Genomic DNA, 57,671 nt, shown 5'->3' with positions numbered 1-57,671 from the left:
CAGCTGAGGCCTCGGGTGGCGATGCCTGCCCGGCTGGCCACCGTGCTCGGCGGCGTGGACGATCTGGCGGCGGACCTGGCCAACAGCCGCAGGCTCAGGCCGGTGATGGCCTACCCGACCTTCGACGACCCACTCTTCGCGCCGCTGTCGCAACTGGGCCAGGACTACATCATTCCCAATATCGCCAACCTCCCCGCGGAGTCGATCGCGCTCATGGTGCCCAATGTGCGCTTCATCGAGTCGCTGCTGGCGGGGGTGAACACCGAGTTCGCCCGGGAGCTGCTCTGGAACGAATATCCGACGGACCAGCGCGGGACCTACTTCGCGCGGTTCTTCGACGCCGCCGACGCCGGCGTGGATCGGCCGCCGGACATCCCCGAGCTGCACGGCTGGGAGCACGACCTGGGCACCAACGCTCCACAGCTGTCCGGACTGCTGGTGCTGGTGGTGCGCGCCGCGTTGCTGGTCAAGTTTCCTGACACCATCGTCTTCGCTCAGCACGGGCGCTACACCGGCGCGGGCGCGAGCCGTCACCGCACCCTGGACGAGGCGGGTGAGATCCGCTACCCGGTCATCCGTGGCCGGCTCGACCCCGACATCTCGCTGTTCGGCTTCGAGCTGACGCCTGAGGAGGCCGCCGGCACCGCCGCCGACGCCGGCTTCTTCTTCTGCTTCATGGAGCGCCCCGGGCAATTGCGTTTCGGGCTGGACCTGGATGAGGACCCGTCCACCCCGGCCCCGGCCCTGACCAGCTGGGACGACCTTAACTGGAAGCACCTGCAGCCGGTCGCCGGGCAGCCGCCGACCCAGGTGCTGGTCAGCGCCAACACCGGCCTGGCCCCGACGACGGGCGGCCTGCCGGACTGGGGCCAGACCTCGGCACACCTGGCCTCGATTCTCTGCCAGAACCCCGTCTGGCTGGCCCGGCACGCCACCGACATGCTCCCCGTTCAGGCGACTACGTGAGGGACAGAGGTACGCGATGACCACCAACCCCGTCGACTGGTCGACGCTGACCACCGACCCCGCCGCCACCACTGCGGTCACCGCGTTGGGGACGCTCGCGGCCGGCTTCGACCCTCAGGTGCCGGCCGTGCTCATCCCGGTCCGGGTCGAGACCCGCTTCACCACCGTCGAGGTGCCCGATCTCACCGACCACCTCGGCGACCTGCTCGATCTCCTGGCGCAGCTTGACGACCTCCTGCAGCGGCTTCGTGAGCGCAGCTTTCCGACCGAGCTGGTCGGCACGGTCAAGGAGAAGACGGCGTTCAAACGGAGGGTCGAGGAGCCGCTCTACAAGGCCACCGAGACCGACCTCACCCTCTTCGCCGGGACGCTGGAGAGGCTGCGTTTCCAACTGGAGCAGCCGATCACCGCCGGTACGCCGGAACAGCAGCGCCGGTTGGCCAGGGCCCTGCCGGCACTGCGCGAGGGGATCGGTGCGGCGCGTGCCGGGCTCGGCGGCCTTCGGTCGGACTACCAGCGCGAGCGCTTCCTGGCCGCCTTCGACCAACAGGTCGCCATCGCCGAGGCCCTGTTCCGCGCGATAGCGGGCCGGGTCCAGCCCGCGCTGCGGTTGGTCGCGGACCTCGGCCTGCGGACCGGAGCGCAGGCCGCCCGCGAACTCGGCCGCACCCCGGCCGGGCTGCCGCTGCGACCGGGGCTGCCCGGCGGCGCACCCGCAGCCGGCACCGCAGGTCCCGCCGGGCGGCGCCCCCGGCACCGGATCGTCATCGGCGACGGCACCACAGCCGACGCGCTCGGCGCCGCCCGGGTGGTGCGGCTGGACCGGTCGCAGCTGATCGCCTCCGCCGAGGCCGCCGACTTGATCCTCAGCCGGCTGACCGACCCGATGGCCGCCCTCGGCCCCGACCTGCGGGCAGCAGCCGCAGGGATCACGCTGCTGCCCGGAGCGCTCAAGGCCGACCTGCTCGCCCGACTCGCGGTGGCCGCGGGGCGGCCCGGTGCGGCCGAGCTCCGCGCTGAGATCGAGGCCACCCCGAGTGACCGGCCCGACCTCGACCGAAAAGTCCCCGATCGCACCGCGTCGACCGTGTTTGCCCTCGCCCGGCCGACCAGGACGGTCCATCAACTGCTGGTGCGGGTCTACCCCGAACCGCTCGCCGTCGACAGCCACGAAGAAGATCTGACCGAGACCGAACGGAACGACGGGGCCCACTTCTGGACCGAGACGGCTGCGGCCGGCGACGACGAGGACCTCCGCAAGGGCGCCTGGCGGGCGCTCTGCATCGGCCGCAGCACCCAACGCGCAGCGTGGGTCGCCCGGGTCACCGAACCGTTCGAACCCGCCGAGACCGGACCAACCCCCGGCGCCGCCGCCGCCAAGCTGATCAGTGACGCGATCACCGCGCTGGAGAAACGAGCCGCCGTCCTGGGCGGGGACCGCACCGTGCCGGACGAGCGCCCTGGGCGCCCTCCGGTACTGCGGCCGAGGCGAGCCCTGACCGACCGCCAGCTCACCGCAATCGCCCGGGCCCTGCAGGCGGTGCAGTCGTCTCTCGAGGCCGCCGAGGCGTTGCCGGCCACTGCGATCACGACCATCGCCGCCCGGCTGCAGACCCAGCGGGCCACCCTGGTCGGCCTCAGCCAGGTCTTCAGCAACGTCCCCGCGGAGTGGATCAAGCTGCTGGACGAGCTCGTCGGCCGGATGCAGCGGATCCCGGTGGAGCCGATCCCGCAGCCGACGACCCCGACCGTCGGCACCCGCAGCGGCACCTGGACCCGGGCCGCCTCCTCGACGGTGCTGCCGAAGCGCTTCGCGGTCTTCACCATCAGCGGCGGCAAGGCGGGAAAGGTGACGGCCGGCCGGCCCATCCCGGCCGACCTCAAACTCGGCCTGGACCCGAGCGGGGACACCTTCAGCCTCGACGAGGACGGCAATCTGGTGGTGCCGGACGGCCTCCGCTGGATGTCCGACTTCGACGAGGCCGAGGCCAAGGGGATGGCTCTGCGGCTGACTATCACCGCTCAGGAGGCCGAACAGGGCTTCGACGAGCTGCTGGTCCTCGGCCTCTCCGACGGTGATGCCGCCGACGCGGAGGCTCGGCTGACGGCGATGCTGGACGCCCACCACTACACCGCCGATGGCCTTTCGGTGCTGCCGGTCGGCACGGCGACCAACAACACCGAGGACGACCGGGCCGGCTACTCCAGCACGGACGACCCCGACCAGGCGTACCCGATCGAGCGCGGGCCCTCACTCGCCGCGACGACCAACGACTCCGACGGCAGCCGTCTGGCGACGGCTCTCGGGATCGACACCGACGTGCTGGCCCACGTTGCCGGCGCCGACGGTACCGATGCGAACGACGCCCTACTCGCCAACCAGGTGCTCTACCCCGGCACGATCGGGCACGCCTTGGAGGAACTGGCCTCCGGGCTCATCAGCCGGGACGCCCGGGATCGGCTGCGGAGGTACGCGCTCGCCCATGTCTCGGGACGCGGGCTGCTGCCCGCGATCCGAGTCGACGACCAGCCGTACGGGCTGCTGCCGGTGCTGGCGCTGAGCCGCTTCCGGACCGACCTCCGCGATTCGGGCCTCGACGCTGCCGCCCCCGCCGAGCGGGCGCGGCAGAAGAAGTTTGAGGACACCCTGCTCGGGCTGTTCCGGCAGCTGAACCGGGACTGGTCGACGATCCGCCTCGGCGCCGACGGCGGCCCGGCCGTCAAGCACGCGCACAGCCCCGAGGTCGGGCAGCCGGGCTTCGACGCCCAGCAGCATTTCCTCGGGATGCTGGGCCTGGAATTCTCCTCGGTCGGGTCGAGCTACCGCTTCGCGCTCAACGTCGCCGACCGTGGCGGGGTTCGCGGCCAGCCTGACCTCGGACTGAGCTTCGGCGTCCCACCGACCGAGGGGACCTCCGTCGACACTGCAGCCACGTTGGGGCCGTTCGCACTGATGGAGCACCTCGAGGAGGTCTTCCGCACCGCCTTTGGGTTACCACCCGCCTCGATACCGCGGGATCCTTCGACCGGGCAGGCGTCGGCGGACTGGAAGCCTGTGCTGGAGCTGCTCCAGACCTCCCGCGCCTACGGGCTGCGGCTGCTCACCGGGCTCTGGCCGTTGCAGGGCGTGGTCTCGGTTCCGGCCCACGGCACCACCACCGGCACCGGAACCTGGATCCTCAACCTGCTCAGCCTGGCGCTGACCGAGGTCCGGGCCCGGACCGAGGACGACCTGGCGAACGTCGGCCTGGCTGAGCTGCTGGTCCGGCACGCGTTGCTGGCCGAGGCCCGGCGCGCGGCAGCGGACGTCCTTATCACCCGCGGTCTGTTGTCGGAGGAGGCGCTGGCGATCCTGGGCACCTCGAGCCTGTACCAGACCTGGTCCGCCGGCACCCTGTCCCGGACGTCGGCCTGGGGGCTGCTCTTCACCCCCGTCAACCGGCTCGCCGAACTCGGCGGCGCCGGCGTTCCGGTGCCCGCCGACCTCGACAACCGCACGATGGCCGAGGTCGTCGCCGCGCTCCGGCCGGCCGTGATCACCGACCATCGGGCCGCGATCACCACCTTCGCCGGATTGCCGGCCGACCGGATGACCGCGCTCACCCGCGAACACCTGGATCTGTGCAGTTACCGGCTCGACGCCTGGCTCGGTGGGCTCGCGCACCGGCGGCTCCAGATCCTGCGCGCCCGCCGACCGCGAGGGGCCCAGATCGGCGCCTACGGCTGGGTCGAGAACCTGCGCCGCAAGCCGAGCGCACCGCCCGCCACCGCCGTCCCGGAGGCGTTGGCCGGCCTGCCCGGGCGTCCGTTGATCTCCGACCCGACCGGGGAGGGCTTCATCCAGACCCCGTCGCCGACGCATGCGGTGACCGCGGCGATCCTGCGCGCGGCCTACCGTTCGCAGACCGCAGAGGGCTCCTTCGGCAACGAGATGTCGGTCAACCTGTCGTCGGACCGGGTGCGCGTCGCGCTGTCCCTGATCGACGGCGTACGCGCAGGCAATGATCTGGGCGCGCTGCTCGGGTACCGCCTGGAGCGCTTCCTGCACGAGTACTACGCGCGCCCCGACACCCCGCAGGTGGTGGAGCTGGACTCGGCGATCTTCCCGCTTCGACGGGCCTACCCGACGGTGGCTGCGGTTGCCCCGGGCGCCGAAGCGGTCACCGAACCGACTCGGTACGTCGTCGACGGACTCGCTCTCGTCCGTACCCTGCTGGACTGGGTCGAGGCCAACGACCCCGATGCCGAGGGCACCCTGTTCCAGACCCTGTGGGCCCACCAGGCCGCCTATCCCTGGCTGACCAAGCCGGGCGCGCTGCCGCCCCGAGCCGAGACCGACAAGCTGGTCGGGGTCCTGCGCGGGATCGACGCGATCGCCGACGCCCTGGACGCGCTGGCCGATCTGACCATCAGCGAGACCGTGCACCAGTTGGTGCGCGGCAATCACGCACGGGCGGCGGCGGTGCTGGCCGCGCTGTCCGAGGGCACGGCGATCCCGCATCCCGAGGTCACCGACACACCGCGGACCGGGCTTCCGATCAGCCACAAACTCATCCTGCAGCTGCCAGCCATGTCTGCCGATCCGGTGGTCGGCCCAGTCGGCTGGGAGGCGGTGCCGATGACCGCACGGGCGGCCCTCGAACCAGCGGTCAACCATTGGCTCGGCGTCCTTCTCGGGGATCCCGCGAAGATCCGGATCCGGCTCAATTCGGGCGGCCTGGCCCCCGGTGCGGCGCTGCCGGAGGTGTCGGTCGCCGACCTGGGCCTGCAACCGCTGGATCTGGTGGCGCTGCTCGCCGACGGCTTCGACTCGGCGGTCGGTACCCTGACCGCCCGAGTGCTCGACCAACTGCGACCGGCCGAGCTGCCGCCTGACCAGCCGGGCGTCGTGGTGGCCGACGGGCCGCAGACCACCGCGACCGACAGCTGGACGATCGAATCCCTGCGGGCACCCGCCTGGGGTCCGCTGATCCGCAGCATCACCGACGTCGCACCACTGCTTGAGGCGGCGGCGGATCTGCTGGGGAAGTCCAGGCCTGCGAACGCGTCGGACTACGCCGCCCCGGAGTTCACCGCGACGGCCGGAGACGGGATCGACGTCGACGACCTGGCCACTCGGGTGCAGCGTCTGCTGGACGGCGCTCGACAGGACGCGGTGGCGCTGGCCCGCCTGCTCGCCGAGGACGGCGGGCTGGATTCCGCGGTGCTGGACGGCGATCCGGCGGTGTGGCTGGGGACGCTCCGGACACCGGTCCCCGCGGATCCAGCGGCCGAACATCCGAGCGCCTGGCTGCCCATGCTCGACTTCACCTCCGGCACACCTGCCGAGCGGGCCGAGAGGCTCGCACGACTGGACGCTTTCTGGGCGGGCCGCGACGCCTGGCGGACGGCGGCGAAGGCGGCGCAGGCCTATGGGATTCGGGTCGGGTTGCCGCGCCGCTACCTCTCCCGGATCCAGGTCAGTACGGAGTTGCTGCAGTCGGCCGAGGTGGCCTTCCTCGACCTGGCCGGGCGCTGTCGTACGGCAGCCGCCACCCTGGCCGCCGCGCCCGAGCCCAAGCCGGCGAGCACCTGGACACAGGCCGCCAGGGACCTGCTGGGCGACGGCCTCACTTTGGTGCCGCGGGTCGGGCTTGACCCGGTCCGCGCCGATCTGCAGACCGCTCTCGACTCGCACCTGGTCGGCCCGGATGACCTCGATGCCTGGCTGGAGGGGGCGGCCGCGGTTCGTCCAGGGGCTGCGGACCTGGCTGAAGTGCAGCTGCTGGCCGAGGCCCTCGGGCGCCACTCGCTGACCGGGGAGGTCGCCCAGCTCCCGCACGTCGATGGCACCCCGTGGCTGGGCGGCGCCCTGCCGGATCCCGCCCTGCTGACCGGCAAGGTGAGCGTGGTGATCTTCGGCGCCGACCAGCTGCCCGCCGCCGGGTCGACCGGGACTGCGTTGCTGGTCGACGAGTGGAGCGAATCGGTGCCCTACCGGGAGGAGGTCACCGGGGTGGCGCTGCACTACGACCAGCCCGACTCCACCGCGCCGCAGGCGATCCTGGTCGCAGTGCCGCCGGTGCTGGACCAGCCCTGGACGCTGACCGATCTCGCCGCCACCTTGCACGACACGCTCGAGATCGCCCGCAACCGGATGGTCGAGGTCGAGCACCTCGGCGCCAGCCGCTACGGCCAACTGCTGCCGCTGCTGGTCGGCGAGGTCGTCCCCCATGCCGCGGGCTCCGAGGTTGCCGGCGACCGCGTGATCCTCGACTTCCACCAGAACAATCCCTGACGGGACGAACTCCGACTCTCGACTTAGGAACCTGCGATGGCCTTCATCTCATCGACCTGCGAACCTCTGCGGATCTGGTCGCGGCTCGAACCGCGTGCCAGGGAGGTCGACTTCGCCGGCACGCTGGCGGCGAAGATTGCCGACCCGGTGTTCATGCTCGGCCGGCAGTGGCAGTTCGGCGAGTTCGCCGGCGCCGACGCGGGGTCGGCGATCTTCGCGACGCTCGCCCGGCAGGTCGATCCGGTGCTGGTCCCCGGCGCAGGTCCCGACGACGGGCTGGACGCCATCACCGAGCGGCTGCCGATCGACTTCCCGTTGATTGTGCGAGCCCGGCTCGGCCGGACCCTGCTGAGCCGGCTGGACGCCGCGGTGATCGCTTCCGGGGTCGACCCGGATGCCTATGACCCGCAGGTCTACCGGGACCTCTTCTATCGATTCTTCGGGCCGCTGGATGCCGAGCCCACCGACGCGATCGCCGCCGCCCGCGACCGGACGGCACCAAGGGCGGTCCGGGCACGACGGGCGCTCCGCGGCCGCTGCGTGGATGGGGTCCGGGTCTATCAGGTCACCCCGCCGGATCTGACCGTCGCCATGTTCCCGGCCGAGTTCGCCGCCGGGGTCCCGGCCGGTCAGCACCAACTGGTGCGGGACGCGCTGTTGGCCTACCGCGGCTGGTTCGAGAGCACCTACCCCCAGCCCGACCCCGGCAGCGGCCCGGCCGGCAGTCGTTGGGAGGGCGACCAGTTGGAGTACGCCGTCAGCGGAGTGGTCGCGCGTGGCGCGACGAGCACGGTCGTGGATGCGGCCGAGCACCAGGGCGGGCACCTGGATTGGTACTCCTTCGACCAGGGTGCCACCGGGCCCACGACCGCGGACGAGTCTGCGGCGGGGGTTGTCGACGTCCGCTCGGTGATCCCGGTGCCGGCGGAGTATCCGGGCATGCCTCAGCCGCGCTGGTGGCAGTTTGAGGACGCCGCTGTCGATCTCGGTCAGCTGAGCGCCGACGCCACTGACGCGGCGCGGATCGTGGTCAGCGAGTTCGCACTGCTCTACAGCAACGACTGGTTCACGATCCTCTGCCGGCAGCCGGTCGGCAGTGTCGCCGAACTCCAGGGGGTGGTCGTCACCGACACCTTCGGCTGGCGGACCCTGGTGCAGCCGACCGTCGACCCGGCCGGGTCCGACTGGACCGGATGGGACGCCTTCAGCCTGGCGCCCCGGCCCTCCGGGCCGCCCCAGACGGCGCTCCCCCAGCACCTCTACCTGCCGAAGACACTGCCGCAGATCAGCGACGGTGAGCCGCTCGAGCAGGTGGCCTTCGTCCGTGACGAGACCGCCGACATGGTGTGGGCGATCGAACAGCGGATCCCGGACTTCCTGGGCGGGTCCCGGGACGCCGCCGAGGCTTCCCGACGGCTGCGACAGCAACTCGACCCGACCGCTGACGCGGCAGCCGGGACTGCGGTGGGGAGCGGTCAGCTTCGCTACATCCTGCAGACCGAGGTCGCCGAGAACTGGATCCCCTTCATCCCGGTACATCTGCCGGGGCAGTTGCGCGCGATTCAGCTGCAGCGCGGCACGATGCGCCGCACCATCGGCCCCGAAGACACGCTGATCCGTCCGATGACCTCGATCCTGCGCCTGGGAATCGACGACGAGGACACCCGGGTAACGCCCTACTACGTGCATGAAGAGGAGGTTTCGCGAGCCGGCGTCCAGGTCCAGGGCCTTCTCCGCAGGGCCCGCCGCTACGACGGCACTCCGGTCGTCTGGCATGCCCGCAGAGTGACCACCGGCCGCGGGGAGGCACGTTCCGGCCTGGCCTTCGACCGCATCACCTCCGGACCTTGACGGTCGCTCCGGCCCGACAGATGATGGGGAAACCGGAGGCAGTGCTAGTCACACTCGAATTTGACCCGAGGGATACGGAAGAGTTTCCGAGCCGATGGGAGTCCTCCTGGGCGGCAGCTCGTGCGTTCTTGCTCCGTGGATGCGGAGTTCCGTGCAGGCTCTCCGTTCAGGGGGCACTTGAGTCTGATCGCCGTACGGCGGTGGCCCTAGGGGGACTGGTGCGGTTCCACGTGCTCACCGGTCTGGCTGGCACCGGCAAGACTGCGATGCTCGAGCGGCTGCTTGCGGCCGGCGAGCAGGTGGTCGATCTTGAGGGGCTGGCCGCCCACCGCGGCTCCTCCTTCGGCCGTATCGGCATCACCACCCCACAGCCCAGCCAACCCGAATTCGACGGTCTCGTTCGGAGTGCTCTTGCCGGCTGGGATCCGCGCCGGCCGGTGTGGCTGGAGGACGAGGGTCCGCACATCGGCTCGCTGCGGCTCCCCCGCGAGGTCGCCATGGCGATCGCCAACGCGAATACCGTCGAGCTCAGCCGCCCGCTCGAGGAGCGCGTCCAGCGACTGGTCGCAACCTATGGGTCGGCCGATCCCCGGGAGCTGATCAACGCAACCCAGCGCATCCGCCGACATCTCGGCAACCCGCGGACCGACCGGGCGATCAGCCACTTCCATGCCGGTCGGCCCGACGCGGCCATCCGCGTTCTGTTGGAATACTTCGACCACGGCTACGCCCTGCGCGCCTCACGCACCGCCCGCCAGGCACTGCCGGCCGGGGAGCTTCCGGAGGTGATCAGGTCGCCGCCCGAGGCCGGGCAGAATCTATGACATCAGGCTCTGCCGAACGATCTCGTCAACGACGTGCGCGACCGAGGCGGTGGCGTCGATGACGATGCCATTCTGCGGAATGTCTTCCTTGGTTCGATGCAGTCTCACGATGAGCTCCCGTTCCACTCGGTTGCCGCCCCAATCATCGTCCCTTCGCTCGTCCAGCCGGCGATTCAGAGTGCCAAGGTCGACGTCAAGGACGAAAACGCCGTCGAACAGGCCTATGAATTGCGGGAAGTTCCTGGATCCACCGCAGAAGAACAGTGCCGGCTCATCCTGGTTGGCGACCAGGGCCTTCACCTTGTCAACATCCCAAATATGGCGCTCATGCGTTGAGCCGTCCATCGGTTCACCGGTTTCCGGATCACCTTGATAAGCCAACTCGGTGTCGCCATTGATGGCGTGGTAGCCGCGCCGCTGCAATTCTCTGCACACCGAGGTCTTCCCGGTGCCGGAAACGCCTTCGATCAGGTAATTTCTCACAGCCACTGCAAGAGGCTAACAAGCCGGACTAGACGAGATGCGGCCTCTCTGGGCTGTCGTGGGCGGGGTCGACGTCCGCCTACGGACGCAGTGATCGGATACTGCAGAATTGCCATCGTCAGAACAACCCCGGCCACAGCCGCCAGCGGGGGACCCCGGCCCTTCACTGAACGCGGGGCCAATCAGGTGGCCCGGGTCGATCTCATCGGAAGGATTCCCGTGCACTCTCAGCAGCTGGCCGATGAAGACGTCGACCACTTCATCCGCCATGGCTACGTCGTAGTGAAGGACTGCTTCAGTCCCGAGTCGGCGCAGGATTGGATCGACCGCGCCTGGGTCCGTTTCGGCTATGACCGGGAAGACCCGTCCCAATGGCTCGAGAAACGCATCCACCTGTCGACGCTCGCGTCGGTGGACACGCGAGTGTTCGCCCCGAAGGCCTTCGCCGCGGCCGTCCAACTGGTGGGCGGGGAGGACCGCGTCGAGCTGCCCTGGAACTGGGGTGACGGCTTCATCGCCAACCTCGGGGTCGGCGACGACCGGGCATGGCAGGCGCCGACTCCTGAGATGGACGGGTGGCACAAGGACGGCGACTTCTTCCGCCACTTCCTGGACTCGCCCGAGCAGGGCCTGCTCACCATCGTGCTGTGGACCGACATGCTCCACCAGGGCGGCGGCACCTTCATCGCCACCGACTCGGTGCCAGTCGTCGCCCGGTACCTCGCGGAGCACCCCGAGGGTGTCCTGCCGACCGACTTCGACTTCCGCGCGCTGACGCGACAGTGCAACGAGCTCGTCGAGCTGACCGGCGACGTCGGTGACGTCGTGCTGATGCACCCATACATGCTCCACGCGACCTCGCAGAACGTCATCAAACACGGCCGGCTGATCACCAACCCGCCCATCGCACTCCGCGAGCCCATGCAATTCGACCGGGAGGACGTCGACTCCTTCTCCGCCGTCGAACGGGCCGTTCTCCGCGGCCTCGGCGTGGACCGCTTCCCGTTCCAGCGGACGCGTGAGCGCGAAAGGGTGGTGCCCGAGCGGATCCTCGCTCAGCAGCGTCGCGAGGCGGCCGAGACCGCACGGCTGGCGGCAGCCGCGGCCGCGGCCCAAGACTGATCCGTGCTCGGGTTCGAAGCACCCTGGCCTGTGGTCAATCATCTGATGTCTGGGCGTAAGGTCGAGCAGCGCCTGAGGAGGCCATATGTGGATGTCACAGCGTGAGGTCGGGCTCTGGGGACGGCTGGGCCCCGGGCCGGTGCAGGACCGGTGGCGGCTCAACCGGGACTACGTGACGAGCCTGAGGCCGGAGAACCTGCTGCGGCCTTACCTCACCGAAGCCGGCCTGTGGAGCTACTCTGGCTCGTTCGGCACTACGGTGGGCCGTCCAGACGTCCGCGGACCGCAGACCTGGCACTGGGGTTGGGAATCGCCGACAAGCGAGCTTCGTGGGCACATCCTGGGCCATTGGCTCTCTGCTGCGTCCCGGATCGGCGTGGACGACGCCGCGACCGCCGTCCGAGTCGACGGAGTGCTGGCCGAACTGGGCCGCTGTCAGCAGGCCAACGGCGGCGAGTGGCTCGGACCGTTCCCCTCGGCGTTCTTGGAGCGGGCTGCTGCGGGCGCAAAGGTCTGGGCGCCGCAATACACCCTGCACAAGCTCTTCATGGGACTGCTCGACGCGCACCGGACCGGCCACGAGCAGGCCCTGCCGCTCGCTGTCGCTTTCGCCGGCTGGATGGAGCGGTGGACGGCGAGGTTCAGCCGCACTGAGATGGACGACCTGCTCGACGTCGAGACCGGCGGGATGCTGGAGGTCTGGGCTGACCTGTTCGGCCTCACCGGCGACCCGCTGCACCGCCAGCTGCTTGAGCGGTACGACCGGCCCCGTTTTTTCGGGCCGTTGCTGGCCGGCGAGGACGTGCTGACCAACAAGCATGCCAACACCCAGATCCCGGAGGTGCTGGGGGCCGCCCGCGCCTGGGAGGTGACCGGTGATGACCGTTGGCGCGACATCGTGCACGCATTCTGGCGGTCGGCGGTGACTGACCGCGGCACGTACTGCACCGGCGGCAGTACCAGCGGCGAAGTGTGGCAGCCACCGCACACGCAGTCACCGCGGCTGCACGCCGTACAAGAGCACTGTGCGGTCTACAACATGATGCGACTCGCCGAAACGCTCTACCGGTGGACCGGCGAGGCCGCCTACGCCGACTATTGGGAGCGCAACCTCGTCAACGGGATCTTCGCCCAACAACACCCCGAGACCGGGATGATCAGCTACTTCCTGCCGTTGTCCGCTGGCAGCGCCAAGGCGTGGGGCCGGCCCACCGAGGACTTCTGGTGCTGCCATGGCACGTTGATGCAGGCGCACGCCTGGTACCCCGATGCCGTCACCCACCGGCTCGCCGCCAGCGACACGGGTGAAGGTGCGTCCACCGACGCTGCGACGCTCCGGGTCACCCAGTATCTGCCGTCCACCGCACTCTGGGAGGTCGGCGGAACCGAGGTGATGGTGACCGTCGAGAATGATGCCGGGCACGGACCGATCGGCGGTCAGCGGCAGACGGCGAGCGCGCTGGAGCACATTCAGCGGGTCGACCTGCCCCGCCAGCCGGTGCAGCGGCCCACCGCTGAGACCCACGAGGTACAGGTGCGTGCAGCCCGGGTCGAGTTCACGCTCGAGATCCGGGTACCGGACTGGGTGAACGGCGAACCTTCCGTCACGTTGAACGGCGAGCCGGTCGCGGTGGCCGTCTCGGAAGGCTTCATTGCCCTCCGACGCATCTGGGAGCACGACACGGTCCGAATCACGCTGCCGAAGGCATTGACAGCGGTCGAGCTGGGCGACCGCCCCGGAACGGTTGCCTTCCTCGACGGACCGCTCGTGCTCGCCGGACTGGTTGACGAGGAACGCACCCTCATCGGCGACCCGAAGCGTCCCGATTCGATGCTGATTCCCGACCAGGACCGCCACCACAGCTGGTGGACAACCGGAACGTACCGCACCGTCGAACAGGACCGTGGGTTCAGGTTCATCGGGATCGACCAGGTCCGGGAGGAGACCTATACGGTCTACTTCCCGGTGCGACCGGGCGGCCAGATCCGCTGACCCAGTTGGAGCCTGTCGTGGAGGTCCTCAACCAGTGGGGTGCAGCCGCTAGAACCGGATATTCAACTGAGACTCGACAACGGTGGCCGGCGTGCACACGCCGTGCTCGAGGGGATCACCGAGAGAGGCGCTGCCTGAGGCCCAGTAAAGGCCGACGACCCGGTCGAAGCCGCCATCGTCTTGAGCCAGTACCACCGAGCCCGAGTCGCCGCTGTCGCCGAAGATCACCGTCTGCGGAAAGTCGATGTGCACCTGGAGCTGGCCGGTCAGGGTGCGAGAGGTGCTCGCACCGACGGCGGGCATGTCGGAGTAGTCGGCCGTTGCCGACAGGAACGTTCCAGACACCCAGCCGAAGGTGAGCCCGGTCGTAGCCCCGCGCTTGGAGACGTGCACCGCATGCGTGACGTCGACCGTACCGAACACCGGGCCGATCTCCTTGATCTCCGGTACGGAGTCGACCTCGAGCCTGCAGACCGCCGCGTCGACGGTGCCGGTGGCGGTGGTCTCCGGGAACGCCCAGCGCTCGAGCGTGCCGATCCGATCACCGGGCAGTACTCCGAGCACCGACGGCCGCGGTTGTACGATCTCGTCGCCCTGAGCCCGGTTGATGTCATGGCACAGTACGTGATGGTTGGACAGGCCGTAGAAGACGGACGGATCTGCCGCATCTCTGACGATCGACCCGAGCGTGCCGACGAAATCTGAGCCGGTTGCATGGAAGCGCGACGCGGCCACGGAGACGCCCCCGAGGACAGGCCGTTCCCGATCGATGTCCGGCAGCGAACCGGTGATCTGGAAGACCCGCTGGATGATGACCACCGGAAATGGGAATAGCGCTGTCGCCTCGACCACAGCAGCCGGAACATTGTCACGGTCGGGGACGAACACCCGCAACGCGAGGTCCTCGGGGTCGGGTGCGTCTTCGTCCCGTACCCCAACATCACACCCGCTGATGAGCCCTGCCTCGAACAGCGGCGCCTCGAAGAGCTCCTTCGCGGCCAGCACCTCTGGGGGAATGTCCATCTGGGCCTCGATCCCGTCCTGTGCCTCCATACTCGACCTGCACACGCCGCCCTGCAAGAGGATCCCGGCGGGAGCATTGCGATCGCCAAGGTCCAGCTGCGGCTCCCTGACCAGCCGAGCCAGAAAGCCTCGTCTGCATGGGTCCCACACACGCACTTTCCGCTAGCGTGACAATCACGGGCCGCAGTGTGGCGGTTTGGCAGGTGTCGGCGGGGGTCTGGATGTCGAAGAATCGTGCCCGACGTGGATTGCGACCAGCTCTGGTGGGGTTGTTCGTTGGGTCCATGTTCGCAGCGTTGCTGCCTTCTCTCAGCTCGGCGGAGGTCGTGCTGCCGCTGCCTGACGTCAAGCCGGGGCGGGTCGTGACCTGGGGAGGAGGGGCCGATCGTCAGGAGCTTCTCAAACCACCGGCTGACCTGGATGATGCGGTGGCGGTTACCGCCAGCGACAGCGCGGGCAGCTATTCCAGTTTGGCTCTCAGAGCCGACGGCACCCTTGTGGGTTGGGGGCTGAATGCCTTCGGCGAGACGACGCCGCCGGAGGATCTGACCGGTGTGGTGTCCATCGACAGTGGGCCAGGTTTCTCGCTGGCACTGCGAGCTGACGGCTCAGTGGTGGCCTGGGGATCCGACGTGTCTGGCCAGACCGACGTGCCCGACGACCTGGGACCGGTGACGGCCGTCTCGGCGGGAGGCTACTTCAGTTACCAGGGCATCGGGTTGGACGACCAACCCTGTGGGTTTGCGCTGGCTCTGCGCCAAGACGGGACTGTGGTCCGGTGGGGCAAAGACAGTCCCCAACTGGGTTGCGACTTTATCGATGCCCGGCTGAACCCTCCGGACGGGCTCGCGCATGTTGTCGCCATTTCGGCTGGTTCGAGGCAGGCGCTGGCACTTCGCTCCGACGGCACTGTAGTGGCGTGGGGCAGCGGGGTTGCGGCGGGTTTGGATGGGACGCCGCCTGAGCAGTGGTCGAACATCGTGGCCATCTCTGCAGGCAGTGGGAACAGCCTGGGACTCCGCGCCGACGGGACTGTCCTCGCCTACGGGATCTGGGGTGAGTCTGGTCCTCCGCAGGTGACTGATGTCGCGGCAGTATCCGCCTCGAACCGAGATGTGTTCCTACATCGGGACAGGACAGTCACGGTCTACCCAGAACTGAGGGAAAGCGTTCCGCAGGGCGACGGCTATCAATCCGTCTCGGCGGGCTTTGACTATGCCCTTGCCATCCAAGCTGAAGAAGGTCTTCCGACGGAACCTGTGATCGGTTCGGCGGTGGTGCAGCCGTGGGTGGACGCCAATCCGGCCGGGACGGCGGAGGCGTTCCAGTACGTGGCGACCGGCAGCGGTACGGTCACCACCTTTCGTGCCTATCTTGACGACGCGAGCACAGCCGAGCGGCTGGTCGTGGGTGTGTACGACGACGAAGGTGGCGAGCCAGGGGCGCTGCTCGCTACGGGCCGTTCCTCCGAGTTGAAGGCCGGGGACTGGAACTCGATCTCCCTTGGCGCAGGTACGGAGATCACCGCAGGCCAGCCATACTGGCTCGCGCTGCTCGCTCCCCTCTGCTCCGGCACCATAAGGTTCCGTGATCTCCCCGAGGGAGAAGGCGGTCCTACGAGACTCGGCTTTGGCGACGACGTGGCTCTGCCGAGCCATTGGAGAAGCAGCCGCGACTTCACCAACTCCCCGGCCTCCATCTACTTGAACTGACCACCCCGAGCTTGAGCTGGTGGGATGGGTGGGCGTAAGTGGACTTGAACCACTGACCTCTGCCTTATCAGGTCCGGCACGCCACGCTCGCAAGGCCGGTTTCGCGCTCAGCGGGAGTCCACGTGCGTCCACCACGGTTAACCTGGAAGCGCCTGCGTTGTCACACAGTTAGACACTCACCGCCAACGCTTGGATGAGCTCACTACTCTCGAGTCGTCTCCGCCTTCCCACGGCTTGACCCCGTAGTCCTTCCACACCGCCGCGACAGTGGCGTGGTCAACACCCAGCCGTGGCGCGAGCAGCCGCGACGACCAGTGCGTGACACCCAGGCTCTGCGGTGGCGGGGTCAGGGTGGCCGCGATGACTGCGGCCCGGTCGACCGTCCGCGGCCGGCCCGGCCGCTTCTCATCTCCCAGTCCAGACAGGCCCCGCGCGGCGTACCGGGACCGCCACAGGTTCACCGTCGGACGCGTCACCCCCACCCGCTCGGCGATCACGTAGTTCGCCACCCCCTCCGAGGCCAGCAACACGATCCTGGCCCGCTGCGCCGCCGAGGCCGGCGCCGTGGACGACCGAGTCAGACGTTCCAGCTCTGACCGGTCACCAGCCCTAAGCAGCAACGGCTCTGCAGTCTTGTTCGCCACACGTCATTATCCCACCAAACCGTATATATACTTCAACGACAGGTCACTAGGGGGCCCCCGGCCGTCGATGGCTTGGTGCTTGCCGACCGTCCAGGGTTGTCCGGTTCGGGCCAGGTGACGAGCGTGCCGTTGACTGTCAGTTCGAGTGGCAGCCCCACTGTTCCACAGGTTCGACTACCCGTGCGCGCTGTCCAGCCTCGTCCTGCACCGCGGCCCGCCCGAGGCCCCGTCTGACTGGTCGGGCCGTAGGAGCGTCTGTACTTCCGGGTCTTGCGACCGCACATCCGCGGACCGGTCCACCTCAAGCCCCAAGAACTTTCGGTCTGATTCATCGAATCCGGCCATCTGACCTGACCATTCCTGCACACTCGGTGCCAGGGAAGTATCACCAAACTCTTCGGGGGAGAGAATGACACGATTCACAAGAAGTGCACGTTGGCTGTCCTGCGCCGCACTGTTGGCCATCCTTGGCGCAGCGTGCACCCCAGCCGCGTCCGAACCCATTACCAGCCCCACTTCGCAGCCGCACGCCACCAGCGGGCCGCCACCGGGTGAGATGCCACCAAACCCCGGGCCACCGTCGAAGGGCTCCAAGGGATCAGCGTTGACCCATGATTGCAACACGACCAGTTGGACGTGGCCGTGGTGTGACATACCCTGGCCGTCGATCCCTCGCTTCAGGGGGGGTAATGGCCGACCTGACCTAACCCCGAAAGCGAGTGCCTGGTGTAGGAGTGACTACATCAAGGGGAGCAACTCCGGATACACCTACTGGATCCTGACTCAGAACACGAAGTACAACCTCAGGTTCTGGCCTGACTACTACAGCCGCTACTACGAGGCGATCTACTGGGACGGTAGAGCGTGGCAATGGATTCCCGTCGACAGCAGATACCCCAACGTGATCATGGGCCAGAGAGTGAACTGTGACGCCTAGGGGCGTGTCGATGAGACATGTCCACGTTTGCGGTTGATCTTGTCGAGGACCTCGTCGGGGGTCTTGCGACATCCACGCGAAAGGCCTGTATACGTCGTCCTCCGCCTGCGGTAAAACACCTAGTCAGAGCTAGTTTGGTGGGCCTAAGTGGACTTGAACCACTGACCTCTGCCTTATCAGGGCAGCGCTCTAACCGTCTGAGCTATAGGCCCGCGCGAACGCGGCTGGTGCCAGTTGCAGCACCGAACGGCAAGGCTAGCCCATAGGTCGGCGGTGGCTCAAATCGGTCGCCGACCCAGGGCCAGTCCAACCGCTCAGTCTTCGGCGAGGGTGACTTCCAGGCCACCGAGCATGGTCGCCGCCAGGTTGTACAGGAACGACCCCAGGGTGGCGATCGCGGTGAAGATCACCACATCGACGCAGGCCAGCAGCGCCGCCACACCCATCACCTTCTGGGTGTTGACGTACTGCTCGATCTGGAACGGCGTGGTGTCGCCCGGAGTGGAGACGACCGCCTGGATCATCTCGTTCACCGAGTCGAACAGACCGGACGAGCCGATCACGGTCCACACCACATACACCGCGACGACCAGCATGATGCCGCCGGCGATGGAGAACAGGAATGAGGTCTTCATCACCGACCACGGATCCAGCCTGGACAGTCGCAGCCGCGCCTTCCGGGTCCGCCGGGCCGTGCCGGGTCGGGGCTTGCCCGCTTCTGTCACGGCGGCCTGCGCAGCCGCCGCCTTCGCCGGGACCGGACGCGACGGCGCGGAACCAGCCGACGACGGTGTGGACGTCGGCACCACCGGCAGCACGTTGGTGTCGTTGGCCGACCCGGCCGACGTGCCTGGTCGGACCGGCTGCTGGCTGCCGGTCCTCGACGCGCCGGTCGCTGTGCCGCCGACCGTGCCCGGACGCTGCCAGGCGGCGGCCGCCGTCGGCGCGGCGCCGTCGGCCGGCTCCTCGTCCTTCTTGGCCAGACCCAGCCGGTCGCGCAGCGAGGTCTTCGGCCTATCCGCGGCCGGTACGGCCCACGCCGGAGTACCGCTCTGCTGGGGCTGACCGGACGGCGGACCGGCCGGCGCCGCTCGGCTCGCCTCGGGCGGAGGTGCCGGTCGATCCCCGTTTGACCCGCCGGGCCGACCCTCGGTGACCGGCCTGGCGGCGGACCGCTCAGCGGCGGTGCGAATCACCGTCGCGTCGCCGGCCTGGGGAGGCTGGCCCTGGGGCCTCTGACCCCTGTCGCCTTCACTCACTGCTGTCCTCCTCGACCTCTGGACCGGAGTCCGCTTCCGCCTCGTTCGACTCAGCGCCGGTGGGCGCATCGTTCAATTCTGCGCCGTCAGGCTGATCTGGCAAATCGGCACCGACCTGCTCGGCCTCCGATCCTGCCTCATCCTCGTCCACCGCGACCAGTTCCACTGCCTCTGCCGTGGCTTCAGGGTTGAGGGCGATCACAACCACGGAATCGTCATCACGCACTCCTACAAACTTCACACCCATGGTGTCACGACCCTTGACCGCCACCTCTGCAACGGCGCTGCGGGTGATCTGACCGCTCGCCTTGATGGCGATGACCTCGTCGTTCTCCGTCACCACCAGCCCTCCGACCAGGGATCCACGGTCCTCGTTCAGCTTCATGGCCTTGATCCCGAGGCCGCCGCGACCCTGCACCCGATACTCCGACACCCGGGTCCGCTTGGCGAAACCGCCGTCCGTGACGGTGAACACGAACCGGTCGTCCTCGGCGGAACCGGCCGAGATGATGGACATCGACAACAGCTCGTCGCTGTCGCGGAACTTCATCCCGGTGACGCCGGAGGTGGCCCGGCCCATCGGCCGCAGCTGGCTGTCGTCGGCGGCGAACCGGATCGCCTGACCCTTGCGCGAGACCAGCAGCACGTCGTCCTCGGAGGAGCACAGCTCGGCGCCGATCAGCTCGTCGTCGTCGTCGCGGAAGTTGATCGCGATCACGCCGGCCTGGCGCGGCGAGTCATACAGCGGCAGCGCCGTCTTCTTCACCAGGCCCTGTTTGGTCGCCAACAGCAGGTAGGGGAACGCCTCGTAGTCCCGGATCGCCAGCACCTGGGCGATCCGCTCGTCCGGCAGGAACGACAGCAGCCCGGCCACGTGACCGCCTCTGGCGTCGCGTCCCGCCTCCGGGAGCTGCCACACCTTGGCCCGGTAGACCCGACCCTTGTTGGTGAAGAACAGGATCCAGTGATGGTTGGTGGTGGCGAACAACTGATCCACCTCATCGTCGGTACGCAGAGTGGCGCCGCGCACTCCCCTGCCGCCACGGCGCTGCACCCGGTACTGATCGGTCCGAGTCCGCTTCGCGTAGCCGCCCCGGGTAATCGTCACCACGACCTCCTCGTCCGGGATGAGATCCTCGTTGGACAGGTCGCCGTCAGCGGAGATGATCTCGGTCCGGCGCTCGTCGCCGTACTTGTCAACGATCTCGGTCAGCTCGTCGGAGACGATCTGCCGCTGCCGCGACGGCGAAGCCAGGATGTTCTTCAGGTCGGCGATGATCCGCTCAAACTCGGCCAGCCGGTCGACGATCTTCTGCCGCTCCAGAGCGGCGAGCCGCCGCAGCTGCATGTCCAGGATCGCGGTCGCCTGCTCGTCGTCGATCTCGAGCAGCTCCTTCAGCCCCTCCCGCGCCTCGTCGGTGCTGGAGCTGCGGCGGATCAGCGCGATGACCTCATCCAGCGCGTCCAGCGCCTTGACCAGACCGCGATAGATGTGCGCCTCGCGTTCGGCCCGGTCCAGCCGGAACTGGGTCCGGCGCTGGATGACCTCGATCTGATGAGCGATCCAGTAGGAGATGAACTGGTCCAGCCGGAGCGTGCGCGGCACGTCGTCGACCAGCGCCAGCATGTTGCAGCCGAACGTGTCCTGCAGCTGGGTGTGCTTGTAGAGGTTGTTCAGCACCACCCGCGGCTGGGCGTCACGCTTCAGCACGATCACGAGCCGCTGACCGGTCCGGGCCGAGGTGTCGTCGCGGATGTCGGCGATTCCGGTCAGCTTGCCACCGTTCACCAGCTCGGCGATCTTCTGCGCCAGGTTGTCGGGATTGACCATATGCGGCAGCTCGTTGACCACCAGCAGGGTCCGCCCGCCCTTGTCCTCCTCGAGGTTGACCACGGCCCGCATGATCACCGACCCGCGACCGGTCCGGTAGGCGTCCTCGATCCCCTTCCGGCCGACGATCAAGGCGCCGTTCGGGAAGTCCGGGCCCTTCACCCGCTCCATCGCGGCCTCGAGCAGCTCAGGGGCGCTGGCCTCCGGGTTGCTCAGCGACCACTGCACCGCCTCGGCGACCTCACGGAGGTTATGCGTGGGGATGTTGGTGGCCATGCCCACCGCGATACCGGTCGAGCCGTTGACCAGCAGGTTGGGGAACCGGCTCGGCAGGACGACCGGCTCCTGTTCCTTGCCGTCGTAGTTGGCCTTGAAGTCGACCGTGTTCTCGGTGATGTCCCGGACCATCTCCATCGCCAACGGCGCCATCTTGCACTCGGTGTAGCGCATCGCCGCTGCCGGGTCGTTGCCGGGGGAGCCGAAGTTGCCCTGGCCGTTGACCAGCGTCGCGCGCATCACCCACGGCTGGGCCAGCCGGACCAGGGTGTCGTAGATGGCAGAGTCGCCGTGCGGGTGATACTGACCCATCACCTCGCCGACCACCCGGGCGCATTTGTTCCAGCCGCGATCGGGGCGGTAGCCGCCGTCGTACATCGCGTACAGGATGCGCCGGTGCACCGGCTTCAGCCCGTCGCGCACGTCCGGCAGGGCACGGCCGACGATCACGCTCATCGCATAGTCGAGATAGCTGCGCTGGATCTCGACCTGCAGGTCGACCGGCTCCAGCCGGTCCGCGGGACCCTGGGGCGGCGTTTCAGTCATTCAACACTCCTTGGTTCGGCCAGTCGTCGATCAGATGTCGAGGAAGCGGACGTCTTTGGCGTTGCGCTGGATGAACAGCCGCCGTTGCTCCACGTCCTCCCCCATCAAGATCGAGAACATCTCGTCGGCACGGGCCGCGTCCTCCAGGGTCACCTGCAGCAGCACCCGACGCTCCGGGTCCATGGTGGTCTCCCACAGCTGGTCGGGGTTCATCTCACCCAGACCCTTGTACCGCTGGATCGCGTTCTCCCTCGGCAGCCTCTTGCCCATTTCCGCTCCCAGCCGCAACAGCGCGTCACGCTCAGCGTCGGTGTAGGCCAGCTCGTGCGCAGCGTTGGTCCAGCCGATCCGGAACAGCGGCGGCTGAGCCAGGAACACATGCCCCGCCTCGATCAGCTGGCGCATGAACCGGAACATCAGGGTCAGCAGCAGCGTACGGATGTGGGCGCCGTCGACATCGGCGTCGGCCATCATGACGATCTTGTGATAGCGCAGCTTCGCGATGTCGAAGTCGTCGTGCACGCCGGTACCGAGAGCGGAGATGATCGCCTGGACCTCGTTGTTCTGCAGGATCTTGTCGATCCTGGCCTTCTCCACATTCAAGATCTTCCCGCGAATCGGCAGGATCGCCTGGATCCTCGGGTCGCGACCACCCTTGGCCGAGCCGCCGGCCGAGTCGCCCTCGACGATGAACACCTCGCACTCGGACGGGTTGGTCGACTGGCAGTCGCTCAGCTTGCCCGGCAGGCCACCGCCGCCGAGCAGTCCCTTCCGGTTGCGGGCCAGGTCGCGGGCCTTGCGGGCCGCGATCCGTGCAGTCGCCGCGGCCATCGACTTGCGGACGATGTCGCGACCCTCCTGCGGGTTCTTCTCGAACCAGTCGCCGAGCTTCTCGTTGGTCACCTGCTGGACGAAGGACCTGGCCTCGGTGTTGCCCAGCTTGGTCTTGGTCTGTCCCTCGAACTGCGGGTCGGTCAGCTTGACCGAGATGATCGCGGTCAGCCCCTCGCGGATGTCGTCACCGGTGACGCGGTCACCCTTCTTGATCAGGTTCCAGGTCTCGCCCCACTTGTTGACGGTGTACGTCAGCGCCGCCCGGAAACCCTCCTCGTGGGTTCCGCCCTCGTGGGTGTTGATCGCATTGGCGAAGGTGTGCACCGACTCGTTGAACGAGGTGTTCCACTGCATCGCCAGCTCGAGGCTCATCCCCTCCTCGGGCCGTTCGGCCTCCACCGCGACCACAGTCGGATGGATCGTCTCCTTGGTGGAGATCAGATACTTGACATAGTCGATCAGCCCGTCGTCGTAACGGAACGTGTCGGTGAGCTTCTTGCCCTCAGCGTCGACCCGCTCGGGACGCTCGTCGATGATCGTGATCGACAGGCCCTTGTTCAGGAACGCCATCTCCCGGAACCGGGCGGCCAGCGTCTCGTACGAGTAGACCGTCGTCTCGAAGATGTCCTCGCTGGCATAGAACGTAACCGTGGTGCCGGTCTCGTCGCACTCCTCCAGCCGCTCCAGCGGGCCGTCCGGCACCCCCAGCGAGAAGTCCTGGGTCCAGCGATAGCCGTCCCGGCGCACCTGGACGTTGAGCCTGCTCGACAGCGCATTCACCACCGAGACACCCACCCCGTGCAGGCCGCCGGACACCTTGTAGCCACCGTCGCCGAACTTGCCGCCGGCGTGCAGCACGGTCAGCGCCACGGTCACCGCCGGGATCTTCTCCTTCGGGTGCTCCTTCACCGGGATGCCACGGCCGTTGTCGGTCACCTCGATCCCGCCTCCGGGCAGGATGCGGACCGTGATGGTGTCGCAGTACCCGGCCATCGCCTCGTCCACAGCGTTGTCCACAACTTCCTGCACCAGGTGGTGCAGACCCCGCTCGCCGGTGGACCCGATGTACATGCCGGGGCGTTTGCGGACGGCCTCCAGCCCCTCCAGGACGGTGATGGACTCCGAGTCGTAGACACCCGGGGTGTTGGAGGAGACGATCGGTCCAGAGGGGATGAACGGTCCGGTCATCTCCGGCTCTTCGGGCATCTCAGCTGCATCCGTCACTGGCAAGGGGCTCCTGTCACGCGCGCGCCGCTCGCACCTGGACCCTGGTCAGGGTGTCGAGGATGGAGCGGCACTGTCATTGCGGGCTGGTCGGACCTGCTGGCCCGACCGTCGTAGATGTGTCCATCTTACCGTGTCCAGACTCCAAATCGCGCACGCGGAGGCCCTCTGTGGACACCAGACAGCCATCCACAGCCCTGTGGGCCCGGTTTGGGACGCCTGACAGGGTGGTCCGAGAGGGCGGATACGTACCCGGGGCTGCTGGAAGCTCTAATGCGCCGAAACCGGCGCCGCGCCAACCGCCTCGCCGACCCTGTGCGCACCGGCCAGCCCTAGACTGTCCGGGTGTCCCAGGACCCCCACACCTCAGCAGCTGCCGACCCGTCCTGGGTCGACCCCGCCTGGGCTCCCCCGGACGACCGCGATCGGCCCGGTGACGAGCTGCACCGGTCCGTGTCGGTTGTCGTCGGGGTCTCGGTGCTGGTGCTGTCGCTGGTGGTCGGCCTGCTCTGGGGATTCGGCGCCTTCGGCAGGCGCACCGACCTGCTCAAGGACCGTGCCCCTGGCACCGTGCTGGAGACCGGCCCGTTCGAGCTGACGTTCTCCGAGGCGACCGCCCAGCGGAAGAAGGACTTCGACGACACGTACTACTGGGAGGTCATCATGGTGGGCACCGGCCGGACGACGGCCGACGAGAGCATCGCCCCCGAATACTCCGGGAGCTCCGGCATGTTCGTCGCCCGGGACCCGAACTCCTCCCAGACGCAGGACCCGGAGTCGATCAAGATCGGGACCGGTGAGTCCTTCACCGGTGCCAGCACGTTCACGCCCGGCCTGCCCCCGACCAGGTTCCAGGTGACGTTCAAGTTCAGCGCCGACTACCGCCCGGCCCGGACGATCCGGTTCGGCGTCTTCATCCTGGAGTTCGGCAACCGGACCCTCACCGGACAGGGCGAGAAGGGATGGAAGAACTCCAAGTACGCCTACCACCTGCACCTTCCGGTCACGGTGCTGCCGGAGGAGAGCAGCTGATCATCGACCCGCCGGCGACGGTCCGCCGGCTCAGCGGGCCGGACTGATCACCATCAACGGTGCGCCGGTATAGGGCTCGACGCCCAGTCCGTACAGCGAGCCGGCGAAGCTCTCCGGGACCTGGTAGATCTGCTCGTAGACGTACGGGCTGGCCGACTGCATCTGCGCACTGTCGCAGTAGCCCGGAAGTGTGCGCTGGACGTAGTCGTCGTAGTTCTCCCAGGTGCGCCCCTCCGGTCCGACCAGATCCGTCTTGCAGAACCAGTCCGACTTGATGTCGTCCACCACCACCTGCACCCGGGCGACCACGAAGACCGTGTTCGCGGGTGCCGGCACGTCCTCCCCGTCACTCGAGGCGAGCGTCCTGGTCTGCGCCAGGGACAGCACCCGATAGCTCACGCCCTGGGTGGTCGCCGTCTGCCCGGGAGCCAGCTGCTGGTAGCGCGACTCGGTGTGCATCGCGGCATAGGTGGTCCAGACCGTCAGGTAGATGCCCACCAGCATCGCCGCGCAGGCCGCCAACAGCCAGGCCCGGGCTCGCTCCGGCAGGCTGCTCATGGAATCGCCCTGCTGCTGCCGTACTCCTCGGTGTCCAGGGTCCGGTCGGCTGCTCCGGTGCGCCACTGCTCGGCGTTGCTGCGGGTGATTCCGAGAGTGACCAGCGCCCGCTGGCTGATTCCGTGGACGATCTCGCGCTGCCAGATCCGCAGGGTCAGGTCGTCGATCCGCGCCGGGTCGACCTCGAAGACCAGGTCGGCCTGCTGCTCGAAACCGGCCTCGGCCCGCAGTGAGCCCAACGACGTGTAGCTGGCATAGACCCGCTTGCCGCTGGCCAGTTCCGCTCCGGAGAGCGCGGCACTCTGGTCGGGCGCCCTGAGCACCACCCGGACGACGACGAACATCCCGGCGGTGGTGGCCGCGACCTCCCCGCGGTGAGCGATCCTGGTGCCGGTCTGGACCCTGGTCACCAGGAGGTCCGCACCGTTGATGCGCACTGGGCGGCCGATGGTGCCGTTGATGTCGTCGAAGTCCTCCGCCGGCTCACTCACCTTCAGCCCGATGGCGGCAATCACGACGCAGGCGAAGGCCACCAGCACGGACACGATCTTGGCCCGCCCATTCTGGGACATGCTCATCGCACCCCCGCCAGCTCCGGCAGCGCGACCCGGTCCTGCGGATGCGCGCGCGACAGGAACACCAGCAGGCAGCGGTGGAAGGCCACCGCCAGCAGGCAGATCCGCAGCGGTTCGAAGGGCAGGGTGTACACCAGGTCGAAGATCGGTGAGGTGACCTGCCAGAAGCCCACCAGATGCCCCCCGACCAGGGTGATCACCAGCGTATGCAGGTAGTTCTGCAGGATCTCCTGGATGGCGTACACCAGCACGTACGCACCCAGGAAGACGGCCCCGGCACGCAGCACCAGCCGGATCGAGTGGAACGTCGGCAGATACTTGTCGTCGATGTCGCCCAGGAACGCCGCCCTGATCTCGCTGCCGACGCGGGCCATTCCGATCGGTGGCTGCCCTGCCCGGAGCGGCAGCCGAGCCCCGACCCTGGCCACCCGCCGTGCCCCGGGTGCCCGGCTGGCTATCGGTTGGCCCTTGCGCCACAGTTCCGCGATGGAGATCACGTTCGAGCCGAAGATCAGCGCCGCCACCGCCAACCAGCTGATCGGCTGGCTCAGAACGTCGGCGAACGCCGGCCAGACCTGCTCGGAGAGGAAATCCCCGACGGCGACCAGCACCGCCGGCAGGTCGATCTTGAGGACCGACAGCAAATCGGCGAGCCGATCCCGGAAGCTGGCGAACCATCCCACAATGGCCCGGTCGGTCACCCAGATCATGAAGGACTGGAACAGCCGTTGCGCCCCCAGGATGACGAGCAACATGAAGAAGGACTCGATCAGGGCGACGACGACCCCGAGCGGGCGCCAGTCGGTCCGCTCGTGCAGCAGGTCGACCAGCCTCCTCAGTGCGTAGACGCCAACCACGATCGCCGCCAGCCGGACCGGATGCTTCGTGGCCGCGTCATAGAGCACGCCGAGAACGGTGTCGTTGTCGCCGAAGACCCCGTTGCGGCCCAGCTGCTCGGTGGCCAGCTCGTCGGCGGCCTTGGCCACCTCACCGAAGGCGGCGTAGATGCCGAGGAAGGGCAGCAGGGTGATCGCCAGCAGATGGCTGATGCCATCGTCGCGACGGTCCTCAACCCGTTCCTCCGGCGGGATCAGCTCCTTGATGTGCAGCTCCCGGCCGGCCAGCCGCAACATCAGGATGATGGCGCCCAGCTTGCTCAGGAAGCCGAAGGAGAAGACCACCAGGGCCAGCCAGGCGCTCAGGTCGCCGGCGGCAACGGCCAGTTTGAGGGCCAACTGGTAGCCCAGCCAGCCGAGCAGATAGAGCGCCACCAGCTGCGGCAGGAGTCGCCACCAGAGCCGTCCGGTGTCGACGACCAGCGTCCGGATGTCGGCCCAGACCAGAGCGAGTGGGTTCATCGCCCCGCATCCTAGTTGACCCCCCGGGCCACCTCATCGGACGCGTTGGGGAGGCGGTCGCTGCTCAGCCGTAGGTGTCGCGGGGACCGCGGCCGTCTCGGACCGACAGCCGGCCCTTCTTCCAGGACGGCGCCTCCGGGCCGAGGACCTTGACCGAGGTGACCGTGCCGTCGCCGAGCTCGGCATTGAGCTTGGCCACCAGCTGCGGCGCCATCGACCGCAGCGACGTCGCCCAGACGGTCGAGTCGGCGCGGACGGTCAGCACGGTGTCGGTGTAGCCGACCGGGGCTGAATGGGCAGCGTTGGTGGGGCCGACCAGCACCGGCCAGCGACCGAGCAGGACGTGCACGTTGATCTCCCGCGACCAACCCTTCGAGTCGACCAGCCGGCCCATCGCCGCCGACAGCGGCTGTGGGTCGCGGTCGTCGGGATGGGCGCCCGAATGCGACGGATCGGGCGACCGGGCCGGGCGGCGGCGCCGGCGGCGGCCCTTGGATCCGGCGGCAACCGAGTTGGCGATCTCGCGGGCAAGCCCGAGACCGGTCGGTTCATGCGTGACGCCTCGCGCAGGCTCGACCGGCTCCTTCTCGCTGCCCGCGCCATCGTTACTCGGGCCGCCGTTGGTGGTGTCAGGCAGCATCAGCGCTGACCTCCCCGCCACCGACGACGTAGCGTCGCCCTTGCAACAGCTCGGGCACGTCGGCACCGACGGCCGCCGTCACCAGCACCTGCTCCGCGTCGGACACCCCGGCCGCCAGCCGCTCGCGGCGGGTGCTGTCGAGTTCGGCGAAGACGTCGTCCAGCACCAGCACCGGCTCCACCCCGTCGGCCCTGAGCAGGTGGAAGCTGCCCAGCTTCAACGCCAGCGCGAACGACCAGGACTCGCCGTGGCTGGCGTAGCCCTTGGCCGGCAGCGCACCAAGGACCAGCTCGACGTCGTCGCGGTGCGGGCCGACCAAAGACACACCGCGCTGGATCTCGTCGACCCGCCGCTCCTGCATGGCGGCCCGCAACACCTCAGCCAGGTCGTCCCGCCGGGTCAGCTCGCCCAGCTCCAGCGTCGTCTTGTAGGTCGCCGTCGCCTCGTTGTTGGTCGGTGCGATGTCGGCGTACGCCTTGCTGGCGTGCGGCATCAGGGCGGTGAGCGTCGCCAGCCGCGCCTCCAGCAGCTCACCGCCCACCTTGGCCAGGTGGGAGTCCCAGACCTCCAGCGTGGACTCGGCGTGCGGGTCGTCCCGCTCGGCCCGGGAGAACCGGCGACCACTGAGCGACTTCAGCAGGGTGTTGCGCTGTCTCAGGACGCGGTCGTAGTCGCCGCGGACGCCGGCCATCCGTGGCCAGCGGGAGACCACCAGCTCGTCGAGGAACCGGCGGCGCTCGCTGGGGTCGCCCTTGACGATGGCCAGGTCCTCGGGCGAGAACATCACCGTCCGCAGCAGCCCCAGAATCTCCCGCGGCCGCGGCAGCGGGGACCGGTTCAACCTGGCCCGGTTGGCCTTACCCGGGCTGATCTCGATCTCCAGCTGCAGCTGCCGCTCGTCGTCGCGGCCCGCCTGCACCCGGGCTCGGACGACCGCCCGTTCACAGCCGGCGCGGACCAGCGGCAGATCGGACGACACCCGGTGCGAAGACAGGGTGGACAGATACTCGATCGCCTCGACCAGGTTGGTCTTGCCCTGGCCGTTGGCGCCGACGAAGATCGTCACGCCGGCACCCAGCGGCACGTCGACCCCCACGTACGACCGGAAGTCGGCCAGCTGAAGATGATCGACGAACACCTACGCAGCCTAGACGTCGTCCAGGCTGGGCGACTCGGTCTTGACGGCGTGACCGCCGAACTGGTTGCGCATGGCGGCGACCATCTTCATGGCCGGCGACTCGTCCTGCCGGGAGACGAAGCGGGCGAACAGGGCCGCCGTCAGCGCCGGCACCGGCACCGCCAGGTCGATCGCCGCGTCGACCATCCACCGGCCCTCGCCGGAGTCCTCCGCGTAGCCCTTGATCTCCGACAGGTCGTTGTCAGCCTTGAGCGCCCGCACCATCAGGTCCAGCAGCCAGGACCGGATCACGGTGCCCTCCCGCCACGACTCGAACGTCGCCGGCACGTCGGTGACCACGTCCGCGGTCTCCAGCAGCTCCCAGCCCTCGGCGTAGGCCTGCATGATCGCGTACTCCATGCCGTTGTGCACCATCTTGGCGAAGTGGCCGGCGCCGTGCGGGCCGGCGTGCACGAAGCCGAAGTCGCCGACCGGCTTGAGCGCGTCGAAGACGGGCTGCACGGTCGCGACATCGGCCTCGTCGCCGCCCACCATCAGTGCATAGCCGTTCTCGAGGCCCCAGACGCCACCCGAGACGCCACAGTCGAGGAAGTGGATTCCCTTCTCGGCGAGCTTGTCGGCCCGTACCCGGTCATCGGACCACAGGGTGTTGCCGCCGTCGATGATGATGTCACCCTCGTCCAGGAGGTCGGCCAGCTGGTCGACGACCGGGTCGATGGCCTGCACCGGCACCATCACCCAGACCACCTTGGGGCTCTGGGTGAACTGCGACACCAGGTCCGGCAGGTCCTTGGCGTCGGAGATGTCCTGGTTGGTGTCGAAGCCGATCACCGTGTGCCCCCCGGCGCGGATGCGCTGGCGCATGTTGCCGCCCATCTTGCCCAGGCCGACGAGTCCGATCTCCATGTGCCTCTCCTCTCGTACCCCGCACTGTGCACGGCTTCCTGTCACTCTGCCAGGCGAATCTGCCTGGCTGAGTGAGGGTTTCCCAAGTCGACTTGGGAAACCGAACCAACGACCGACCCCCGAAGCGGGCTAGCCGGGCAGCCGCATCAACATGATCACATGCCGGTAGTCGGCGAGCGGCTCGCCGTCCAGCTCGGCCAGACCGGTGAGCTGGCACGGCTTGCTCGGGGCGGTGAAGGCGAAGTTGACGTACGGGGTGTCGAAGGCGCCCAGCGCGTCCAGCAGATAGCTGGGGTTGAAGCCGGCCGCGGTCACCGCCTGCGCTCCGCCGTCCACCTGCTCGATGGTGGCCTCGATCGCCTCCGACGCCTGTGCCTGGTCCCCGGTGGCGGCCTCCAGAGTGACCGCGCCGTCGCCGATCAGCATCCGCAGCGAGGTGTTCCGTTCGGCCACCAGGGCCACCCGGCGGGCCGCCGCGATCATCTCGGCGGTGTTCACCCGGACGTTCATGGCCGCCTGGGTGTTCATGATGTGCCGGACCTTGGGGAACTCCCCGTCCAGCAGCCGGGTGGTGGTCTGCCGCACGCCGCCGACGCCGTCGCCCTCGAAGCCGATGATGCCGTCACCGGCCGAGGAGTTGGCCAGGCTGAGGGTCACCTGCTCACCGGCGGTCATCGACTTCGCCGTCTCCGAGAGCACCCGGGCCGGGACGAGCGCCTGTGCCTCGACCTGGGTCGAGGCCGGGTTCCAGTTCAGCTCCTTCAGCGCCATCCGGTACCGGTCGGTCGCCAGCAGCGAGATGGTGTCCCCGTCGATCTCGATCCGGATGCCGGTGAACACCGGCAGCAGCTCGTCCCTTCCGGCGGCGACCACCACCTGCGAGACCGCCTGGGCGAACCTGTCGCTCGGCACCGCGCCGGTCGCCTCGGGCATGTGCGGCAGGGTCGGGTAGTCGGCCACCGGCAGCGTCTGCAGGGTGAACCTCGCGCTGCCGCAGACCAGCTCCATCTTGCTGTCATCGGCGGTGATGTCGACCGGCTTGGCCGGCAGCGAACGGGAGATGTCGGCCAGCAGCCGGCCGGAGACCAGGACCTCGCCCTCGTCACTCACCGTCGCCTTGACGCTGACCTTCGCCGACGTCTCGTAGTCGAAGCTCGACATCGTGACACCCGACGCGTCGGCCTTCAGCAGCAGTCCGGCCAGGATCGGCACGCTCGGCCGCGTCGGCAGACTGCGGGCCGCCCATTGGACGGCCTCGGCCAGTACGTCGCGCTCGAGTCGAATCTTCACTCTGCCTCCTGCAGTTGAGCGGATCGTACGGTTAACCCGGGCGCCGATGCTCCGCTGATCGTTCTGTGCGCCCGTAGCCAGGCGGCCCGACGATCATACCGACGCGGCGTCTGCTGTCACCTTGCTGGATCCGAACTACTCGGGGGTTGTGCACAGCTCGGGCCCGCACCGACTTAGAACCCCAAAGAGATATGTAACTTCTCGTCGTAGTCATAGGTGCTGGGGATTCTGTGGATAACCGGCGTTCTGGCTGGTCAGCCGGGAGATGAACTGCTGCCGACGCTGTGGAAACGCCAGAACTACACGGGGAGGATCTTGGGACAAGCTGCGCTGCCGACGGCGTCATCCCCGGCACTTCCCCAACGTGCGCGGCCATCATCCACAGTTGTCCACAGGGTTCTCCCCATGCTGTGGGGTCGTCGCCGGTCAGCGCTGGGTGGGCTGCTGCTTGATCCGGTTGGTCAGCTCGGTGACCTGGTTGAACACGCTGCGCCGTTCGGCCATCAGGGTGCGGATCTTGCGGTCGGCGTGCATGACCGTGGTGTGGTCACGGCCGCCGAACTGCTGGCCGATCTTGGGCAGCGACAGGTCGGTCAGCTCGCGGCAGAGGTACATCGCGATCTGCCGGGCCGTGACCAGGACATGGGTCCGGCTCTGCCCGGAGAGGTCGTCGATCGTCAGCCCGAAGTAGGCCGCGGTCTGGGCCATGATCGTGCCAGAGGTGATCTGGGCGTCCGCGCCTTCGGGGATGAGATCCTTCAGCACGATCTCCGCCAGCGACATGTCCACCTGCTGCCGGTTGAGGCTGGCGAACGCCGTGACCCGGATCAACGCCCCCTCCAGCTCGCGGATGTTGGTCTGGATCCGGCTTGCGATGAACTCGAGCACCTCGGGGCCCGCCGTCAGCCGCTCCTGGGCGGCCTTCTTCCGCAGGATCGCGATCCGCGTCTCGAGGTCCGGCGGCTGCACGTCGGTGATCAGCCCCCACTCGAACCGGCTGCGCAACCGCGGCTCCAGCGCCTCCAGCAGCTTCGGCGGCCGGTCGGAGGTCATCACGATCTGCTTCTGGGCGTTGTGCAGGGTGTTGAAGGTGTGGAAGAACTCCTCCTGCGTCTGGATCTTGCTTTCGAGGAACTGGATGTCGTCGATCAGCAGGACGTCGACGTCACGGTAGCGTCGGCGGAACTGGGCCGTCTTGTTTTCGCTGATGGCGTTGATGAAGTCGTTGGTGAGCTCCTCGGTGGAGACGTAGCGCACCCTGACCCGGTCGTAGTAGTTGCGGACGTAGTGGCCGAGGGCGTGCAGCAGGTGCGTCTTGCCCAGTCCGGAGTCGCCGTAGATCATCAGCGGGTTGTACGCCTTGCCCGGCGCCTCGGCCACCGCTACGGCCGCCGCGTGGGCGAAGCGGTTGGAGCTGCCGATGACGAAGGTCTCGAACGAGTACTTCGGGTTCAGCCGCGCATCGGCGTCGCGGCGGGCCCGCTCGACGTTGTCCGAGCCCATCGGCTGCGGCACGAAGCGTGCCCCCTGCGGACCGTTGCTGTGACCCTGGCTGACCTGGCCGTAGTCGTCGCCGGTCTGACCGAACCCCTCCAGGTCCGGTCCGGACTCGTCAGCGAAGTCCCCCTCGAACTCCTTCGGCGAGGCCGGCGGCCGTGGTGCATCGTCGGTGAGGGTGTTGTCGACGATGACGGCGACCCGGATCGGCCGGCCGTAGTAGTCCGACAGCGAGGACTCGATGTTGAGCCTGAACCGGTTCTCCAGCTGGTTGCGGGTGAAGTCGCTCGGCACGGCCACCATCAGGGTGTCCTCGTGCAGCGTCAGTGGCTTGCTGCCGTCGAGCCAGGGACGCTGCTCACGTGGCGACGCGGAATGGACATGATCCCAGGCCAGGATTGTCGAGCTCGCCATGCTCTGGGAATCGTCGCTCACTCGTTCTCGATCTCCGTCGTGGGTTAACGCGCCGGATCGACTCTGCACGAGTCCCCCCGAAGAGCGAGAAGGTGTGCTTCTCGGTCCGGCCTGACTGGACTCACCCTAGTCCTTCCACACACTTATCCACACCTTGTGCACAAATAGCGGGAAACACCAACGGCCACCAGCGAGGCGAGGCTCGGAGGCGGGTCGAACAACGGGCGACGCGTGACGCTAGCAAGCCTTTCGTCACGGGCGCAACCCTTGCAGCGTGTCCCTTTCGACTTTGTCCGGCGTGTCGAGTGGACAAGGTAGAGTGAGAGGTCCGGTGAGCTGGCTCAGGCACCGGAATCGACGCTCATCCCGGTTTGACCTGTCCACAGGCTCCCCGTACCGTTAGCAGGTCGCTGGTTTCAGCGTGCCAGTTCTCCGCGCCCTTGACAGGGGCGCTGCTGTCCACCTCAGAGAAGATATGGGAGTTATCCCGTGAGCAAGCGCACTTTCCAGCCGAGCAATCGGCGCCGCAGCCGTACCCATGGCTTCCGTCTGCGTATGCGGACCCGCGCCGGCCGCGCCATCCTGGCAGCGCGTCGTCGCAAGGGCCGCGCCAACCTTTCTGCATGAACCCAAGGCCCAGATAAGAGTCGCCCGTGTTGCCCCAGCCTTGTCGGATGCGCAGCGCGGCCGACTTCCGTGCGACCGTGAGGAACGGGGTACGGGTCGGTCGAGCGACGCTGGTGCTTCATGCTCGGGCCTCGAGCGAGGCGGATGCACCTGTCCGGGTCGGCTTCGTGGTCTCGAAAGCGGTTGGCAACGCGGTCACCCGAAACCGCGTCAAGCGTCGGCTCCGGCACCTGGTGCGGGACGAGCTGGTGGCGACGCCGCCAGGCTCACGGTTCGTGGTTCGGGCCCTGCCGCCGGCTGCGGTGGCCGGCGGTCAACTGGGTGACGACCTGCATGGAGCCTGGTCGAAGGCACTGCGGCGTCTCGACCCCGAGCGGGCCGAGTCGAGCCGGGTGACCACTCGATGAAGTACGTCCTGATCGGCCTGCTCAAGGTCTACCGGCTGGTCATCAGCCCACTCTACGGCGATGTCTGCCGCTACTACCCCAGTTGTTCGGCCTACGCGCTCGGTGCTGTCCAGCGCCATGGCGCGATCAAGGGCAGCTGGCTGGCCATCCGTCGGCTCCTGCGCTGCCATCCCTGGGCTGCCGGTGGCTACGATCCGGTGCCCGGGACCGAGGAGCCGGAGAGCGACGATTCGGACGAAACCGGGCCAGCGTCCACAATGGACGAAGCGAAAACCCCTGACCATGAAGATGCCGTGGCCGTGGCGGCCCAAGTACGAGGTGTGAAGTGATTCAAGCGCTGATTCCGATGCTGGTCCCTCTGAGTATCTGGGACCCCTTTATCGCCGTGGGCAGCGCCATCATGCAGCCGCTCTACTGGGTGGTGTCGGGCATCATGGTGCTCTTCCATGCACTGTGGGCGCCACTGCTGGGTGCCGACAGCGGCTGGACCTGGACGCTGACCATCGTCTCGCTGACGGTGGTGATCCGCACCCTGCTGATCCCCCTGTTTGTCAAGCAGATCCGCTCCTCGCGGAACATGCAGCTGTTGCAGCCCAAGGTGCGCGAGCTGCAGAAGAAGTACGGTCACGACCGGGAGAAGCTCGGCCAGGAGACCATGAAGCTCTACAAGGAGACCGGCACCAACCCACTGGCCTCCTGCATGCCGCTGCTGCTGCAGTCCCCCATCTTCATCGCCCTGTTCAGGGTGCTGGACGGCGCCGCGAACCAGACCCCGCGCGGCCACTGGCTGAAGGTGAACCCCGACCTGCTGACGTCGCTGCACGAGGCGACCATCTTCGGCGCCCGGATCTCGGACAAGTTCCTGCCGTTCAGCGGGACCATCACCAGCGTCCAGGTCGTCACAGTCGTCCTGATCCTGCTGATGACCGCGACGCTGTTCATCACCCAACTGCAGCTGATGCGCAAGAACATGCCACCAGAGGCGCTTACCGGCCCGTTCGCACAGCAGCAGAAGATGATGCTGTACCTCTTCCCGCTGATCTTCGCGGTCGGCGGCATCAACTTCCCGGTCGGTGTGCTGATCTACTGGTTCACCTCCAACCTGTGGACGATGGGCCAGCAGTTCTACGTCATCCGCCGCAACCCGGCTCCCGGGACGCCGGCCTACGACGCCTGGGAGGAACGCCACCGGGCGAGGGGCAAGGTCGTGAAGAAGGAGCAGGTCGTCGAGCCAGCAGCAGCCGAGGTGGCCGCCGTCCCGAACAAGCCGGTCCGGCAGCAGCCGCGCAAGCAGGCCCGTTCGCAGCGCAAGACCTGACCTGTGCCGAGCACCCGGTACGAAACCCACCCGCCCGCCGACAGCCATGCCGCTCGGCGGCCCCGAACCAGGAGGATGCCGTGAGCGACGGCGTAACAGACGAGCAGTCAGCCGACCCCATCGAGCGGGCGGAGCCAGAGAGCACGCCTGAGGCGATGCCGACAGAGCCGGACGCGGAGGACGCCCTGGACGAAGACGGCGACGAGGACGGCGAAGACAACCCGCTGGACACCGAGGGTGAGATCGCTGCCGACTACCTCGAGGAGCTGCTGGACATTGCCGACCTGGATGGCGACATCGACACCTATGTCGAGGGCGGCAGGGCTCATGTCTCGATCGTGAGCGAGAGCGACGTTCTCGTCGGCGCCAATGGCGAGGTGCTGGACGCGCTCCAAGAGCTCGCCCGCCTCGCGGTGATGACCGAGACCGGCAACCGCAGCCGGCTGATGCTCGACGTGGCCGGCTACCGGGATCGCCGTCGCAAGGAGCTGCAGGAGCTGGCCAGCGACGCCGTCGAGGAGGCCAAGTCCCACCACGAAGCGGTCCGGCTGGCGCCGATGAACCCCTTCGAGCGCAAGATCGTGCACGACGCTGTGGCAGCTGCCGGCCTGACCAGTGAGTCCGAGGGTGAGGAGCCCAAGCGCCGCGTCGTGGTGCTGCCGAGCGCGTGACTGCGGAGATCGCCGAGGAGGTCTTCGGCGAACACTTTGAGACCATTAGTAGATATGTCGATATATTGTCAAGTCGAGGTATCGAGTGGGGTCTGATCGGTCCCCGTGAGGTCGACAAGCTCTGGGATCGTCACATCCTCAACTCGACCGCCTTCAGCGGGTTGATCACCCCCGGCGCGACGGTCGTCGACGTCGGCAGCGGCGCAGGCCTTCCGGGCATCCCGCTGGCGGTCCTCCGTCCTGACCTGCAGGTGACCCTGCTGGAGCCGCTGTTACGCCGCTGCAACTTCTTATCCCAAGCTGTGGATGAGTTGGGGATAACTTCGCGGGTGAGCGTCGTCCGCGCCCGAGCCGAAGACCATGACGCCACCTACGAGGTGGTGACCGCCAGAGCCCTCGCGCCCCTAGGTCGTCTGATCGAGTGGTGTGCCGCGCTGATGGAGCCGCATGGGGTTTTACTCGCGCTCAAGGGCCGCTCGGCAGCGGGCGAGGTCGCCGCCGCCGCCGCGGACTTGGCGAGACGGCGCCTGACGGCGGACATTCTCACAGTCAGGGCTCACCCGCGGGCAGAATCCACCACCGTCGTGCGCGTCGCCTAAGGGCCGGTAGGCAACCTTTAGTACGGTTACTCCAGCACCGACCCAGGTGTGAGAAGCGAGGGACCGATGTTGCAGGATGACCTGGACGAGAACCAGGTGGCCCAAGGGCTGGGCTGGCCCCGAAGGGTGGTCATTGATCCACAGATTGGATGGCCCACCGTGCCACGTGAAACGCTGGATTGGACGAGTCATCCCCTACGTCGTGCCGCTGCACCGGCCCCGACAACTGAGTTGTCTGAGACGGAGGCGGTCAGCGAAGAACCTGTCCCCCGACGCGCGATGAAAGAGGGAGCGGCCCTACTGACGCGCACGCCGCTCCCGTCGCAGTCAGACGGTGTTTCACGTGAAACGTCCGCGATGAGCGACGATGACCCCGCCCCGTCGAACCCGGAGAACACCGGCGCGACCCCGGCCTACAGCCCACCCGACACCTCGAGCCAGGTTGACGCTGCTCACGTTTCACGTGAAACGCGCACCTACCCACGACTGCCCGCTCCCCCGGCGCCCCGAGTTTTCGTGGTCGCGAATCAGAAGGGCGGAGTTGGCAAGACGACCACTTCGGTGAACATCGCCGCCGCCCTGGCTCAGGGTGGGCTCTCTGTCCTCGTCATCGACCTTGACCCACAAGGCAACGCCTCCACGGCGCTCGGGGTGGATCACCACGCGGGCACCCCCGGCACCTATGAGGTGCTGATCCATGGCCACTCCATCGCCGATCATGTGGTGACCTCGCCCGAGTCCCCCGGCCTGCAGGTGCTGCCCGCCACGGTGGACCTTGCGGGCGCGGAGATCGAGCTGGTCTCGGTGGTCGCCCGGGAGAACAGACTGCTCCGCGCGATCAAGCGGTACCTGAAGGAGGCTGCGGTGGATTATGTCTTCCTCGACTGCCCCCCCTCGCTGGGACTGCTGACCCTGAACGCGTTGGTCGCGGCCGGCGAGATCCTGATCCCGATCCAGTGCGAGTACTACGCGCTGGAGGGAGTCTCGCAGTTGATGAACACCATCGGATTGGTGAAGGGGGAACTCAACGACGACCTGAAGGTGAGCACGGTGCTTCTCACCATGTTCGACGCCCGCACGCGGCTGGCGGCCCAGGTCGTGGACGAGGTTCGCGCCCACTTCACCGAAGAGACGTTACGCAACGTCATTCCCCGTTCGGTACGGATCTCCGAGGCGCCGAGCTATGGGCAGACGGTCCTCACCTACCACCCCGACTCGGCGGGCGCGGTGTCGTATCGCGAAGCCGCCACCGAGATAGCCCATCGTGGAGCGAAGGAGCAAGCATGAGCAGCGGTCAACCGGAACGGCGTGGCCTTGGCCGCGGACTGGGTCAACTGATCCAGCGGACGGAGGCCCAGAGTCCCCAACGTCAGGCCGATGCTGGCGCATTCATGTCCAACGGACGGGCACCCCGGACGGTGGAGGAGAACACGCCCCCGGAGCCGCGGGTGCCGGTACCGGAGGGCTCCTATTTCGCCGACATCCCTCTGGATGCGATCCGCGCCAATCCGAGGCAGCCACGTACCGTCTTCGACGAGGAGGCCTTGAACGAGCTGGTGCAGTCGATCGACGAGGTTGGGCTGCTCCAACCCGTGGTGGTTCGTCCGCTCGACGACAACAGCTACGAGCTGGTGATGGGCGAACGGCGATGGCGCGCCTCGCAGCAGGCCGGCAAGGAGACCATCCCAGCGATCGTGCGCAAGACCGAGGACCACGACCTGCTGCGCGATGCGCTGCTGGAGAATCTTCACCGCGCGCAGCTGAACCCGCTGGAGGAGGCGGCCGCCTACCAGCAGATGCTGGAGGACTTCGGCTGCACCCAAGAGGAGCTGGCCTCCAGGATCAAACGGTCGCGACCGCAGATCTCCAACACGATCCGCCTGCTTCGCCTGCCGCCGACCGTTCAGCGGAGGGTGGCCGCCGGCGTGCTGAGTGCCGGTCACGCGCGTGCTCTGCTGGTGGTCGACGATCCGCTGGCTCAGGAGCGGCTGGCGCAGCGGGTGGTGGCCGAAGGCCTGTCGGTGCGCGCAGTGGAGGAGCTCGTCACGGTGGGGGAGACGGGTGAACCTGACCGCCCCAGGCGTCGAGAGCCGAAGCTGGTAGCGCCCAAGGCGCTGGAGTTGGCGGAGCGGTTGTCCGACCACTTCGAAACCAGGGTGAAGGTCGATTTCGGCAAGACGAAGGGCAAGATCACCATCGAGTTCGCCACCGTCGACGATCTGGAGCGCATCGTCACCGCAATGCAAGTACCCGAAGCCGATGAAACGATTTGACCACTAATAGATAAAGATATTTATCGACAAATGGTAAGTCTCAGAGAGCGGGGACGCTGTCGGTGTCGGCGGGGGTGACCCGCTCCTGCCGCGCCATCGTCGCCCTGACGTTCTTGGTAGCTGACCTCTCGGCGACAAACGAGAGGAACGGGACGGTGCCGGCCAGAGCGATCAGCAGCAACCGCTTCCAGGTCCACCGGGCCCGCCGACCGAGATCGAAGGCGGTGATCAGCAGGATCATGTACAGCCAACCGTGGGGGATGCCGGTCCAGGTCACGACCCGGTCATCTCCGTACACATACTTCATCGGTAGTCCGACACAGACCAGAACGACCAGGAGACAACCGACCACGTAGGCCATCACGCGGTATCGGATCAGGGCAGCACGCATGGGGTCGACTCTACCCGGAGTCCGTAGCGTGGCCCTCCTCGACGAGCTCCAGATACCCCTGCTTCGAACCCAGGTCCCGGGCCATCCGGATCGCCATGGCGACAGCGAAGGCGGCGAAGATCCACCATTGGAAGGCGTAGGCGCCGTTTCGGAGCCGGCCATGCCCCTCCGGCAACGCCGCAGTCGCCGGCTGCAGGCCCTGGGCCCGCGCCTGGGTGGCCGAGAGCGTCACAAAGCCGTTGACGAGCGGCTTGGTCCACAGCTGAGCCAGCGTCGCCAGCCGGACCGAGGCCAGCTGCCCGGTCGGCACCTCGGCGGTGTTCTCGGCCTCGGAGGGCAGCAGGACGCCGCTCTGCTCCAGCGGACCCGTCGGTGCGGCGGGTGCATGAGTACCGTCCACGACACCGCGAACCACCGGCACCACGCTGCCGTCGCCCTGCTGCAACCCGCTGAGCACCCGGAAGCGGCCCGCCTGACCCGGAACCGGGACCAGCAGCTGCAGCGCCGGGTCATAGTTGCCGCTGAAGTGGACCGTACGCCCGTAGCCGTCGACGACGGCATCGCCAGCTCGGGCCACCTGTGCCAGCGGCACCGCCGGCGCTGCGGCCCGGCTGGCGGCCGAGTCCGCGCTCTGGGCGGTGTACACGTTGAGCTGCCACACTCCCAACAGCACCATCACCGCCGCCGCGACCAGCCCGACCAGGACGATCGCCGCCTGCTTGAGCCGCAGTCCTGACATGCTCAACCGGTTAACGCGCCGGGGTGCGGGCTCATGGTCGGCATCCGGCTGCCTCGCATCGACGCGGCCCGGACCAGGTCGGCGCACATCTTGCCCAGGCTCCAGCCGGCCGCCTCGATCGCGAGCGGCACCGCCGAGGTCTCGGTCATCCCGGGGGCGACGTTGACTTCGAGAAACACCGGCTCACCCTCGGCGTCGATGATGAGGTCCGTTCGGGAGATGTCGGCCAGGTCGAGGACGTCGTGCACCCTGAGCGCCACGGCCGCGCAGCGGGCTGCCACCTCGTCCGGCACCTCCGCCGGACAGAGGAAGCGCGTGGCCCCTGCGGTGTAGCGGGCGGCGTAGTCGTACACGCCGGAGTCGGGGCGGATCTCCACGACGGGCAGCGCCGTCGGCCCGGCGCCCCGGTCCACCACGGCCACGGTGACCTCGGTTCCCTCGACGAAGCTCTCCACCACCGCGACCGGGCCGTACGCGAACGCCCCGACCATGGCGGACGGCAATGCCTCGGCGGTCAGGACCTTGCTGCAACCCAACGCAGATCCGCCTCGGGAGGGCTTGACCATCATCGGGAAGCCGATCTGCTCGGCCAGCGCCTTCACCAGCGTCGCCGCTCCCAGTTCACGGAAGATCTCGTGGGGGAGCGCGACCTGCAGCGGGGTGCGGACGCCGGCGTCATGAACGACAGTGGTGGCGATCGACTTGTCGAAGGCCACCCGCGAGGACGAGCCGAGGGAGCCGACGAACGGCACCCCCAGCAGGCCCAGCACCTCACGCAACGCGCCGTCCTCACCCGCCCCGCCGTGCAGCAGCGGGAAGACCACCGGCTGATCCAGCTCGGCCAGTCGCGGCAGCAGCAGCGAGTCGACGTCCGCCTCCACCACTTCGAGCCCGCGGGAACGCAGCGCCTCGCTCACCCGTCGGCCCGACCTCAGCGACACGTCGCGTTCGTGCGACAGCCCTCCGGACAGCACCACAACACTCTCAGCCATACAGCTCCTCGTTCGACGTCCTCCGTGCAGCGGCCTGCCGGTCAGGTCTGGTTGGCACCCGGGGCCTCGTACGGCTTGAATGAGCCCTGGTGGATGGCAGTGCCGAAGGTCTCGTTGACCGACATCTCGTACTCGAGCACCTCACCCAGCCGCCGGGTGCCCTCGATGATGCGCTCCGGAGTGGGAAAGCAGTAGGACAACCGCATATGCCGGCTGCCGAACCCGTCGGCGTAGAAGGCCGTACCCGGCACGTAGGCCACCCGGGCGGTGACGGCCCGCGGCAGCATCGACTGCGAGTCCAGCCCCGGCGGCAACGTCACCCAGACGAAGAAGCCGCCCTCGGGCACGGTCCAACTGGTGCCGGCCGGCATGTGGTCGGAGAGTCCGGCCAGCATCGCGTCCCGCCGATCCCGGTACATCTCCTTGAAGATCTTGATCTGGCTGCGCCAGTCGTGCTTGGCCAGATAGGCGGAGATCGCGAACTGGGAGAACACCGGCGGGCAGAGCGTCGCCGACTCCTGCGCCAGCACGAGCTTCTCCCGGACGGCGTGCGGGGCCAGCACCCAGCCGATCCGGAACCCGGGCGCGAAGGTCTTGGAGAACGAGCCCAGATAGACGACGGTGTCGGCATCCAGCGACCGGATCGCCGGGATCGGCTCGCCGTCGAAGCCGAGCAGCCCGTAGGGGTTGTCCTCGATCACGAGCAGGTCTGCAGCCTTGGCGACGGCCAGCACCTGCTGCCGGCGCTCCAGGGACTGGGTGACGCCGGCGGGGTTGTGGAAGTTGGGAATCGTGTAGAGAAACTTCACCCGCTTACCCGCGTTCCGCACAGCACCGATCGCCTCGGTCAGGGCCTGCGGGTCCAGGCCCTCCTCATCCATCGCCACATGCACCACGTCGCACTGGTAGGAACTGAATACGCCCAGGGCTCCGACATAGCTCGGGGCCTCGCACAGCACCACGTCACCGGGGTCGCAGAAGATCCGCGTCACCAGATCCAGGCCCTGCTGAGACCCGACAGTGACGGTGATGTCGTCGGGGTGGGCGACCACACCCTCGAGCCGCATGATGTCGCAGATCTGTTCGCGCAACATCGGCTCGCCCTGCCCGGAGCCGTACTGCATCGCCACTCGACCGTTGTCGACCACGAGGTCGTGCACCACCGAGCCCACAGCGTCCAGCGGCAGGTCGGCGATATTGGGCATCCCCCCGGCCAGCGAGACCACCTCAGGGCGGTTCGCGACCGCGAACAGGGCCCGGATGGCCGACGCCGTCATCCCGTGCGCACGGGCGGCGTACCGGTCGACATAGTTGTCGAGTCGGGTATCGCGTCGCACGGGCTCAGGCAGACTCACAACACAAGGGTGCCTCATGCCAGCGAGGGCGCATAGCATGGGGCCATGACAGGAGAACACGAGCCGAACGTGCAGCGGGCGGTGCGTTGGTCACTGTGGCTCGCACTCGGGGTGTTCTTCGGGATCCTGGTGGGCTTCGCGCTCGGCCTGGCCAAGCCGAGGGTGAGGGCGGACTAGGCCGTGCGGGGTCGACGGATAAGGCCGCTGCGCGCGGCGGAGATCGGGTCGCTGCCCCCACCCTGTGACAGCTGTTCCTTCTGGGAGCGCAGCCAGCCGGCGTGGTTGACCAGCAGCCGACGTGCCGAGCCGCTGAATGAAGGTCGCTCGGTCAAGCGGGAATGGGCCGAAACGGTGGAGCGACAGTGGGGCAGCTGCGGGCTGGTCGCGACGAACGGGGACCGGGTCATCGGCTACCTGACCATGGCGCCGGCGCTATTGGTGCCGCGGCTGGGCTCCTTCGCCAGCACCCCGGTGAGCCAGGACGCGGCCGTGGTGCTGAACGTCCGGGTGGTTGACGAGTACGCGGGCCACGGTCTCGGACGCCAGCTGGTGCAGGCCGCCGCGGCCGTGGCTGTCAAACGCGACGTCCGGGCACTGGAGGCTATCGCCAGCCATCGGCAGAACAGCTGCATGGTCCCGGTCGGCTTTCTCGAAGCGGTCGGGTTCACCATCATCCGGCACCATCCGTTGACCCCCCGGTTGCGGATGGACCTGCAGACCACGGTGCGCTGGCGACCCGACCTGGTTGCTGCGTGGTCACGGTTGCGGAGTCTCGCCGTTCGACCTGCACCGCCGGAGCCGGTCGGGTTCGACCCGGTACGGAACGAGCCCGTCCCTCGACCGCTCGTGGAACAGTGAGAGCCATGAACCCAGAATCCCTGCGCAGGCTCGACCTCACCCGGCTGCGGCGCGGTCATTACCTGGCCACCAACGTTCGCGGCGGCACGCTGTCGATCGGCAGTGGCGACGACGCCGAGTTCACCCCGGTCGAGCTGCTGCTGGCCGCCATCGCCGCCTGCAGTGCCATCGACGTCGACTTCATCACCTCCAAGCGGGCCGAGCCCGAACGGTTCGAGGTCCGTTCGACCGGCCACAAGATCCGTGACGAGCGGGGCAACCGGATGGTCGAGCTGGCGATGGACTTCGACGTCCTGTTCGGCGACGACGAGGACGGGCGGCGGGCCGAAGAAGTGCTGGTCCGATCGGTGCGGCAGTCCCATGACCGGCTCTGCACGGTGACGCGCACGCTCGAGATGGGTGAACCCGTCTCGGTGAGCGTCCGTGGAGAACCGTTGGAAAGCGCTTAACGATAGTCTGGCGCAAACGCCAGCCGGTCGGCGGCTTCCAGGGAGCAGGAAGAGATGACACAGACAGCACCTCAGGACCGCGCCGGAGCCACGCCGCCCCCACGCGTCGCGGTCGTCGGCATGCACGGCTACGGGGCCCAGCATGTGCGGCATGCAGTCGAGCTGGCCGGCCGGGGACGGCTCGTCTTCGTGGCGGCGGCGGACCGGGTGCCCGCAGCGGCGGACCAGCTGCCCGACGGCGTCCGGGAGTTCACTGATGCTGCCGAGATGCTGGCCGAGGTCGGTGCCGACGTGGTCACCATCGCCACCCCTATCCACACGCATCTCCCGATCGCTGAGCTGGCGCTGCGGGCCGGGGCGGATGTGCTGCTGGAGAAGCCCCCGGTCACCTCGCTCAGCCAGTTCGAGGAGCTGGGCCGGGCCGCCGCGGAGACCGGCCGCGTCGTCCAGGTCGGCTTCCAGAGCCTGGGCTCGCACGCCATTGGCGAGCTGCGGCGGATGATGGCTGCCGGCGAGCTCGGAGAGATCACCGGAATCAGCGGAGTGGGCCGCTGGCTGCGCACCCTGGACTACTGGCGGCGCTCGCCCTGGGCGGGCAGGCGGCAGCTCGACGGGGTGGAGGTGGTCGACGGCGTCGTCACCAACCCGTTGGCCCATGCCACCGCCACCGCATTGCGGCTGGCGGGAGCGGACACCCTCGAGGGTCCCGCCGAGCTCGAGGTGGAGCTGTTCCGGGCCAACTCCATCGAGGCCGACGACACGTCGGTGGTCCGCATCGTCACCGCGACCGGACTGCCGGTCACTGTGGCGCTGACCCTGTGTGCCGGTGAGCAGGAGACCCCCTTCGTCGAGGTGACCGGGACCGCCGGCAGCGCCCGGTTCTTCTACACCGACGACGTTGTGGAGCTCCGCCGTGCGGGCGACGACGTGGCTCAGCGGGTCGTGTTCGACCGGACCTCGCTGCTGGACAACCTGATCGAGCACCGGGCCACCGGAGCTACGCTGCTGAGCCCGTTGACCAGCAGCGGGGGCTTCACCCGGGTGCTGGACGCCGTCCGACGGGGCCGACCTCGTCAGATTCCCTCCTCGTTCAGTGAGCTGCGCGAGGACGAGCACGGCCGGCACGTGGTCATCGGCGGCATCGAGGACTGGGTCGAGCGGGCCGCCTTCGAGCACCGCACGTTCTCCGCTCTGGATGCCCCGTTCGCCCGCTGAGCCGTCAGTCGGCGAGCTCCACGATGACGGGCGCGTGGTCGCTGGCTCCCTTGCCCTTGCGCTCCTCGCGGTCGATCTGGGCGCCGGTCACGCGGGTGGCCAGGGCGGGTGAGCCCAGCACGAAGTCGATCCGCATCCCCTCCCGTCGGGCGAACCTGAGCCGTTTGTAGTCCCAGTAGGTGTAGACCCCGGGTCCGGGGGTGTACGCGCGCGCAAGGTCGGCGTAGCCGGCGTCGACGATGGCGGCGAAGGCGGCACGTTCGGGCGGGGACACGTGGGTGGAGCCGGCGAAGACGGCCATGTCCCAGACGTCCTCGTCGGTCGGCGCGATGTTCCAGTCCCCGGTGAGGGCGATCTGCGCGCCGGGGTCCGCGGCGAGCCAACCGGCGGCCGCCTCCCGCAGACGCGCCAACCAGTCCAGCTTGTAGGCCAGGTGCGGGTCGTCCAAGGTGCGCCCGTTGGGAACGTAGAGAGACCAGAGCCGCACCCCGTTGCAGGTGGCGCCCAGTGCCCTCGCCTCTGCCACCGGCGGGACGCCGTACCCCGGCATCTGGTCGAAGCCGAGCTGCACGTCGTCGAGACCCACCCGGGAGGCGATGGCGACGCCGTTCCACTGGCTGGTGCCGTACTGGGCGACCTCGTAGCCCAGCCCCTCGAGCCCGAGCAGCGGGAACTGGTCCTCGCGCGCCTTGGTCTCCTGCAGGGCAAGGACGTCGATCCGTTGGCGCTCCAGGAAGGCCTCGACCCGGTCGATCCGGGACCTGATCGAGTTGACATTCCAGGTGGCGATCCGCACGGGCCCACCCTAGTCTCGATCGGCTCCGGCTCGATTGGCACGTTTCAGAATGTCGGCACGAACCTCTTGACCGGCTCTGGTTCGCCACCTAATGTGAGCCACCTCACTTGCCGCTCGGGGGACCGCATTCACAGTTGAATGTGCCGAAGCTGGAGGTGGTCACCACGCGAGCGCTCTCTCGTCGCGATCTGTTCAAGGGAGGCGGGGCGGCAGCGCTAGCTGCACTGGGGGCGACCTCAGGCTGCAGCGTCGTCAGTTCCGGCCGCGACGCCGCGGCGGTCCGGCCCAACAAGGAGCCGGCGCCGGGACGCAGGACCGAGATCGAGATCTACAACAACTTCGGTGCCGATGTGGGCAGCGGTGTGGTCTCCTGCGCCAAGGCCTTCGAGGAGTACCAGGACGAGATCGCGGTCCGGGTGACGTTCGCCCCCTCCACCGGGGACAGCGTGCAGCAGAAGCTCTTCACCGCCATGGCCGGCGGCCAGGCGCCGGATGTGGGGTTCACCGACGCCTCGCTGGCGCCGGCCTGGACCAAGCTGGGGATGATGCTCGATCTGACCCCGTACTTCGAGCGGGACGGTATCAGGCTGGAGGACTTCTTCCCGGTCTGCGCCGCGAGCATGGCCTACCGCGACCGGATCTGGAGCGTCCAGTGGGACGCCGACGCGAACTTCCCGTTCTTCTGGAACAAGACGCTGTTCGCCAAGTGCGGGCTCGACCCGGAGCGACCCCCAAAGACCGTCGACGAGATTGACGCGATGAGCAAGGAGATCAACCGGGTTAAGGACGGCAGGGCCACCCAGGTCGGGATGATCCCGTGGGACCAGTACGGGGCCAACAACTCGATCCTGACCTGGGGCTACGCGTTCGGTGGCGAGCTGTGGAAGAAGGGCACCAACATCGTCACGCCCGACAACGACCTGGTGGTCGAGGCGTTGGAGTGGATGGCCAGGTACGCCAAGAGCGTCGGTGGGCCCTCCGCTGTCGCGGTCGCTCCGCCGTCGCTGCAGGCACACCCGTTCTCCACCGGCAAGATCGGGATGGCGGGGCTGGTCACCCCCAATCTGCTGCAGGTGAAGGAGCTCAACCCGGACATGGAGATCGGTGCGACGCTGCTGCCCTATCAGCCGCCGGGTGCGTCGCACCCGGGCCAGGGCGCCTGGCTCGGCGGCTGGTCGGCGTTCATCCCGGCCGGCGCCCCCGAACCCGATGCCGCCTGGGAGTTCATCAAGTGGTTGGGAATCTCCGAGGAGGGGACGGCGGCCGAGTGGGAGCACATCGGCTTCCCGGTCGGCTACCAGAAGGCGTCGATCAACGCCAAGATCGCGGCCGACCCGGTCGCCGGGGTCTACCACGAGACGCTGAGCAAGATGCAGAACACCAGACCGCTGATCACCGTGAACGACTTCTACGGTCAGCAGATGGAGGAGAAGGTCCAGGCCGCCGTCTACGGCCAGGTGACGCCGCTGCAGGCCATGCGGCAGGTGAAGGAGCTCACAGTACGTGAGGCCCATCGGTTCGAGCGAGTGGGATGATCATGACGACGACAACTGCCTCCGCACCCTCCACCCGTCGGCCGGGACGATCGGCGCAGGCCCGGCACAACCTCAAGTGGGGCCTGGTCTTCTGCTCACCGGCCATCGTCGGGATCGTGCTGTTCACCGCCTACCCGGTGCTGCGTTCATTGCAGCAGAGCCTCACCTCGGCCACGATGCTGACCCCGGGCCATTTCCTGGGCCTGCAGAACTACCGCGACCTGATGTCGGACGCCGGATTCTGGAACTCCCTGAGCAACACCGTCTACATCCTCATCCGCGCGGTCCCGCTCGGGATCATCGTGGCCCTGTGCCTCGCCCTGCTGCTGAACATGAATGTCGCCGGCCGCTCGTTCTATCGGGTGTTCTTCTTCGTCCCCAGCATCGTGCCGCTGGTGGCCAGTGCGGTCATCTGGTCCTATGTGTTCAACTCCCAGTACGGCGTGCTCAACTCGCTCCTCGGCAAGATCGGCGTCGTCGGACCGTCCTGGTTGGACGACCCGGCCTGGGCGAAGACCTCACTGGTGATCATGTCGGTGTGGGGGGTCGGCGGCCTGATGGTGATCATGCTGGCTGGCGTCCAGGACGTGCCCGCGCAGCTCTACGAGCAGGCGAAGATCGACGGTGCCGGTGTGTTCTCGCGGTTCCGCAACGTGACCCTGCCGTTCATGTCGCCGCACCTGTTGTTCGCCCTGGTGATGGGCCTGATCGCCGGCTTCCAGTACTTCACCGAGGTCTTCGTCCTCACCAGCGGCACCGGCGGACCGGCAGGTTCCACCATGGTCGCCGGGCTGTATCTGTACCAGAACGCGTTCGCCTTCTTCAAGATCGGCTACGCCAGTGCGCTGGCCTGGGTGCTGTTCGTGCTCTCTGCCATTTCCGCCGTGATCGTGTTCCGCACGGTGGGGCGCCGCGTCTACTACGGAGGGAACTGATCATGTCCGAGCGCACCGCTGTACGGAACACCGTCGCAGATCCCGACACCGCATCCGGCGCGACGCTGGCCGACAGTCCTCGTCGGCCGGACTTCGAGCAGCGGCAGCGGCCGCTGGGGCCGCGGCTGCTCGCGGGAGTCGGGAAGCATTGTGTGCTGATCGGGTTGTCGGTCATCTTCCTGATCCCGCTGGTCTGGATGGTGACCGGGGCGTTCAAGACCGCCGTTGACCTGAACGCCAGTCCGATCGTCTGGTTCCCGGACAAGATCACCTTCGACAACTTCGTCCAGGCGGCCCAGCTGTTCCCGCTGGCGCGCTACTTCTTCAACACCTTCGTGATCTGCGTACTGTCCATGCTGGGTGCGGTGTTCTCGTCCGCGATGGTCGGCTACGGCCTGGCCCGGATTCCCTGGCGGGGTCGCAACGTCCTGTTCGTGATCATCATCTCGACCATGATGATCCCCTTCTACGTGACGATGTTCCCGGCGTTCGAGATCTGGCGGTCGCTGCATCTGACCGACACCTGGGTCCCGCTGATCCTGCCGCACTGGCTCTGCGTGCCGATCTACATCTTCCTGCTGCGCCAGTTCCTGATGACGATCCCAAAGGACCTGTCCGAGAGCGCCCGGATCGACGGCGCAGGTGAGTGGCAGATCTTCACCCGGGTCATCCTGCCGTTGATCAAGCCGGCCCTGGTCGCCGTGGGGCTGTTCCAGTTCCTGGCGTCCTGGAACGACTTCCTGGGCCCCTTGATCTATCTGTCCAACCCGAAGCTCTACACAATCTCGCTCGGTCTCAACTTCTTCAAGGGTGAGTACGCCACCGAGTTCGGCCCGCTGATGGCCGTCAGCGCGCTGGCCGTGCTGCCGATCGTCATCATCTTCTTCTTCGCCCAGCGGACCTTCATCGAAGGCATCACGCTCACCGGTGTGAAGGGCTGAAGGCGCGAGCGTGCGGTGACGGACGAAGGTCCTCGGCTGGTCGTTGGATGAATGTCCTCTGATGAGGGCTGGAATTTGTGCCACCAGGCATTGACAACCGTGTGCGCTCTCGAAATCATCAGATGACTGATCCCTTACCGCACCAGACGATGGAGTCGCTGAATGAACCCCGAGCACGCTTGGTTCACCCATGATCGCTTCGGCATGTTCGTGCACTGGGGCCTGTATGCCCTGGCCGCGCGACACGAGTGGGTGATGAGCAGGGAGCAGATCCCACAGGGCGAGTACGACAAGTACGCCGACTACTTCGAGGCCGACCTGTACGACCCCCGCGAGTGGGCCCAGGCCGCGAAGAACGCCGGCATGAAGTATGTGGTGCTGACCACGAAGCACCATGACGGCTTCTGCCTGTGGGACTCCCAGCTCACCGACTACAAGGCCCCCAAGACGCCCTACGGCAAGGACGCCATCGCCGAGTACGTCGAGGCCGTCCGCGAGGCGGGCCTGAAGGTCGGCTTCTATCACTCGATCATCGACTGGCATCACCCCGACTTCACCATCGACGCGATCCACCCGCACCGCGGGCAACCCGACGTCGCGGAGCAGAACGCCAAGAAGGACATGGCGAAGTACCGGACCTACCTGCACGGGCAGGTGCGCGAGCTGCTCAGCAACTACGGGCAGATCGACTACATCTTCTTCGACTTCTCCTACCCGGGCGGCCGGCTCGGCTCAGACTTCCCGGGCAAGGGCAAGGAGGACTGGGACTCCGAGACCCTGATGGCGATGGTGCGCGAGCTGCAGCCCAGCATCATCGTCAATGACCGGCTCGACCTGCCGGGCGACCTGGTGACGCCGGAGCAGTACCAGCCGGCCGGCCCGATGATGGTCGACGGCAAGCCCGCGATCTGGGAGGCCTGCCAGACCCTCAACGGCAGCTGGGGCTACGACCGCGACAACAACGACTACAAGTCGGTCGATCTGCTGGTGCGGATGCTGGTGGACGGGGTGTCGAAGGACGGCAACCTGCTGCTCAACGTCGGCCCGACCGGTCGTGGCAACCTCGACCCGCGCGCCATCGAGAGCCTGGCCGGGGTAGGGGAGTGGATGCGGCTGAACTCACGTTCGATCTACGGCGCCGGGCATTCCGACCACCAGGCGCCGGTGGACTGCCGCTACACCCAGGTGGGCAACCGGCTTTATCTGCACCTGTTCGCCTGGCCGATGCGGCACGTGCACCTGGCCGGCCTGGCCGGCAAGGTCGCCTACGCCCAGTTCCTGCATGACGCCTCCGAGATCAAGTTCACCGAGGTCGACCCCGACCAGCAGGCGCAGAACACCACCCCGGGCGGCCAACCGGCCGGCACCTTGACCCTGCAGTTGCCGGTGCAGCACCCTGCTGTCGCAGTCCCGGTGGTCGAGCTCTTCCTGCGGTGATGTCCTGAGCCTGTCGGCCGTGTCCTGAGCCTGTCGGCCGTGCCCTGAGCCTGTCGGCCGTGCCCTGAGCCTGTCGGCCGTGCCCTGAGCCTGTCGGCCGTGCCCTGAGCCTGTCGAAGGGCGCTCTTCGACAGGCTCAGCGCGCATTACGACTGGGTCTGCTCCACCGCGTCACGGACGACGTCGACCAGAGAGCCTGACCGCTCGAACACGGCCCGTTGCCGATGGGCACCGGTGCCGTGTTCGAGCACCCGGGCCACCGCAGCTTCCACCCAGGTCTCATCGCCGGCTTCGTGCAACGCTGGGCGAACATGGTCCAGCAGGTCCGCGATGACCTCCTTCGCCGGCCTGGGCTGACTGGTGCGGGGGTCCAGCAGCTCCGCGTCGATGGAGGAGCGGCCGGCCCGCCAGGCGGCCATCCGGACCAGTTGGGAACGTACCGGCTCAGGCTGCCGGCCGGACCGCCACTCGCGAGCGGCGGTCTCGACCAGGGCCCGAGACAGGGCCGCGATCAGTACGGTGTCATCCACCCGCAGACAGACGTCGGCGATCCGGATCTCCACGGTGGGATAGCGCTGGGACACCCGAGCATCGAAGTAGACCATCCCCGGGTCCAGGATCACCCCGGAGCCGATCATGTCGTCCAGCAGCTGCCGGTAGGCCTCGGCCGAGCCGAGCACATCGGTCGGTCCGGCCGACGGCCAGCGCAGCATGGCCTGCGAACGAAAGCTGGCATAGCCTGTGTTCTGTCCCTGCCAGTAGGGCGAGTTGGCCGACAGCGCCAACAGGACCGGCAGCCAGGTGCGCACCCGATCGAGCACCGCCACCGCCTCCTCGGCGGAGTCCACCGAGACGTGCACGTGCAGGCCGCAGATCAGCTGCTCGACCGAGGTGAGGCCGAAGTGCTCAACCATTGAGCGATAGCGCGGTGTGCCGGTGATCTGGGGGTGTACCGGTAACGGCGAGGTGGCCAGTGCCGCCACGCGGGCACCGGCCGCTGCGGCCACCTGGTCGGCCCGGCGACGCCAGCTCCGCAGCTCCTCGGCGAGGTCTACCAGCCGCAGCTGGGGCCGGGTGTCGGTCTCGATCTGCTCCTGCTGCAGCTCGGCTGTCAGCGTGCCCCCGGGAGGGTGCGGCGCGTCGACGTCGTCGGCGGCACCGTCGAGCTCGAGCTGAGAGGCATAGCGCAGCGCCGCCGCCGCCACGGCGCGCGCCTCCCCGGTGTCGGCGTCGACCAACAGCAGCTCTTCCTCGACTCCCATGGTGCGCACCGGGGCAGTCTTCCGTATTCGGGGCCACCTGGGCATATCGGGACTTTCTGTATCCAGCTAGGGGCAATCCAGGGAAACGTTTGCCCATGCGGCCTGCGAGTCACTAGGGTTCTGAGCCATGAAGTTCTCCGTGTTCACCGCCTCGACCCCCGACTGGACACCACAGGAGGCTGCGACGACGCTCGCCGCCCAGGGCTGGGACGGGATCGAGTGGCGCATCACCGACCAGGCGGAGCCCACCGGCGACGCCGGCTTCTGGTCGGGCAACCGGGCCACCTGGCCGATGACCGGGCTGGAGCAGCGGCTGCCGGAGATCGCCAGAATCACCAGAGATGCCGGGCTGGAGTTCTCCGGGGTGGGCGGCTACGTCAAGTGCTTCGACCACGACAACGTCGAACGGATGCTGGCGGCCACAGCTCAGCTCGGTGCCCCCCAGGTCCGGGTTACGGTGCCGGGGGTCGAGCCGGGTCAGAACTACCGGGACGCATTCGTCGCCGCTCGCCAGGACTTCGTTTGGGTGGCCGAGCGGGCCGCGGCGCACGGGGTGAAGGCGCTGGTCGAGCTGCACCACCGCACCTTGACCGCCTCCGCCTCGGCCGCGTTCCGGCTGCTCGACGGTCTCGACCCGGAGGCCGTCGGGGTCATCCACGACCTGGGCAACCTGTTGATTGAGGGCCAGGAGGACCATCTGTGGGCCTTCCAGCTGCTCGGGCCGTACCTCGCCCATGTGCACGTGAAGAACGCCGTCTGGCAGCAGATCGACATCACCCCGGATGGCACCGTGATGTGGAAGAGCTCATGGGCTCCGCTGCAGACGGGCGTCGCCGACGTCGGTGCCTATCTCCGCGCGCTCACCGAGCACGGCTACGACGGTTGGGTGGCCGTCGAGGACTTCTCCACCGAGGTGCCGCTGGAACAGCGGACCGCCGACAACCTGGCCTACCTCAAGTCGCTGCTCTGACCGACCCGGATGCTCAGAGATATTCCTCGAGTGCCTTCAGCAAAGCTGACTTGGACTTGGCGCCCTTGAACGCCTTGACCAGCTCGCCGCCCACGTAGACCTGGATGGTCGGCAGGCCGAGGACGTGGTTGTTGGCCGGGGTGACCGGGTTGGTGTTGGTGTCCATCTTGACGAAGGTGACCTTGTCGCCGTGCGACTGAGCCAGCTCCTCGATGATCGGGGCCACCTGCTTGCAGGGGCCGCACCAGTCGGCCCAGTAGTCCACCAGGACAGGTTTGTCGGATTTCAGCACCACATCGGCGAATGTGGCATCGGTGACTTCGTTTACGGTCGCCATCAGTTGTCTCCTAGCTCAGTATCGGGGTCTGGTCGGGGGTGGACGCTCAGCCGACGGCGACGACGTCCTCGAACTCGGCCACAGCCTCGTCCACGGTCGGTGCCTCGTCCAACAGGTCAGCCAGGTAGCGCTCGGCATCGAGGGCGGCCGAGCAGCCGGTGCCCGCAGCGGTGATGGCCTGCCGGTAGGTGTGGTCGACCAGGTCTCCGCAGGCGAACACGCCAGCGAGGTTGGTCCTGGTGCTGCCGGGCTGGACCAGCACATAGCCCTCCGGGTCGAGCTCCACCTGGCCGGTCAGCAGCTCCGACCTCGGGTCGTGCCCGATCGCGATGAAGAGCCCCTGGATCGCCAGTTCACGCTCCTCACCGGTGACGGTGTCCCGCAGGGTCACGCCCTCCAGCGCCTTGTCACCGTGGATGGCGGCCACCGCGCTGTTCCAGGCGAAGGAGATCTTCGGATCCTTGTGCGCCCTGGCGGCCATGATCTTGCTGGCCCGCAGCTGGTCGCGGCGGTGGATGAGAGTGACCGACCTGGCGAACCGGGTCAGGAAGGTGGCCTCCTCGACAGCCGAGTCGCCGCCACCCACGACGGCGATGTCCTTGTCGCGGAAGAAGAAGCCGTCACACGTCGCGCACCAGGACACCCCGTGCCCGGACAGCCGGTCCTCGTCGGGCAGACCGAGCTTGCGGTAGCCGGAGCCGGTCGCCAGGATGACCGTACGGGCGGCGAAGGTGTTGCCGTAGCCGTCCTTGACGGTCTTCACGTCGCCGGTCAGGTCCATCTCGGTGATGTCCTCGGCCACCAGCTCGGCGCCGAACCGCTCGGCCTGCTGACGCAGGTTGTCCATCAGATCCGGTCCCATGACGCCTTCGGGAAAGCCGGGAAAGTTCTCCACCTCGGTGGTGTTCATCAGTGCACCGCCGGCCGTGATGGACCCCTCGAAGACGAGCGGCTTCAACGCTGCCCTGGCGGCATAGATCGCGGCCGTGTATCCGGCCGGGCCGCTTCCCACGATGATGACGTCGCGAATTTCGTCGGGAGTGGCTGTGCTCATGTGGTCCTCTGCTTCTCGGTGCCGATTGCTGCGCTGGGAAGGGTGAGCGCTCCGACGCAACACCCTACCCTGGAGGAACCGAGATGCCGAGACGGATATTCCGCCGTGCTCGGCCGGCGGCTACCCCTTCAGTCGGGCTGTCTCGACGACCCGGGGCGTGCCCGAGGCGCAACCCGTGACCACGGTGACCGTTCTGACACCGTCATCCTCCTGATAGACCAGCAGCGCGGGTCGACCGTCCACGTACGCCTCCCGGAGCCCGCTGATCCTGCCGTCGGTCACCTGCCGGGCACACCGCCAGGCGGAGCTGAACAGATGCAGGTCGGGGTCGTCCCAAACCAGTCGGCTGAGCTGCGGGACGAGGCCGGTGCTGCTGACCTGCACCGGGACTGCCGCCTGCGGCTCGTTCAACCCGGCGGTGGCGCTGGCGACGTAGCCGCCGAAGCCGACCGCGGCCGCCAGTGCACAGGCGGCCAGCGCGCGGTACCAGAAACGTGACCTCGGCTTGGGGGTTAGACGGTCGTTGAAGTTCCCCAGCGTCTGCCGGGGCTGTCGGCGCGTTCCGGACGCCGGCGGATCGGCGGGCTGGGCAGTGGTGGACGCCCGTCGTTCACTCTCGACGGCCACCGAGCGCGTCAGTCTCGCCAGCACATCGTCCGGCATCACGGGGGCGGGTTGGCTGTGCAGCAGCTCGGTCACGTCGGCGAGCTCCGCGGCGGCCTCCGCACAGGTCGAGCAGCCAGCGAGATGGGCCTCGACCACGGCGGCGCGGCCGGGGTCGAGCAGGCCCTCGGCCGCGTCAGCCAGCTCCTCGATGGCTATGTGAACCGACACGTTGCGTCCCTCTGCAGATGAATGGCTTCCAGACCCGGCTGTGTGCGCCCTGACCTGCAACGCGATGGGTTCGACGCTCCGGCTGGAGCTGGGGTTCCGAAAGTTGAAAATGAAATTGTGGCCGGTGGTCCCGGACCAGTTCACTCTAGTAGGCCGCGGGTTCTCAGCTCGTCGATCGTCCGCAGCGAGCCGCGGTCCAACTCCGCCCGCGGAGACCAGGTCAGCACCCAGTCGAACAGGGTGGAGTGACCCCGCTTGAGCAGGGCCGCCGGCACCAGGTAGCGGGTCTGATCACCGTGCAGCCAGACGTGGTACGACGGCCCGTTCGGCGTGCGGATCTCAGCCACCCTGGCCACCCGCCGGCCATCGAGCTCCTGGAAGTGCCGAAACCGCCTGACCCGGAGGATCGGCCCGTCCACCATCATGTAGGCGCGGGTACGCAGCCAGACGATCCCGAGGAACAGCAGCCAGAGGACGACCAGCAGCAGTGCGACAGTCAGCCAGCCGGCGACGCGGCCGTTGTAGAGCACCCCGACGCACACGATCAGTCCGATCGTCGCTACTCCTACCGGTGCCCGCCAGTTGTACGAGGACTCCAGCGGGTGTGCCATCAGCCGTCGCCGTCCGAAGGAGGCTCCCTGAGGTGCCGCAGCAACGGCACGAGCCGCGCCCGGCCCCTGGAACAGCGACTTTTGACCGTGCCGACGGCACACCCGAGCATGGTGGCCGCCTCCTCCACCGAGTAGCCCTCCATGTCGACCAGGACCAGTGCTGCCCGCTGGTCGGCGTTCAGCTGGTGCAGAGCCGCGTTGACGTCGGCCCGTCGCTCCTTGATCTCGAGCGGGTCGTCGTGCTCGACCACGCCCAGCTCGCTCGCCCGCTCGGGGTCCTCCGGCAGCGGATCGGTGGCCCGCACCTTGTTCCTGCGGATCCGGTCCAGACAGGCGTTCACCACCACCCGGTGCAGCCAGGTGGTCACCTGGGCGTCGCCGCGGAAGCTGCCGGCTCGGCGGAAAGCTGAGATGTAGGCGTCCTGGAGCGCGTCGGCCGCCTCCTCGGGATTGCGCATCGTCCGTAGCGCGACCGCCCAGAGCCGGTCCTTGTGCCGGGTGACCAGCACGGAGAACGCGGTCGGGTCACCGGCGACGTGCGCCTGCAGCAGCTCCTGGTCGGTGCGTGCCGCACCCGGGTGCGCGTCAGCGTCCTCCGCCACCGACTCCTCGGGCGCGGAGGCGGCGGCTGACCCTGTCACCCGAACACCTCAACCTCATAGATTCCGCCCCGATAGCCGTCACCCTCCTTCGGCAGGGACGTCAGGTAGATCAGCACGAAGCGGGTCGTGACGGGCTGGTCGAAGGAGAGGGTGGTGGACTTCCCCACGTCTTTCTGACCGCTTACCGTACGCCAATCGTCCGCGCTCGTCATCGGGGCATTCATGGTGGTCGCCGGATCGGATTGTGGGACCCGGATCTCGAGGTCGGTCCCGTTGCCGCTCAACAGCAGCTTGACCGAGCTGACCTTGGCGGCCTCGCCCAGATCCAGCACCAGACCGAGACCGTCCTTGAGCCGCCCGAACCGGGGATCGCCGCGGTAGGACAGGGTCCGCCACCGCGTCTGCGGGTCGCCGTCATAGGCGTTGGGGACCTCGTCGGGGTTTTCGCTCTTGGGCCCGGAGCCGGTCTGCTGCGGGTCGAAGTCGCTGGCCGAGGCGATCTTGAGCTTGGTGGGCTTGGCCGGCGCGCTGGCGCTGGGGGTGGGCTTGCCCGACGATCCGCGGCCGGGAGACCGGAAAACGGTCAGGCCGACGATCACCGCGGTCAGGGCCAGCAGGGCGACCAGGGCGATCAGCACAGCGATCCAGCGCCGTCTGCGGGCCGGGGGCGGCGGCGGTGGCGGTGGCGGGTTGACCGGCAGCGCCCGGGTGGCGGCTGCCCCGCTGCCAGCGGCAGGCTGGGGCGCCGACGGTGCCCGCCTGGCGTCCGGCAGGTCGACCGCTGCCAGTTGTTCGGTCGGCAGGTCACCGATGCCGACCGGCTGGCGGATCACGGTGGCGTCGGTGCCGCCGACCATCGGTATGGGTTGGCGCAGCCGTCGCTCAAGGTCCGACGACGCGTCGGCGGCGCCGAGCACCTTGGTCAGGGCGTTGACGATGTCGTTGGCGGTCTCGAGCTGAGGTGCCCGGTGCCGTGGTGGGTCGCCGAGGATCTGGTCGCAGACGCTGTCCAGGGCCGGAGAGACGCCGGCCCGCACCTGTCGGGGGGTCAGCCACCGGTGCCCGGCGGGCGGAGCCGCCGCCAACCCGAAATTCTGACCTCCAGGCCAACGGCAGACCAGGCAGGCGTAGAGCAGCCGGCCGAGGTCGAGCACGTCGGTCTTCTCGCGCCTGTCGGTGTGCTGCGGCCTGTCGGTGTTCTGCGGCCCGTCGGTGTTTTGGGGCACGTCGGGGTTCTTCGGGCTGTCGGCGTC

Annotated in this window: 50 protein-coding genes, 1 tRNA gene and 1 pseudogene (2 of these 52 running past the window's edge); 25 read left to right on the top strand and 27 right to left on the bottom strand. The window is 67.9% G+C overall.

The window, feature by feature from the left end:
- From JOE57_RS09340 to JOE57_RS09325, 4 genes are all read left to right on the top strand, one after another.
- Positions 1-966, top strand: partial view of a hypothetical protein gene (locus tag JOE57_RS09340; protein ID WP_204917435.1) — the 3' end only. Its footprint begins 2,187 nt before the window's first position; the window shows 966 of its 3,153 coding nt (coding positions 2,188-3,153); its start codon lies beyond the left edge, outside the window; its stop codon occupies positions 964-966.
- 16 nt (positions 967-982) lie between these two features.
- The gene (locus tag JOE57_RS09335) at positions 983-7,243 is read left to right on the top strand and encodes a hypothetical protein (RefSeq protein ID WP_204917434.1); all 6,261 of its coding nucleotides are present in this window, start codon (positions 983-985) and stop codon (positions 7,241-7,243) included.
- Between the two features lie 36 nt (positions 7,244-7,279).
- A complete protein-coding gene (locus tag JOE57_RS09330; RefSeq protein ID WP_204917433.1) occupies positions 7,280-9,094 on the top strand; it encodes a hypothetical protein in 1,815 nt (604 codons plus the stop codon).
- 218 nt (positions 9,095-9,312) lie between these two features.
- On the top strand, positions 9,313-9,918 hold the full coding sequence (locus JOE57_RS09325) for a tRNA 2-selenouridine(34) synthase MnmH (RefSeq protein ID WP_204917432.1): 606 nt from the start codon (positions 9,313-9,315) through the stop codon (positions 9,916-9,918).
- On the opposite strand, the gene JOE57_RS09320 is transcribed toward JOE57_RS09325, so the two are convergent.
- Positions 9,913-10,407, bottom strand: a complete 495-nt coding sequence (locus tag JOE57_RS09320; protein WP_204917431.1) for an AAA family ATPase — start codon at positions 10,405-10,407, stop codon at positions 9,913-9,915. The genes JOE57_RS09325 and JOE57_RS09320 overlap by 6 nt on opposite strands.
- Positions 10,408-10,620: 213 nt before the next feature.
- Here JOE57_RS09320 and JOE57_RS09315 point away from each other — a divergent pair, with 213 nt between their 5' ends.
- Complete coding sequence (locus JOE57_RS09315) at positions 10,621-11,523, top strand: phytanoyl-CoA dioxygenase family protein (RefSeq protein WP_338041233.1); 903 nt, start codon at positions 10,621-10,623, stop codon at positions 11,521-11,523.
- A 91-nt stretch (positions 11,524-11,614) separates the two neighbouring features.
- A complete protein-coding gene (locus JOE57_RS09310; protein ID WP_204917430.1) occupies positions 11,615-13,516 on the top strand; it encodes a beta-L-arabinofuranosidase domain-containing protein in 1,902 nt (633 codons plus the stop codon).
- 48 nt (positions 13,517-13,564) lie between these two features.
- On the opposite strand, the gene JOE57_RS09305 is transcribed toward JOE57_RS09310, so the two are convergent.
- A complete protein-coding gene (locus tag JOE57_RS09305) occupies positions 13,565-14,539 on the bottom strand; it encodes a hypothetical protein (protein WP_204917429.1) in 975 nt (324 codons plus the stop codon).
- A gap of 284 nt (positions 14,540-14,823) precedes the next feature.
- Here JOE57_RS09305 and JOE57_RS09300 point away from each other — a divergent pair, with 284 nt between their 5' ends.
- Entirely contained in the window at positions 14,824-16,251 is a 1,428-nt protein-coding gene (locus tag JOE57_RS09300) for an RCC1 domain-containing protein (RefSeq protein ID WP_204917428.1), read from the top strand.
- Positions 16,252-16,427: 176 nt separating this feature from the next.
- Here JOE57_RS09300 and JOE57_RS09295 read toward each other — a convergent pair whose 3' ends face one another.
- From JOE57_RS09295 to gyrB, 5 genes are all read right to left on the bottom strand, one after another.
- Positions 16,428-16,895 (bottom strand): helix-turn-helix domain-containing protein, encoded by a 468-nt coding sequence (locus JOE57_RS09295; RefSeq protein ID WP_204917427.1) that lies wholly within the window; start codon positions 16,893-16,895, stop codon positions 16,428-16,430.
- A gap of 1,072 nt (positions 16,896-17,967) precedes the next feature.
- Positions 17,968-18,044: transfer RNA gene (locus tag JOE57_RS09290), tRNA-Ile, on the bottom strand.
- 102 nt (positions 18,045-18,146) lie between these two features.
- Positions 18,147-19,091, bottom strand: coding sequence for a DUF3566 domain-containing protein (locus JOE57_RS18950; protein WP_204917426.1), 945 nt, complete (start codon positions 19,089-19,091; stop codon positions 18,147-18,149).
- Entirely contained in the window at positions 19,084-21,744 is a 2,661-nt protein-coding gene (gyrA, locus tag JOE57_RS09280; protein ID WP_204917425.1) for a DNA gyrase subunit A, read from the bottom strand. Before gyrA ends, JOE57_RS18950 begins: the two co-directional genes overlap by 8 nt.
- Before the next feature lie 30 nt (positions 21,745-21,774).
- Positions 21,775-23,766: a DNA topoisomerase (ATP-hydrolyzing) subunit B gene (gene gyrB / locus JOE57_RS09275; RefSeq protein ID WP_239579394.1), complete on the bottom strand. Its 1,992-nt coding sequence runs from the start codon at positions 23,764-23,766 to the stop codon at positions 21,775-21,777.
- Positions 23,767-24,147: 381 nt separating this feature from the next.
- Between gyrB and JOE57_RS09270 the strand changes: the two genes are divergently transcribed.
- Positions 24,148-24,834 (top strand): hypothetical protein, encoded by a 687-nt coding sequence (locus JOE57_RS09270; protein WP_204917424.1) that lies wholly within the window; start codon positions 24,148-24,150, stop codon positions 24,832-24,834.
- A 30-nt stretch (positions 24,835-24,864) separates the two neighbouring features.
- On the opposite strand, the gene JOE57_RS09265 is transcribed toward JOE57_RS09270, so the two are convergent.
- The 8 genes from JOE57_RS09265 to dnaA form a co-directional block, all read right to left on the bottom strand.
- Complete coding sequence (locus tag JOE57_RS09265; RefSeq protein WP_204917423.1) at positions 24,865-25,392, bottom strand: hypothetical protein; 528 nt, start codon at positions 25,390-25,392, stop codon at positions 24,865-24,867.
- Positions 25,389-25,970, bottom strand: a complete 582-nt coding sequence (locus tag JOE57_RS09260; protein ID WP_204917422.1) for a hypothetical protein — start codon at positions 25,968-25,970, stop codon at positions 25,389-25,391. The genes JOE57_RS09265 and JOE57_RS09260 overlap by 4 nt, the downstream gene beginning before the upstream one ends.
- Positions 25,967-27,325 carry a hypothetical protein gene (locus JOE57_RS09255; protein ID WP_204917421.1) on the bottom strand — a complete coding sequence of 453 codons (1,359 nt, stop codon included), beginning with the start codon at positions 27,323-27,325 and terminating at the stop codon, positions 25,967-25,969. Before JOE57_RS09255 ends, JOE57_RS09260 begins: the two co-directional genes overlap by 4 nt.
- Before the next feature lie 64 nt (positions 27,326-27,389).
- A complete protein-coding gene (locus tag JOE57_RS09250) occupies positions 27,390-27,965 on the bottom strand; it encodes a DciA family protein (protein WP_204917420.1) in 576 nt (191 codons plus the stop codon).
- On the bottom strand, positions 27,955-29,103 hold the full coding sequence (gene recF, locus JOE57_RS09245) for a DNA replication/repair protein RecF (RefSeq protein ID WP_204917419.1): 1,149 nt from the start codon (positions 29,101-29,103) through the stop codon (positions 27,955-27,957). The genes JOE57_RS09250 and recF overlap by 11 nt, the downstream gene beginning before the upstream one ends.
- 9 nt (positions 29,104-29,112) lie before the next feature.
- Complete coding sequence (gene gnd / locus JOE57_RS09240) at positions 29,113-30,009, bottom strand: phosphogluconate dehydrogenase (NAD(+)-dependent, decarboxylating) (protein ID WP_204917418.1); 897 nt, start codon at positions 30,007-30,009, stop codon at positions 29,113-29,115.
- Between the two features lie 129 nt (positions 30,010-30,138).
- Entirely contained in the window at positions 30,139-31,299 is a 1,161-nt protein-coding gene (gene dnaN, locus JOE57_RS09235) for a DNA polymerase III subunit beta (RefSeq protein ID WP_204917417.1), read from the bottom strand.
- 426 nt (positions 31,300-31,725) lie between these two features.
- Complete coding sequence (gene dnaA, locus JOE57_RS09230; protein WP_204917416.1) at positions 31,726-33,210, bottom strand: chromosomal replication initiator protein DnaA; 1,485 nt, start codon at positions 33,208-33,210, stop codon at positions 31,726-31,728.
- Positions 33,211-33,699: 489 nt separating this feature from the next.
- Here dnaA and rpmH point away from each other — a divergent pair, with 489 nt between their 5' ends.
- The 8 genes from rpmH (at position 33,700) to JOE57_RS09190 (ending at position 39,105) form a co-directional block, all read left to right on the top strand.
- The gene (gene rpmH, locus JOE57_RS09225) at positions 33,700-33,837 is read left to right on the top strand and encodes a 50S ribosomal protein L34 (RefSeq protein WP_204917415.1); all 138 of its coding nucleotides are present in this window, start codon (positions 33,700-33,702) and stop codon (positions 33,835-33,837) included.
- A 26-nt stretch (positions 33,838-33,863) separates the two neighbouring features.
- Positions 33,864-34,244: a ribonuclease P protein component gene (rnpA, locus tag JOE57_RS09220; protein ID WP_204917414.1), complete on the top strand. Its 381-nt coding sequence runs from the start codon at positions 33,864-33,866 to the stop codon at positions 34,242-34,244.
- Complete coding sequence (gene yidD, locus JOE57_RS09215; protein WP_204917413.1) at positions 34,241-34,573, top strand: membrane protein insertion efficiency factor YidD; 333 nt, start codon at positions 34,241-34,243, stop codon at positions 34,571-34,573. The genes rnpA and yidD overlap by 4 nt, the downstream gene beginning before the upstream one ends.
- Before the next feature lie 8 nt (positions 34,574-34,581).
- Positions 34,582-35,562 (top strand): membrane protein insertase YidC, encoded by a 981-nt coding sequence (gene yidC, locus JOE57_RS09210; RefSeq protein WP_420827699.1) that lies wholly within the window; start codon positions 34,582-34,584, stop codon positions 35,560-35,562.
- Positions 35,563-35,717: 155 nt separating this feature from the next.
- Positions 35,718-36,233, top strand: a complete 516-nt coding sequence (locus JOE57_RS09205) for a Jag family protein (protein WP_204920336.1) — start codon at positions 35,718-35,720, stop codon at positions 36,231-36,233.
- The gene (rsmG, locus tag JOE57_RS09200) at positions 36,230-36,832 is read left to right on the top strand and encodes a 16S rRNA (guanine(527)-N(7))-methyltransferase RsmG (RefSeq protein ID WP_204917411.1); all 603 of its coding nucleotides are present in this window, start codon (positions 36,230-36,232) and stop codon (positions 36,830-36,832) included. The genes JOE57_RS09205 and rsmG overlap by 4 nt, the downstream gene beginning before the upstream one ends.
- Before the next feature lie 357 nt (positions 36,833-37,189).
- Positions 37,190-38,119, top strand: a complete 930-nt coding sequence (locus JOE57_RS09195; RefSeq protein WP_204920335.1) for a ParA family protein — start codon at positions 37,190-37,192, stop codon at positions 38,117-38,119.
- Complete coding sequence (locus JOE57_RS09190; RefSeq protein WP_204917410.1) at positions 38,116-39,105, top strand: ParB/RepB/Spo0J family partition protein; 990 nt, start codon at positions 38,116-38,118, stop codon at positions 39,103-39,105. Before JOE57_RS09195 ends, JOE57_RS09190 begins: the two co-directional genes overlap by 4 nt.
- Before the next feature lie 40 nt (positions 39,106-39,145).
- On the opposite strand, the pseudogene JOE57_RS09185 reads toward JOE57_RS09190, so the two are convergent.
- From JOE57_RS09185 to JOE57_RS09170, 4 genes and pseudogenes are all read right to left on the bottom strand, one after another.
- Positions 39,146-39,493 (bottom strand): annotated as a pseudogene (locus tag JOE57_RS09185) (DUF3817 domain-containing protein); the annotation flags it as partial.
- A gap of 13 nt (positions 39,494-39,506) precedes the next feature.
- Positions 39,507-40,235, bottom strand: a complete 729-nt coding sequence (locus JOE57_RS09180; protein ID WP_204917408.1) for an SURF1 family protein — start codon at positions 40,233-40,235, stop codon at positions 39,507-39,509.
- A gap of 2 nt (positions 40,236-40,237) precedes the next feature.
- A complete protein-coding gene (locus tag JOE57_RS09175) occupies positions 40,238-41,227 on the bottom strand; it encodes a D-alanine--D-alanine ligase family protein (RefSeq protein ID WP_204917407.1) in 990 nt (329 codons plus the stop codon).
- Positions 41,228-41,268: 41 nt separating this feature from the next.
- Positions 41,269-42,582, bottom strand: coding sequence for an aminotransferase-like domain-containing protein (locus JOE57_RS09170; RefSeq protein ID WP_425561268.1), 1,314 nt, complete (start codon positions 42,580-42,582; stop codon positions 41,269-41,271).
- Positions 42,583-42,627: 45 nt separating this feature from the next.
- Here JOE57_RS09170 and JOE57_RS18945 point away from each other — a divergent pair, with 45 nt between their 5' ends.
- The 4 genes from JOE57_RS18945 (at position 42,628) to JOE57_RS09155 (ending at position 45,104) form a co-directional block, all read left to right on the top strand.
- Entirely contained in the window at positions 42,628-42,759 is a 132-nt protein-coding gene (locus JOE57_RS18945; RefSeq protein ID WP_275588334.1) for a hypothetical protein, read from the top strand.
- A 105-nt stretch (positions 42,760-42,864) separates the two neighbouring features.
- On the top strand, positions 42,865-43,440 hold the full coding sequence (locus JOE57_RS09165; protein WP_204917405.1) for a GNAT family N-acetyltransferase: 576 nt from the start codon (positions 42,865-42,867) through the stop codon (positions 43,438-43,440).
- 5 nt (positions 43,441-43,445) lie between these two features.
- Entirely contained in the window at positions 43,446-43,889 is a 444-nt protein-coding gene (locus tag JOE57_RS09160; RefSeq protein ID WP_204917404.1) for an OsmC family protein, read from the top strand.
- A 54-nt stretch (positions 43,890-43,943) separates the two neighbouring features.
- Positions 43,944-45,104 (top strand): Gfo/Idh/MocA family protein, encoded by a 1,161-nt coding sequence (locus JOE57_RS09155; RefSeq protein WP_204917403.1) that lies wholly within the window; start codon positions 43,944-43,946, stop codon positions 45,102-45,104.
- 4 nt (positions 45,105-45,108) lie between these two features.
- Here the strand turns inward: JOE57_RS09155 and JOE57_RS09150 are convergent, their stop codons facing one another.
- Entirely contained in the window at positions 45,109-45,900 is a 792-nt protein-coding gene (locus JOE57_RS09150; RefSeq protein ID WP_204917402.1) for an exodeoxyribonuclease III, read from the bottom strand.
- A gap of 140 nt (positions 45,901-46,040) precedes the next feature.
- Here JOE57_RS09150 and JOE57_RS09145 point away from each other — a divergent pair, with 140 nt between their 5' ends.
- From JOE57_RS09145 to JOE57_RS09130, 4 genes are all read left to right on the top strand, one after another.
- Positions 46,041-47,435 (top strand): extracellular solute-binding protein, encoded by a 1,395-nt coding sequence (locus JOE57_RS09145; RefSeq protein WP_338041399.1) that lies wholly within the window; start codon positions 46,041-46,043, stop codon positions 47,433-47,435.
- 2 nt (positions 47,436-47,437) lie between these two features.
- On the top strand, positions 47,438-48,370 hold the full coding sequence (locus JOE57_RS09140; protein WP_204917400.1) for a carbohydrate ABC transporter permease: 933 nt from the start codon (positions 47,438-47,440) through the stop codon (positions 48,368-48,370).
- 2 nt (positions 48,371-48,372) lie between these two features.
- The gene (locus tag JOE57_RS09135) at positions 48,373-49,311 is read left to right on the top strand and encodes a carbohydrate ABC transporter permease (protein ID WP_204917399.1); all 939 of its coding nucleotides are present in this window, start codon (positions 48,373-48,375) and stop codon (positions 49,309-49,311) included.
- Between the two features lie 162 nt (positions 49,312-49,473).
- A complete protein-coding gene (locus JOE57_RS09130; RefSeq protein ID WP_204917398.1) occupies positions 49,474-50,748 on the top strand; it encodes an alpha-L-fucosidase in 1,275 nt (424 codons plus the stop codon).
- Positions 50,749-50,894: 146 nt separating this feature from the next.
- Here the strand turns inward: JOE57_RS09130 and JOE57_RS09125 are convergent, their stop codons facing one another.
- Positions 50,895-52,010, bottom strand: coding sequence for a carboxylate-amine ligase (locus JOE57_RS09125; RefSeq protein ID WP_239579386.1), 1,116 nt, complete (start codon positions 52,008-52,010; stop codon positions 50,895-50,897).
- A gap of 127 nt (positions 52,011-52,137) precedes the next feature.
- On the opposite strand from JOE57_RS09125, the gene JOE57_RS09120 reads away from it, so the two are divergent.
- Positions 52,138-52,980, top strand: a complete 843-nt coding sequence (locus JOE57_RS09120; protein WP_204917396.1) for a sugar phosphate isomerase/epimerase family protein — start codon at positions 52,138-52,140, stop codon at positions 52,978-52,980.
- Positions 52,981-52,993: 13 nt separating this feature from the next.
- On the opposite strand, the gene trxA is transcribed toward JOE57_RS09120, so the two are convergent.
- The 6 genes from trxA to murJ all read right to left on the bottom strand — a co-directional run.
- Positions 52,994-53,317, bottom strand: a complete 324-nt coding sequence (gene trxA, locus JOE57_RS09115; RefSeq protein ID WP_204917395.1) for a thioredoxin — start codon at positions 53,315-53,317, stop codon at positions 52,994-52,996.
- 46 nt (positions 53,318-53,363) lie between these two features.
- Positions 53,364-54,371: a thioredoxin-disulfide reductase gene (gene trxB, locus JOE57_RS09110; protein WP_204917394.1), complete on the bottom strand. Its 1,008-nt coding sequence runs from the start codon at positions 54,369-54,371 to the stop codon at positions 53,364-53,366.
- A gap of 120 nt (positions 54,372-54,491) precedes the next feature.
- Entirely contained in the window at positions 54,492-55,205 is a 714-nt protein-coding gene (locus JOE57_RS09105; protein WP_204917393.1) for a zf-HC2 domain-containing protein, read from the bottom strand.
- Positions 55,206-55,345: 140 nt separating this feature from the next.
- The gene (locus JOE57_RS09100; protein WP_204917392.1) at positions 55,346-55,816 is read right to left on the bottom strand and encodes a hypothetical protein; all 471 of its coding nucleotides are present in this window, start codon (positions 55,814-55,816) and stop codon (positions 55,346-55,348) included.
- Positions 55,816-56,457 carry an RNA polymerase sigma factor SigM gene (gene sigM, locus JOE57_RS09095; RefSeq protein WP_338041232.1) on the bottom strand — a complete coding sequence of 214 codons (642 nt, stop codon included), beginning with the start codon at positions 56,455-56,457 and terminating at the stop codon, positions 55,816-55,818. The genes JOE57_RS09100 and sigM overlap by 1 nt, the downstream gene beginning before the upstream one ends.
- Positions 56,454-57,671: the end of a murein biosynthesis integral membrane protein MurJ gene (gene murJ, locus JOE57_RS09090; protein ID WP_204917391.1), read on the bottom strand. It continues 2,460 nt past the right edge of the window; the window shows 1,218 of its 3,678 coding nt (coding positions 2,461-3,678); its start codon lies beyond the right edge, outside the window — the gene reads right to left on this strand; it ends in the stop codon at positions 56,454-56,456. Before murJ ends, sigM begins: the two co-directional genes overlap by 4 nt.

This window comes from Microlunatus panaciterrae (assembly GCF_016907535.1).
GTDB classification, from domain to species: Bacteria; Actinomycetota; Actinomycetes; order Propionibacteriales; family Propionibacteriaceae; genus Microlunatus; species Microlunatus panaciterrae.
Note: the sequence above shows the minus strand (reverse complement) of the source record. Positions and strands in the feature narration are given on the sequence as shown.

Excerpts from the sequence above, each read along its gene's own strand:
- JOE57_RS09330 (WP_204917433.1), top strand. The coding sequence starts at position 7,280 with ATGGCCTTCATCTCATCGACCTGCGAACCTCTGCGGATCTGGTCGCGG.
- JOE57_RS09135 (WP_204917399.1), top strand. The coding sequence starts at position 48,373 with ATGTCCGAGCGCACCGCTGTACGGAACACCGTCGCAGATCCCGACACC.
- trxA (WP_204917395.1), bottom strand. The coding sequence starts at position 53,317 with ATGGCGACCGTAAACGAAGTCACCGATGCCACATTCGCCGATGTGGTG.
- JOE57_RS18945 (WP_275588334.1), top strand. The coding sequence starts at position 42,628 with ATGACAGGAGAACACGAGCCGAACGTGCAGCGGGCGGTGCGTTGGTCA.
- JOE57_RS09195 (WP_204920335.1), top strand. The coding sequence starts at position 37,190 with ATGAGCGACGATGACCCCGCCCCGTCGAACCCGGAGAACACCGGCGCG.
- JOE57_RS09265 (WP_204917423.1), bottom strand. The coding sequence starts at position 25,392 with ATGAGCAGCCTGCCGGAGCGAGCCCGGGCCTGGCTGTTGGCGGCCTGC.
- JOE57_RS09305 (WP_204917429.1), bottom strand. The coding sequence starts at position 14,539 with ATGGACATTCCCCCAGAGGTGCTGGCCGCGAAGGAGCTCTTCGAGGCG.
- gyrA (WP_204917425.1), bottom strand. The coding sequence starts at position 21,744 with ATGACTGAAACGCCGCCCCAGGGTCCCGCGGACCGGCTGGAGCCGGTC.
- JOE57_RS09155 (WP_204917403.1), top strand. The coding sequence starts at position 43,944 with ATGACACAGACAGCACCTCAGGACCGCGCCGGAGCCACGCCGCCCCCA.
- JOE57_RS09310 (WP_204917430.1), top strand. The coding sequence starts at position 11,615 with ATGTCACAGCGTGAGGTCGGGCTCTGGGGACGGCTGGGCCCCGGGCCG.
- JOE57_RS09255 (WP_204917421.1), bottom strand. The coding sequence starts at position 27,325 with ATGAACCCACTCGCTCTGGTCTGGGCCGACATCCGGACGCTGGTCGTC.
- JOE57_RS09120 (WP_204917396.1), top strand. The coding sequence starts at position 52,138 with ATGAAGTTCTCCGTGTTCACCGCCTCGACCCCCGACTGGACACCACAG.
- gnd (WP_204917418.1), bottom strand. The coding sequence starts at position 30,009 with ATGGAGATCGGACTCGTCGGCCTGGGCAAGATGGGCGGCAACATGCGC.
- yidD (WP_204917413.1), top strand. The coding sequence starts at position 34,241 with ATGAAGTACGTCCTGATCGGCCTGCTCAAGGTCTACCGGCTGGTCATC.
- JOE57_RS09260 (WP_204917422.1), bottom strand. The coding sequence starts at position 25,970 with ATGAGCATGTCCCAGAATGGGCGGGCCAAGATCGTGTCCGTGCTGGTG.
- JOE57_RS09140 (WP_204917400.1), top strand. The coding sequence starts at position 47,438 with ATGACGACGACAACTGCCTCCGCACCCTCCACCCGTCGGCCGGGACGA.
- JOE57_RS09300 (WP_204917428.1), top strand. The coding sequence starts at position 14,824 with ATGTTCGCAGCGTTGCTGCCTTCTCTCAGCTCGGCGGAGGTCGTGCTG.
- JOE57_RS09205 (WP_204920336.1), top strand. The coding sequence starts at position 35,718 with ATGCCGACAGAGCCGGACGCGGAGGACGCCCTGGACGAAGACGGCGAC.
- gyrB (WP_239579394.1), bottom strand. The coding sequence starts at position 23,766 with ATGACCGGACCGTTCATCCCCTCTGGACCGATCGTCTCCTCCAACACC.
- JOE57_RS09100 (WP_204917392.1), bottom strand. The coding sequence starts at position 55,816 with ATGGCACACCCGCTGGAGTCCTCGTACAACTGGCGGGCACCGGTAGGA.
- JOE57_RS09190 (WP_204917410.1), top strand. The coding sequence starts at position 38,116 with ATGAGCAGCGGTCAACCGGAACGGCGTGGCCTTGGCCGCGGACTGGGT.
- JOE57_RS09160 (WP_204917404.1), top strand. The coding sequence starts at position 43,446 with ATGAACCCAGAATCCCTGCGCAGGCTCGACCTCACCCGGCTGCGGCGC.
- trxB (WP_204917394.1), bottom strand. The coding sequence starts at position 54,371 with ATGAGCACAGCCACTCCCGACGAAATTCGCGACGTCATCATCGTGGGA.
- dnaA (WP_204917416.1), bottom strand. The coding sequence starts at position 33,210 with ATGGCGAGCTCGACAATCCTGGCCTGGGATCATGTCCATTCCGCGTCG.
- JOE57_RS09250 (WP_204917420.1), bottom strand. The coding sequence starts at position 27,965 with ATGCTGCCTGACACCACCAACGGCGGCCCGAGTAACGATGGCGCGGGC.
- JOE57_RS09180 (WP_204917408.1), bottom strand. The coding sequence starts at position 40,235 with ATGTCAGGACTGCGGCTCAAGCAGGCGGCGATCGTCCTGGTCGGGCTG.
- JOE57_RS09130 (WP_204917398.1), top strand. The coding sequence starts at position 49,474 with ATGAACCCCGAGCACGCTTGGTTCACCCATGATCGCTTCGGCATGTTC.
- JOE57_RS09125 (WP_239579386.1), bottom strand. The coding sequence starts at position 52,010 with ATGGGAGTCGAGGAAGAGCTGCTGTTGGTCGACGCCGACACCGGGGAG.
- JOE57_RS09335 (WP_204917434.1), top strand. The coding sequence starts at position 983 with ATGACCACCAACCCCGTCGACTGGTCGACGCTGACCACCGACCCCGCC.
- JOE57_RS09175 (WP_204917407.1), bottom strand. The coding sequence starts at position 41,227 with ATGGCTGAGAGTGTTGTGGTGCTGTCCGGAGGGCTGTCGCACGAACGC.